This window comes from Hymenobacter convexus (assembly GCF_030580955.1).
In the GTDB taxonomy this organism is placed as follows: Bacteria; Bacteroidota; Bacteroidia; order Cytophagales; family Hymenobacteraceae; genus Hymenobacter.
This window is the reverse complement of the sequence record NZ_JAUQON010000005.1, coordinates 111779-168355: the sequence shown is the minus strand read 5'-3', so window position 1 is coordinate 168355 and position 56577 is coordinate 111779. Positions and strand designations below refer to the sequence as shown.

Annotated in this window: 51 protein-coding genes and 1 pseudogene (2 of these 52 only partly in view); 32 read left to right on the top strand and 20 right to left on the bottom strand. The window is 61.4% G+C overall.

Annotated elements, in window-relative coordinates; genetic code table 11:
- Window positions 1-72: the beginning of a hypothetical protein gene (locus Q4S41_RS12455; RefSeq protein ID WP_305031448.1), read on the bottom strand. It extends 369 nt beyond the left edge of the window; 72 of the gene's 441 nt are visible here — the first part of the coding sequence; the start codon lies at window positions 70-72; its stop codon lies beyond the left edge, outside the window.
- 204 nt (window positions 73-276) lie between these two features.
- Here Q4S41_RS12455 and Q4S41_RS12450 point away from each other — a divergent pair, with 204 nt between their 5' ends.
- From Q4S41_RS12450 to Q4S41_RS12385, 14 genes are all read left to right on the top strand, one after another.
- Window positions 277-1734, top strand: coding sequence for a leucyl aminopeptidase family protein (locus Q4S41_RS12450; protein ID WP_305031447.1), 1458 nt, complete (start codon window positions 277-279; stop codon window positions 1732-1734).
- A gap of 140 nt (window positions 1735-1874) precedes the next feature.
- Window positions 1875-2909: a 4-hydroxythreonine-4-phosphate dehydrogenase PdxA gene (gene pdxA / locus Q4S41_RS12445; protein WP_305031446.1), complete on the top strand. Its 1035-nt coding sequence runs from the start codon at window positions 1875-1877 to the stop codon at window positions 2907-2909.
- 103 nt (window positions 2910-3012) lie between these two features.
- Window positions 3013-3546 carry a YceD family protein gene (locus Q4S41_RS12440; protein WP_305031445.1) on the top strand — a complete coding sequence of 178 codons (534 nt, stop codon included), beginning with the start codon at window positions 3013-3015 and terminating at the stop codon, window positions 3544-3546.
- A 68-nt stretch (window positions 3547-3614) separates the two neighbouring features.
- Window positions 3615-3845 carry a 50S ribosomal protein L32 gene (gene rpmF / locus Q4S41_RS12435; protein ID WP_305012428.1) on the top strand — a complete coding sequence of 77 codons (231 nt, stop codon included), beginning with the start codon at window positions 3615-3617 and terminating at the stop codon, window positions 3843-3845.
- 118 nt (window positions 3846-3963) lie between these two features.
- Window positions 3964-4905, top strand: a complete 942-nt coding sequence (plsX, locus tag Q4S41_RS12430; RefSeq protein WP_305031444.1) for a phosphate acyltransferase PlsX — start codon at window positions 3964-3966, stop codon at window positions 4903-4905.
- Window positions 4906-5054: 149 nt separating this feature from the next.
- Window positions 5055-6065, top strand: a complete 1011-nt coding sequence (locus Q4S41_RS12425) for a beta-ketoacyl-ACP synthase III (RefSeq protein WP_305031443.1) — start codon at window positions 5055-5057, stop codon at window positions 6063-6065.
- A 144-nt stretch (window positions 6066-6209) separates the two neighbouring features.
- Window positions 6210-6773 carry an elongation factor P gene (efp, locus tag Q4S41_RS12420; RefSeq protein WP_190922262.1) on the top strand — a complete coding sequence of 188 codons (564 nt, stop codon included), beginning with the start codon at window positions 6210-6212 and terminating at the stop codon, window positions 6771-6773.
- Between the two features lie 129 nt (window positions 6774-6902).
- Window positions 6903-7382, top strand: coding sequence for an acetyl-CoA carboxylase biotin carboxyl carrier protein (gene accB, locus Q4S41_RS12415; RefSeq protein ID WP_305031442.1), 480 nt, complete (start codon window positions 6903-6905; stop codon window positions 7380-7382).
- A 183-nt stretch (window positions 7383-7565) separates the two neighbouring features.
- Window positions 7566-8912 carry an acetyl-CoA carboxylase biotin carboxylase subunit gene (gene accC / locus Q4S41_RS12410; RefSeq protein ID WP_241934102.1) on the top strand — a complete coding sequence of 449 codons (1347 nt, stop codon included), beginning with the start codon at window positions 7566-7568 and terminating at the stop codon, window positions 8910-8912.
- Window positions 8913-8924: 12 nt separating this feature from the next.
- Entirely contained in the window at window positions 8925-9401 is a 477-nt protein-coding gene (locus tag Q4S41_RS12405) for a hypothetical protein (protein ID WP_305031441.1), read from the top strand.
- A 104-nt stretch (window positions 9402-9505) separates the two neighbouring features.
- A complete protein-coding gene (locus Q4S41_RS12400; RefSeq protein ID WP_305031440.1) occupies window positions 9506-9868 on the top strand; it encodes a hypothetical protein in 363 nt (120 codons plus the stop codon).
- Between the two features lie 67 nt (window positions 9869-9935).
- Window positions 9936-10310 (top strand): hypothetical protein, encoded by a 375-nt coding sequence (locus tag Q4S41_RS12395; RefSeq protein WP_305031439.1) that lies wholly within the window; start codon window positions 9936-9938, stop codon window positions 10308-10310.
- A gap of 159 nt (window positions 10311-10469) precedes the next feature.
- The gene (locus Q4S41_RS12390; protein WP_305031438.1) at window positions 10470-11861 is read left to right on the top strand and encodes a dihydrolipoamide acetyltransferase family protein; all 1392 of its coding nucleotides are present in this window, start codon (window positions 10470-10472) and stop codon (window positions 11859-11861) included.
- 140 nt (window positions 11862-12001) lie between these two features.
- Window positions 12002-12199, top strand: coding sequence for a hypothetical protein (locus Q4S41_RS12385; RefSeq protein WP_305031437.1), 198 nt, complete (start codon window positions 12002-12004; stop codon window positions 12197-12199).
- 83 nt (window positions 12200-12282) lie between these two features.
- On the opposite strand, the gene Q4S41_RS12380 is transcribed toward Q4S41_RS12385, so the two are convergent.
- A complete protein-coding gene (locus Q4S41_RS12380) occupies window positions 12283-14913 on the bottom strand; it encodes a valine--tRNA ligase (RefSeq protein WP_305031436.1) in 2631 nt (876 codons plus the stop codon).
- Window positions 14914-15278: 365 nt separating this feature from the next.
- On the opposite strand from Q4S41_RS12380, the gene Q4S41_RS12375 reads away from it, so the two are divergent.
- The 3 genes from Q4S41_RS12375 (at window position 15279) to Q4S41_RS12365 (ending at window position 18083) form a co-directional block, all read left to right on the top strand.
- Window positions 15279-16193 carry a carbon-nitrogen hydrolase family protein gene (locus Q4S41_RS12375; RefSeq protein WP_305031435.1) on the top strand — a complete coding sequence of 305 codons (915 nt, stop codon included), beginning with the start codon at window positions 15279-15281 and terminating at the stop codon, window positions 16191-16193.
- Window positions 16194-16329: 136 nt separating this feature from the next.
- On the top strand, window positions 16330-17538 hold the full coding sequence (locus tag Q4S41_RS12370; protein ID WP_305031434.1) for a hypothetical protein: 1209 nt from the start codon (window positions 16330-16332) through the stop codon (window positions 17536-17538).
- 179 nt (window positions 17539-17717) lie between these two features.
- Window positions 17718-18083 (top strand): hypothetical protein, encoded by a 366-nt coding sequence (locus Q4S41_RS12365; RefSeq protein ID WP_305031433.1) that lies wholly within the window; start codon window positions 17718-17720, stop codon window positions 18081-18083.
- A 91-nt stretch (window positions 18084-18174) separates the two neighbouring features.
- On the opposite strand, the gene Q4S41_RS12360 is transcribed toward Q4S41_RS12365, so the two are convergent.
- Window positions 18175-19032: a DUF4197 domain-containing protein gene (locus Q4S41_RS12360; protein ID WP_305031432.1), complete on the bottom strand. Its 858-nt coding sequence runs from the start codon at window positions 19030-19032 to the stop codon at window positions 18175-18177.
- 112 nt (window positions 19033-19144) lie between these two features.
- Between Q4S41_RS12360 and Q4S41_RS12355 the strand changes: the two genes are divergently transcribed.
- Entirely contained in the window at window positions 19145-20449 is a 1305-nt protein-coding gene (locus Q4S41_RS12355; protein ID WP_305031431.1) for a competence/damage-inducible protein A, read from the top strand.
- 149 nt (window positions 20450-20598) lie between these two features.
- Here Q4S41_RS12355 and Q4S41_RS12350 read toward each other — a convergent pair whose 3' ends face one another.
- From Q4S41_RS12350 to dnaG, 6 genes are all read right to left on the bottom strand, one after another.
- Complete coding sequence (locus tag Q4S41_RS12350; RefSeq protein ID WP_305031430.1) at window positions 20599-22317, bottom strand: T9SS type A sorting domain-containing protein; 1719 nt, start codon at window positions 22315-22317, stop codon at window positions 20599-20601.
- Between the two features lie 355 nt (window positions 22318-22672).
- A complete protein-coding gene (locus Q4S41_RS12345) occupies window positions 22673-23899 on the bottom strand; it encodes a bifunctional 3,4-dihydroxy-2-butanone-4-phosphate synthase/GTP cyclohydrolase II (protein WP_305031429.1) in 1227 nt (408 codons plus the stop codon).
- A 63-nt stretch (window positions 23900-23962) separates the two neighbouring features.
- Complete coding sequence (locus tag Q4S41_RS12340) at window positions 23963-25132, bottom strand: glycosyltransferase (protein WP_305031428.1); 1170 nt, start codon at window positions 25130-25132, stop codon at window positions 23963-23965.
- Window positions 25129-26385 carry a glycosyltransferase family 4 protein gene (locus tag Q4S41_RS12335; RefSeq protein WP_305031427.1) on the bottom strand — a complete coding sequence of 419 codons (1257 nt, stop codon included), beginning with the start codon at window positions 26383-26385 and terminating at the stop codon, window positions 25129-25131. Before Q4S41_RS12335 ends, Q4S41_RS12340 begins: the two co-directional genes overlap by 4 nt.
- Window positions 26386-26549: 164 nt before the next feature.
- Window positions 26550-27605 (bottom strand): potassium channel family protein, encoded by a 1056-nt coding sequence (locus Q4S41_RS12330; RefSeq protein WP_305031426.1) that lies wholly within the window; start codon window positions 27603-27605, stop codon window positions 26550-26552.
- A gap of 85 nt (window positions 27606-27690) precedes the next feature.
- Window positions 27691-29778 carry a DNA primase gene (gene dnaG, locus Q4S41_RS12325; RefSeq protein WP_305031425.1) on the bottom strand — a complete coding sequence of 696 codons (2088 nt, stop codon included), beginning with the start codon at window positions 29776-29778 and terminating at the stop codon, window positions 27691-27693.
- 431 nt (window positions 29779-30209) lie between these two features.
- Between dnaG and Q4S41_RS12320 the strand changes: the two genes are divergently transcribed.
- From Q4S41_RS12320 to Q4S41_RS12300, 6 genes and pseudogenes are all read left to right on the top strand, one after another.
- Window positions 30210-30620 (top strand): hypothetical protein, encoded by a 411-nt coding sequence (locus tag Q4S41_RS12320; RefSeq protein WP_305031424.1) that lies wholly within the window; start codon window positions 30210-30212, stop codon window positions 30618-30620.
- Window positions 30621-30666: 46 nt separating this feature from the next.
- Complete coding sequence (locus Q4S41_RS12315; protein WP_305031423.1) at window positions 30667-32016, top strand: DUF389 domain-containing protein; 1350 nt, start codon at window positions 30667-30669, stop codon at window positions 32014-32016.
- Window positions 32017-32034: 18 nt separating this feature from the next.
- A pseudogene (locus Q4S41_RS24580) lies at window positions 32035-32202 on the top strand (cation:proton antiporter); the annotation flags it as partial.
- A 68-nt stretch (window positions 32203-32270) separates the two neighbouring features.
- On the top strand, window positions 32271-32579 hold the full coding sequence (locus Q4S41_RS12310; protein WP_305031422.1) for a hypothetical protein: 309 nt from the start codon (window positions 32271-32273) through the stop codon (window positions 32577-32579).
- 114 nt (window positions 32580-32693) lie between these two features.
- A complete protein-coding gene (locus Q4S41_RS12305; protein WP_305031421.1) occupies window positions 32694-34076 on the top strand; it encodes a chloride channel protein in 1383 nt (460 codons plus the stop codon).
- A 193-nt stretch (window positions 34077-34269) separates the two neighbouring features.
- A complete protein-coding gene (locus tag Q4S41_RS12300) occupies window positions 34270-37248 on the top strand; it encodes a leucine--tRNA ligase (protein WP_305031420.1) in 2979 nt (992 codons plus the stop codon).
- A 57-nt stretch (window positions 37249-37305) separates the two neighbouring features.
- On the opposite strand, the gene Q4S41_RS12295 is transcribed toward Q4S41_RS12300, so the two are convergent.
- Both Q4S41_RS12295 and Q4S41_RS12290 read right to left on the bottom strand, forming a co-directional pair.
- A complete protein-coding gene (locus tag Q4S41_RS12295) occupies window positions 37306-37638 on the bottom strand; it encodes a type II toxin-antitoxin system RelE/ParE family toxin (RefSeq protein WP_305031419.1) in 333 nt (110 codons plus the stop codon).
- Window positions 37635-37892 (bottom strand): hypothetical protein, encoded by a 258-nt coding sequence (locus Q4S41_RS12290; protein WP_305031418.1) that lies wholly within the window; start codon window positions 37890-37892, stop codon window positions 37635-37637. The genes Q4S41_RS12295 and Q4S41_RS12290 overlap by 4 nt, the downstream gene beginning before the upstream one ends.
- A 131-nt stretch (window positions 37893-38023) precedes the next feature.
- Between Q4S41_RS12290 and Q4S41_RS12285 the strand changes: the two genes are divergently transcribed.
- Window positions 38024-40636 carry a M14 family metallopeptidase gene (locus Q4S41_RS12285; protein WP_305031417.1) on the top strand — a complete coding sequence of 871 codons (2613 nt, stop codon included), beginning with the start codon at window positions 38024-38026 and terminating at the stop codon, window positions 40634-40636.
- Window positions 40637-40785: 149 nt separating this feature from the next.
- Here Q4S41_RS12285 and Q4S41_RS12280 read toward each other — a convergent pair whose 3' ends face one another.
- Both Q4S41_RS12280 and Q4S41_RS12275 read right to left on the bottom strand, forming a co-directional pair.
- Window positions 40786-41136, bottom strand: coding sequence for an MmcQ/YjbR family DNA-binding protein (locus tag Q4S41_RS12280; protein WP_305031416.1), 351 nt, complete (start codon window positions 41134-41136; stop codon window positions 40786-40788).
- On the bottom strand, window positions 41136-41324 hold the full coding sequence (locus Q4S41_RS12275) for a DUF6728 family protein (RefSeq protein WP_305031415.1): 189 nt from the start codon (window positions 41322-41324) through the stop codon (window positions 41136-41138). Before Q4S41_RS12275 ends, Q4S41_RS12280 begins: the two co-directional genes overlap by 1 nt.
- A gap of 105 nt (window positions 41325-41429) precedes the next feature.
- On the opposite strand from Q4S41_RS12275, the gene Q4S41_RS12270 reads away from it, so the two are divergent.
- Window positions 41430-41891, top strand: a complete 462-nt coding sequence (locus Q4S41_RS12270) for a nuclear transport factor 2 family protein (protein ID WP_305031414.1) — start codon at window positions 41430-41432, stop codon at window positions 41889-41891.
- A gap of 7 nt (window positions 41892-41898) precedes the next feature.
- Here the strand turns inward: Q4S41_RS12270 and Q4S41_RS12265 are convergent, their stop codons facing one another.
- Both Q4S41_RS12265 and ispG read right to left on the bottom strand, forming a co-directional pair.
- Complete coding sequence (locus tag Q4S41_RS12265; RefSeq protein ID WP_305031413.1) at window positions 41899-42183, bottom strand: hypothetical protein; 285 nt, start codon at window positions 42181-42183, stop codon at window positions 41899-41901.
- An 11-nt stretch (window positions 42184-42194) separates the two neighbouring features.
- Complete coding sequence (gene ispG, locus Q4S41_RS12260) at window positions 42195-44192, bottom strand: (E)-4-hydroxy-3-methylbut-2-enyl-diphosphate synthase (RefSeq protein ID WP_305031412.1); 1998 nt, start codon at window positions 44190-44192, stop codon at window positions 42195-42197.
- A gap of 301 nt (window positions 44193-44493) precedes the next feature.
- Here ispG and Q4S41_RS12255 point away from each other — a divergent pair, with 301 nt between their 5' ends.
- From Q4S41_RS12255 to Q4S41_RS12245, 3 genes are all read left to right on the top strand, one after another.
- Entirely contained in the window at window positions 44494-45501 is a 1008-nt protein-coding gene (locus Q4S41_RS12255; protein WP_305031411.1) for an SDR family oxidoreductase, read from the top strand.
- Window positions 45502-45599: 98 nt separating this feature from the next.
- Complete coding sequence (locus Q4S41_RS12250) at window positions 45600-46082, top strand: TlpA family protein disulfide reductase (RefSeq protein WP_305031410.1); 483 nt, start codon at window positions 45600-45602, stop codon at window positions 46080-46082.
- 36 nt (window positions 46083-46118) lie between these two features.
- Window positions 46119-46727 carry a thioredoxin family protein gene (locus Q4S41_RS12245; RefSeq protein ID WP_305031409.1) on the top strand — a complete coding sequence of 203 codons (609 nt, stop codon included), beginning with the start codon at window positions 46119-46121 and terminating at the stop codon, window positions 46725-46727.
- A 143-nt stretch (window positions 46728-46870) separates the two neighbouring features.
- Here Q4S41_RS12245 and Q4S41_RS12240 read toward each other — a convergent pair whose 3' ends face one another.
- From Q4S41_RS12240 to Q4S41_RS12230, 3 genes are all read right to left on the bottom strand, one after another.
- Entirely contained in the window at window positions 46871-47845 is a 975-nt protein-coding gene (locus Q4S41_RS12240; protein WP_305031408.1) for an NAD(P)H-quinone oxidoreductase, read from the bottom strand.
- Window positions 47846-47952: 107 nt separating this feature from the next.
- Window positions 47953-48879 (bottom strand): PAS domain-containing protein, encoded by a 927-nt coding sequence (locus Q4S41_RS12235; protein ID WP_305031407.1) that lies wholly within the window; start codon window positions 48877-48879, stop codon window positions 47953-47955.
- Window positions 48880-48914: 35 nt separating this feature from the next.
- Window positions 48915-49280: a hypothetical protein gene (locus Q4S41_RS12230; RefSeq protein WP_305031406.1), complete on the bottom strand. Its 366-nt coding sequence runs from the start codon at window positions 49278-49280 to the stop codon at window positions 48915-48917.
- Window positions 49281-49482: 202 nt separating this feature from the next.
- On the opposite strand from Q4S41_RS12230, the gene Q4S41_RS12225 reads away from it, so the two are divergent.
- A complete protein-coding gene (locus Q4S41_RS12225) occupies window positions 49483-50019 on the top strand; it encodes a hypothetical protein (protein WP_305031405.1) in 537 nt (178 codons plus the stop codon).
- 160 nt (window positions 50020-50179) lie between these two features.
- Here Q4S41_RS12225 and Q4S41_RS12220 read toward each other — a convergent pair whose 3' ends face one another.
- Entirely contained in the window at window positions 50180-52369 is a 2190-nt protein-coding gene (locus Q4S41_RS12220; RefSeq protein WP_305031404.1) for a glutamine synthetase III family protein, read from the bottom strand.
- 324 nt (window positions 52370-52693) lie between these two features.
- Between Q4S41_RS12220 and Q4S41_RS12215 the strand changes: the two genes are divergently transcribed.
- Window positions 52694-54478 (top strand): LTA synthase family protein, encoded by a 1785-nt coding sequence (locus Q4S41_RS12215; protein WP_305031403.1) that lies wholly within the window; start codon window positions 52694-52696, stop codon window positions 54476-54478.
- Between the two features lie 48 nt (window positions 54479-54526).
- The gene (mtaB, locus tag Q4S41_RS12210; RefSeq protein ID WP_305031402.1) at window positions 54527-55861 is read left to right on the top strand and encodes a tRNA (N(6)-L-threonylcarbamoyladenosine(37)-C(2))-methylthiotransferase MtaB; all 1335 of its coding nucleotides are present in this window, start codon (window positions 54527-54529) and stop codon (window positions 55859-55861) included.
- Here the strand turns inward: mtaB and Q4S41_RS12205 are convergent.
- Window positions 55858-56577, bottom strand: partial view of a hypothetical protein gene (locus Q4S41_RS12205; protein WP_305031401.1) — the 3' portion only. It continues 93 nt past the right edge of the window; the window shows 720 of its 813 coding nt (coding positions 94-813); its start codon lies off the right edge, out of view — the gene reads right to left on this strand; it ends in the stop codon at window positions 55858-55860. The genes mtaB and Q4S41_RS12205 overlap by 4 nt on opposite strands.

Genomic DNA, 56577 nt, shown 5'->3' with positions numbered 1-56577 from the left:
CAGCCCAAGAGCCACGGCCAGCAAAAGGCCTAAAAACCTAGTTGAATGAAGATGAGAAGCGGAAAACGACATGAGGCTTCGTTTAAATAGACCGGCAAATTACAGGTGAACCTGCGCAGTGGAAGTAGTTCCTGCTGCGGGAAGTGGCAGCAGTGTCACCCAGCCGCTTTCCTTTGCTGATTGACGCGCTTTCATTTCAGAAACACCCACGCGAAAACGCCGAGTCCCCGGTACTCGGCTACCTTCGCGGTTCTATTATCTCAGCCATACCTGTCCATGTCCTTCGCTCTTGCCCATGTAACCGCCGCGCCGGCCCAGTCCACGCAGGTATTCATTCTGCCCCACGGCACCACCACGCTGCCCGCCTCCGCCGCCGGCGACCTGCCTGCCGCCGCCGCCCGCTACGTGGAAAAAGCGCTGGCCGACGACCAGAAGCTCGTGCATCTCAATCACTTCAGCCACCACCACTACTTCGTGGTGCTGGCCGATAAGCCCACCGCCGCCCAAGTAGCCGAGCAGCTGCGCCGCGCCGGCCACACCCTCCACGCCCAGCTCAAGGCCGAAAAAGTAGCCGAGGTCTTCATCGAAAACCACAGCGCCACGCCCAACGCCGCCCTGCTCCTGGCCGAAGGCCTGGCCCTGACCGCCTACCAGTTCGAAGGGTATAAAACCGATGAGAAGTCGCGCAAAGCGCCGGACCTCAAAGAAGTTTACTTGGTCGGCAACGCCGCCACAGTAGCCCAAATCCACGAGCTGGATGGCCTGCTGCAAGGAGTCGTCCTGGCCCGCGACCTTGTCAACGCCCCGCTCAATAAGCTGAACGCCGTGCAGTTTGCCGAGCGCATGGCCCAGGCCGGCGACGAAGCCGGCTACACCACCGACATCCTCGACCTGGCCAAAATCGAAGCCCTGCGCATGGGCGGCCTGCTCGCCGTCAACCTCGGCTCGCCCGAGCCGCCCACCTTCAGCATCCTCGAATACAAACCCGAAGGCGCCAAAAACGAGAAACCCTACGTCCTCGTCGGCAAAGGCGTGGTGTTCGATACCGGCGGCCTCAGCCTCAAGCCCACGCCCAACAGCATGGACATGATGAAGTGCGACATGGCCGGCGGCGCGGCCGTGGCCGGCACCCTGTTCGCCCTGGCCAAAAACCAGGTGCCGCTGCACGTCATCGGCCTCGTGCCCGCCACCGACAACCGCCCCGGCGGCCTCGCCTACGTCCCCGGCGACGTCATCACCATGCACTCCGGCCTTACCGTCGAGGTGCGCAACACCGATGCCGAAGGCCGCCTGCTTCTGGCCGATGCCTTGAGCTTCGCCAAGCGCTACGAGCCGGAATTGGTTATCGACCTGGCCACCCTCACCGGCGCCGCCGTGCGCGCCCTCGGCACCGAAGCCAGCGCCTCGATGGGCACCGCCTCGCCGACCACGCTGCAAAAGCTCGCCGAAGCCGGCTACACCGTACACGAGCGCCTGGTCGAGTTTCCGCTCTGGGACGAGTACGCCGACCACATCAAGTCCGATATTGCTGACATCAACAACCTCGGCAAGGGCGAAGCCGGCCACATCTCCGCCGCCAAATTCCTGGAGCGCTTCGCCGTCGGCTACCCCTGGATTCACCTTGACATCGCCGGCCCGGCCTACCTCACGGCCCCCGAGAGCTACCGCGGCAAGGGCGGCACCGGCGTGGGCGTGCGCCTGCTCTATGAGTTTCTGACCAAGCAGCTTGCCTAACCTATTAGCACGTCATGCTGAGCGAGCGCAGCGGAGTCGAAGCATCTCTACCGCTTCGTTGCCATCGGTAATGAATACTATTGAGGTAGAGATGCTTCGACTCCGCTGCGCTCGCTCAGCATGACCGCCTAGTACACAGTATGCCCCAAAACCTCCCCCGCCTCGGCTTTTCCGTGGGCGACCTCGCCGGCATCGGCCCCGAAGTCATCTACAAAACTCTGCTCGATGAGCGCCTGCTGAAAATCTGCACGCCCGTCATCTACGGCACGGCCACGGCCCTCTTCGACGACTTCCCCACCCCCGCCGATACCGAGCACCTGCAGTTCCGGCAGTTGCGCGATGCCGCCGACATTGCCCCTGGCCGCCTCAACGCCGTGACGTGCTGGGAAGAGGACTTTGTCCTCGCCCCCGGCCAGCCCTCCGCCGCCACCGGCGCCGCTGCCCGCGAAAGCCTGCTCTGCGCCGCCCGCGACCTTAAAGCCGGCAAGCTCGACGGCATCGTGACGGCTCCTATTAGCAAAGACAATACCCAGGCCGACGACTTCCGCTACCCCGGTCACACGGAGTTTCTCACCAGCTTCTTCGAGGCGCCCGAGAGCCTGATGTTTCTGGTCGATGAGGACGCCGGCCTGCGCATTGCCACCGTCACCGGCCACGTGCCGCTGAAGGATGTCCCCGCCAAGCTCACTGCCGAGCTGCTGCGCACTAAAATCACGCTCCTGCTCAAGTCGCTGAAGAATGATTTTGGCATCCTCAAGCCGCGCATCGCCGTGCTGGGCCTCAACCCCCACGCTGGCGAAAACGGCCTGCTGGGCAAGGAGGAAGGCGACATCGTGACGCCCGTCATCCAGCAATTTGCGCACGACGGCCACCTCGTCCTCGGCCCCTTCCCGGCCGATGGTTACTTCGGCACCCAGCAGTTCCGGCAGTTCGATGCCACGCTGGCGCTCTACCACGACCAGGGTCTGATTCCATTCAAGCTCATGGCCTTCGAGCGCGGCGTGAATTTTACCGCCGGCCTGCCCGTCATCCGCACCTCGCCCGACCACGGCACCGCCTACGGGCTCGCCGGCCAGTACCGGGCCGATGAATCATCGTTTCGCGCCGCCGTTTACCTGGCCTGCGACATCTGGAAACAGCGTTGGGCAGATGCTCAGCCCCGCTCAGCCCGGTAACCGTACAAGGGCCTTCCAGCCACCTTGCCACCGAGAAACTTAGCCGTTTTTTTGGCAAAAAGCCGGATTTTCACTACTTTTGCCCCCTGCTATCCAGCCGACCGTGAAAAAAGAAAGCAAATACGACCTCAACTTAGCCAAGCTGGCGCTGAAAACGCACCACTTTGAGTTCGAGTTGGGTCCCGAATTCTTCGCCTTATTCGACCAGCCCTTGGTAGAGCAAGGCCACTTGCACGCCGACGTGGAGCTTATCAAAACTGAGCGGCTGATGACGCTGAACTTCCACATCACTGGCACCGTGCAGCTCACCTGCGACCGGAGCCTCGATGAGTTCGACCAGCCGCTCGACATTCACGAACAACTATTGGTGCGCTTCGGCGACGAGGCCAAGGAGCTGGACGACAACGTGCTGCAAATCACGCCCGAAACCCAAACCCTGCCCCTCGCCCAGCACCTCTACGACTACATTGGTCTGGCCCTGCCCATGAAGAAGCTGCACCCGCGCTTCCAGGACGAGGCCGACGACAACCCCGACGCGCCGACCAAGCTCATCTTCAGCACCCGTCCTGCCGATGATGCGCCCGACGACGACGAGCCGGCCGACCCGCGTTGGGCCGCGCTGCGCAACCTGAATTAATCCGTCAGTGCCCCGAGTCGCTCCCCACTCGACAACCGCAACTTCAATCCCCTAATTTCAACTAAACCATGGCACATCCTAAGCGCCGCACCTCCTCCGCCGTTCGCGACAAGCGTCGTACCCACTACAAGCTGACCCCTAAGGCCGTGACTTTGTGCCCCAACACGGGCGAGCTGCACCTGCGCCACAAGGCGTACGTAGTAGACGGCGACCTGTACCACAACGGCCAGCTGGCCATCAAAAACTACGCGAAGACCAACGCTGCCCCTGCAGTTGATACTGCCGAAGACGACGAATAGCGCGTTTGGTTGTTACTTCGCGGCACCACTAGGTCCGGCTTCGCTCCTTTTTTAAGCCAGCGGGGCCGGATTTTTGGTACTTTCGCTTTCCGCTGACCTCCCTCCAAACACCTCTTTCATGAAAATAGCCCTCGACGCAATGGGCGGCGATTTCGCCCCCCAAGCCGCCGTGGCGGGTGCCCTCCTGGCTGCCGAGCAACTCGCCGGCCGGGCCACCATTGTCCTCATCGGTCAGGAAGACGCCGTCCGTCCCCTGCTTCAGGCTGCTGGGCCTGCCGCTGCCGCGCTCGAGTTCGTGGCCGCGTCGCAGGTTATCGAGATGGGCGAGCACCCCGCCAAAGCCTTCCAGCAGAAGCAGGATTCCAGCATTGCCGTGGGCTACAAAATGCTCCTCGCGGGCGAAGTCGATGCTTTCTGCTCGGCCGGCAACACGGGCGCCATGCTCGTGGGAGCCATGTTCACCGTGAAAACGGTGCCCGGCGTGATGCGCCCGGCCATTGCCAACTTCCTGCCCAAACTGCACAACAACGTGGGCATTCTGCTCGACGTGGGCGCCAACGCCGAGTGCAAGCCCGAGATGCTGGAGCAGTTCGGCGAGCTCGGCTCGCTCTACGCCCAGCACGTGCTGGGCATCGCCAACCCGCAGGTGGGCCTGATGAACATTGGCGAGGAAGAAGGCAAGGGTACGCCCATTATCCAGGAAGCCCACAAGCTGCTGAAAGACAACCCGCATATCCACTTTGTGGGCAACATAGAAGGCCGCGACCTGTTCAACGACAAGGCCGACGTGATTGTGTGCGACGGTTTTACGGGCAACATTATCCTCAAAATGGCCGAGTCGATTTACGATGCCATGGACGAGAAGCAGATTCAGGACCCGTTTTTTGATAAGTTCAACTACGAAGCGGTGGGCGGTTCGCCCATCCTGGGCATCAACGACAACGCCATCATCGGGCACGGCCGCAGCACGCCCCGCGCCATCGGCAACATGCTGATGCAGGGCTTCAACATGGCCGACTCGGGTATTGTTGACCAAATTAAGGCTACTTTTAAGTCCTAAACCACACCTCGCGCGGTGGGAAAACCTCCGGCTTCGGCCGGATTTTTTTTACATGCTTGGGGCTCATTACCGGAGCGTTGGCGCGGCCCGGCCCGCACATCATCAGGCCCAATGCCCATTTTTCGCTTGCCCCGCCTACTTTTGCTCGTATGAAGATTACCGCCGCCATCACGGGTGTGGGCGCCTATGTGCCCGACTACGTGCTTACTAATGCCGAGCTTGAAAAGCTGGTGGACACCAACGATGAATGGATTTTGTCGCGCACCGGCATTCGGGAGCGCCGCATTCTGAAGGGCGAAAACCAGGGCACTTCCGTGATGGGCGTAAAGGCCGTGCAGAACCTGCTCGATAAAACCGGCACCAATCCGGCCGACGTGGAGTTGCTGATTTGCGCCACCACCACGCCCGATGTGCTGTTTCCGGCCACGGCCAACATCATCAGCAACAAGGTGGGCATCGTGAATGCGTTCAGCTACGACATGAACGCGGCGTGTTCGACGTTCCTGTTTGCGCTGGCAACGGGCGCGCAGTTTATCCAGGCGGGCACCTACAAGAAGGTGATTGTGGTGGGCGCCGATAAAATGTCGTCCATTGTGGACTACACCGACCGCGCCAACTGCATCCTCTTCGGCGACGGCGCCGCCGCCGTGCTGCTCGAACCCAACACCGACGGCTTCGGCATTCTCGACCAAGTGCTACGCACCGACGGCTCGGGCGAAGCCTACCTGCACCAGAAAGCCGGCGGCAGCCGCCGCCCCCCAACGCACGAAACCGTCGACAACAAAGAGCATTACATTTACCAGGAAGGCGCCACGGTGTTCAAGTTTGCCGTGAAGAGCATGGCCGACGTGGCCGCCCAAGTGATGGAGCGCAACCACCTCAGCAACGACGACGTGGCCTGGCTGGTGCCCCACCAGGCCAACAAGCGCATCATCGACGCCACGGCCAACCGCATGGGCGTGGGCCCCGAGAAGGTGATGCTCAACATCAGCCGCTACGGCAACACCACCAACGGCACCATCCCGCTGTGCCTGGCCGACTATGAAAGCCAGCTGCGCCGCGGCGACAACCTCGTGCTGGCCGCCTTTGGCGGCGGCTTCACCTGGGGCTCGATTTACCTCAAATGGGCGTACGATGGTGATAAAGTAGCCAAGGCCTAGCCGTTAGCTAATAGCGGCTAGCTGTTAGCTTTGTTCTTATTTTCTGATATCTAAAGGCAAACGGCTAGCATTTGTAAGCCGTTTTGCTCAAAACCACCCACGAAAAGCGAATAGCCGCGGCTATTTGCTAAAAGCACAACAACCATGGCATCAACCGCCGACTTCCGCAACGGGCTCGTTCTCAACTACAACAACGAGCTGCACGTCATCACCGAGTTTCAGCACGTGAAGCCCGGCAAAGGCCCCGCCTTTGTGCGCACCAAGATGCGCAACATCAAAACCGGCCGCACCATCGACAACACCTTCAACGCTGGCGTGAAAGTGGAAACCGCTCGTGTGGAGCAGCGCCCGCACCAGTTTCTTTACAAGGACGACTACGGCTACACGTTCATGAATAAGGAAGATTTCGAGCAGGTGGTGCTGCCCGAGGAGATGGTGCCTTTCGCCGACCTGATGAAGGAAGGCCAAGACGTGACCATCCTCATGCACGCCGAAACCGAAATGCCCCTCACCGCCGAACTGCCCACTACTGTGGACCTGGTGGTGACCTACACCGAGCCCGGCCTGCGCGGCGACACCGCCACCAATACCCTGAAGCCCGCCACGGTGGAAACCGGCGCCCGCATCCAGGTGCCGCTGTTTATTGACGTAGACACCAAAATCCGCATCAAAACCAGCGACTACAGCTACGTCGAGCGCGTTAAGTAGCCTTTATCAAGCTGTTGGCTGACAGCGGTTAGCTGTTGGCTGACGTTCTGAAACAGCTTACCGCTAGCGGCTTATAGCTAGCAGCTAAAGAATATGTCAAACTCGCCCAAAAAGGAAAAAGACGCTGCCATGAAAGCCAAAGAACTCCAGGAGCTGCTCGATTTTATTGCGAAATCGGGTCTCAATAAAGTCAACATTGAAACCGAGGAATTTAAAATCTCGGTGCAGCGCGACCCCAACACCAAAACGGTATACAGCGCCGCTGCTCCAGCCGCTGCCGCGCCCGCAACACCGGCTCCGGTAGCCGCGGCTCCTGCGCCGGCTGCCGCCGCTGCACCCGCCCCCGTAGCGGCCACCGAAGCCTCGTCGGCCAGCCACAAGGCCCTAAAGGCGCCTATGATTGGCACCTTCTACCGCAGCAGCGGCCCCGACGCGCCGGCCTTCGTGCAAGTGGGTGATATGGTGGAGAAAGGCCAAGTTATCTGCATCATCGAAGCGATGAAGCTGTTCAACGAAATTGAAGCCGAAGAAAGCGGCCGCGTCGTGAAGGCGCTGGTGGATAACGCCACGCCGGTGGAATACGACCAGCCGCTGTTTTTGATTGAGTAGTTTTCGCCCGTTTGTCATTTGTTATCTGTCATCCTGAGCGCAGCGAAGGACCTTATCACCGCCGAACGATGCGCTGTAATTAAGTTACTGCCGATTGTTCAAACGCGATAAGGTCCTTCGTCTTTGCTTTATGCGCAAAATGCTCAGGATGACAGGTGTTTAACCTAAGACGTTCCCACCCACATGTTCAAGAAAATACTCATCGCCAACCGGGGCGAAATTGCGCTGCGCATCATCCGTACCTGCAAGGAAATGGGCATCAAAACGGTGGCTGTGTACTCGACCGCCGACCGGGAAAGCCTGCACGTGAAATTTGCCGATGAGGCCGTGTGCATTGGCCCGCCCGCCTCGAAAGACAGCTACCTGAGCATGCCCAACCTGATTGCGGCCTGCGAAATTACCAACGCCGACGCCATCCACCCCGGCTACGGCTTCCTGAGCGAAAACGCGGAATTCTCGCGCATCTGCGCCGAGAATGGCATCAAGTTCATCGGCGCTTCGCCCGAGATGATTAACCAAATGGGCGATAAGGCCACGGCCAAGGCTACTATGATTAAGGCCGGCGTGCCGGTAGTGCCGGGCTCGCAGGGCCTGCTCGAATCGGTGGAGCAGGGCAAGAAAATTGCCAACAAAATCAAGTACCCTGTCATCATCAAGGCCACAGCCGGCGGCGGCGGGCGCGGCATGCGCATCATTCACGGCGACGACGAGTTCCAGAAAGCCTGGGACGACGCGCGCACGGAATCGAAGGCAGCGTTTGGCAATGACGGCATGTACCTGGAGAAGTACGTGGTGGAGCCGCGCCACATCGAAGTGCAGATTGTGGGCGACCAGTTCGGGCACGTCTGCCACTTGTCGGAGCGCGACTGCAGCATCCAGCGCCGCCACCAGAAGCTGGTGGAGGAAGCGCCGTCGCCGTTTATGACCGACGCGCTGCGCGAGAAAATGGGCAAGGCGGCCATTGCGGGCGCTTCGGCCATTGGCTACGAGGGCGTGGGCACGATTGAGTTTCTGGTGGATGCCAACCGGGATTTCTACTTCATGGAGATGAACACCCGCATTCAGGTGGAGCACCCGGTGACGGAGGAAATCATCAACTACGACCTCATCAAGGAGCAAATCAAGGTGGCGGCGGGCATCCCCATTTCGGGTAAAAACTACTTCCCAAAGATGCACGCCATGGAGTGCCGCATCAACGCCGAGGACCCGCGCAACGGTTTCCGGCCCGCGCCGGGCCGCATCACCACGCTGCACATTCCCGGCGGCCACGGCGTGCGCGTGGACACGCATGTGTACGCGGGCTACCAGATTCCGCCGAACTACGATTCGATGATTGCCAAGCTCATTACTGTGGCCCAGACCCGCGAGGAGTGCATCGTGAAAATGAAGCGCGCTCTGAGCGAGTTTGTGGTAGAAGGCGTGAAAACAACCATCCCGTTCCACTTGGCCCTGATGGACAACGAGGATTTCAAGGCGGGCAATTTTACGACGGCGTTCATCGAGCAGTCGTTCGATTTCTCGACGATTTAATCGTTTCAATCAATGGCTGAATGGGTATTTGGCCTGCTAGCTCTTATGGGTTACAGCTTATGGCTGTATAGCAATCGGGAATTGGGAGGCTTCCAATTGTCGATTGCCCCACTCATTTGGGTGTTGTTAATTGCCCTTGTCTCGCTTACCCAAATGTCGGTTTTGCACAACCCCGTTGTAAGCGGCTATTCTCACAACGGTGCTTGGGAAAGCATGAACGACACCCAACATCCTGAAAGCTGGCAACTGGAATACAAAGGCGAGGACTGGCCCCTTTTACTCGCGCTGCTTGCGCCGGTGCTGGGCTGGCTGCTGCTCAAGCAAATCACGGAACCTGGAGCCCTGCGCGCCTGGCAGATGCGCCACTTCAGAAACCTCGGGTTCGTGGTGTGGCTGGGGCTGCTGATAACCTCCTGCGATACCGGCTATCGGCAGGAATATTACAATCAGGCTGAATTGCCAGCAATTGGCAGTCGGGTCAAACCTTAATTTCTACCGCATCCACTTCCTTCACAGCCCCGGCCGGGCGGCATTCGTTGGCACGGGTGGCGCCTTGTCGGGGCTGTGTTTTATCTGCTTACTCTCAGCCCATCATGCGTTACGTTACTAAATTCCTGCTGGTTTTACCGTTTGCCTGCCTCGCACTCTCCTCCTGCTCGCCAGCCTGCAACGGCAGTATCGAAACCACGGTGCTATTTGCCAAGCCGGGGCCGCAGGGCGTGGGGCGCAATATCTACGTGGACGTAGTCAACAAGCCTGACCTGGGCATCAAGAAAACGCTGCTGTACGAGGGCAAGGAATTCGGCACGTTTCCACACGTTGTCATCATCAATGACCCCACCAGCCGCTTTGCGTCGAATCGCACCATTTGCTTCTCGAAGTTTCGGAAAAACGCTGCCGCTACCGGCGGGGATTTGACGGAGGAGGGGCTGCCGGAAATTACAGTAGAAGAGTAGCGGGGCGCTGCAACTTTGCGGGAGCGCACAGGCTCTTCAGGTTGGTTGCGTCACTTTTCTGCACTTCATGGCCTTCCGAATTCTGCCTTTTCTCCTGTTGATTTCCATCGATATGCGCGCACAGGGCAACGGCCCGGTGCGCGATTCGGCCTATGCGGTACATAATTTATTCCGGCAGCGCCGGGGCAATGCTTTGAGCGAGGCCGGGTACGGATTGGCGGGGTTGGCCGGCACGGCGTTCGCGGCTTCCCGCGGGCAGGGAGCCGTGGCGGGGCTATTCACCCTCAATGCCTTAGTATCGTCGGTGCTGGCAATACACCATCTGGGGCGCTACAGCGAAAGCCGGGAGGCGGGTGTGGTGCGGCAGTATGAGCAGGGCTGGCCGTTGCCTGCGGACATCCGAAAACGACTGAAAATAAAATATTTCAGACCCTTGAAATAACCGGCCACGCCGCAATCGGGCCAAGGGGTTGCCCCGATGGTTTCAATTATTAAAACGCCCCTGCCGCGTATTGCGCCGGGGGCGTTCGGCTTTTGGGCTACCTTTGCGGCACCAAACTCCCACCCCACCCTTATTACCCCCAAATACCCCTCCTTACCTATGGCACGAGTGGAAATGACGATGCCCAAGATGGGCGAAAGCATCATGGAAGGCACCGTCCTGAAATGGCTCAAGCAAGTTGGCGACCCCATTGAGCAGGATGAATCAGTGCTGGAAGTAGCCACCGATAAAGTTGATACCGAAGTACCGGCCATCTACGCCGGCGTACTGGCCGAAATTCTGGTGCAGGAAGGCCAGGTCGTGGCCGTGGGCGCGCCCATCGCCATCGTGGAAACCGATGCCGCGTCGGCTGGCGCTACTGCCCCGGCTGCGGCTCCTGCCGCGCCCGAAGCAGCCCCCGCTCCTTCCAGTAATGGCAGCGCCGTGCCCTACGTACCCGAGGCTACCGTGCCCGCCGCGGCTCCGGCTGCCGGCGCCGAACACCAGCCCGGCCGCTTCCTCTCGCCTCTCGTGCTCAGCATTGCCCGCGAAGAAGGTGTGAGCATGAGCGACCTCGAATACCTGCCCGGCACGGGCAAGGAAGGCCGCGTGACCAAAAAGGACATCCTCGATTACGTGGCCGCGGGTAAGCCTTCGTTTACGGCTGCGCCAGCCGCCGCAACTGCCGCGCCGGCCGCAACTCCGGCACCGGCTGCCGCGCCCGCCCCACAGCCACAGGCCGCACCTGCAGCCGCCCCAGTTGCATCAGTAGCCAGCACCAAGCCCGCCCCGAGCGTGAGCGGCGGCCAGGAACTGATTGAGATGGACCGCATGCGCAAGATGATTGCGCAGCGCATGGTGGATTCGAAGCGCATTTCGCCCCACGTCACCAGCTTCGTGGAAGCCGATGTGACGGACATTGTGAACTGGCGCAACAAGCACAAGGACGCCTACAAAAAGCGCGAGGGGGAAAACCTGACGTTCACGCCCATTTTCGTCCAGGCCGTGGCCCGCGCCATTCAGGATTTCCCGATGATTAATGTGTCGATTGACGGTGACTACATCATCAAGAAACGCGACATCAATATCGGCATCGCCGTGGCTTTGCCCTCGGGCAACCTCATTGTGCCGGTCATTCACAACGCCGACCAGCTCAACCTCAACGGCCTCACCAAGAAGGTGAACGACTTGGCCAACCGCGCCCGCATCAACAAGCTCACGCCCACCGACCTCGAAGGCGGCACCTACACGCTGAGCAACGTGGGCTCGTTCGGCAATGTGATGGGCACGCCCATCATCATGCAGCCGCAGGTGGCCATCATGGCCGTGGGAGCCATCAAGAAAAAGCCGGCCGTGATTGAAACGCCGCAGGGCGATCTCATCGGCATCCGCCACTTTATGTTCCTGAGCCACAGCTACGACCACCGCGTGGTAGACGGCTCGCTCGGCGGCATGTTCGTGCGCAAAGTGGCCGACTATCTGGAGCAGTTCGACCCGAACACGGCTATTTAAAGTCAATTATTTGAACGATAACAGCACGTCGTGCTGAGCGAAGTCGAAGCATCTCTACCGCAGTAGTAAATGATTACTCTCGCGGTAGAGATGCTTCGACTTCGCTCAGCATGACGTTCTTGTTTTCCTTTTTCTTACTTATGAGAAATATTATTTACCTCGGGGCATTGGTACTGGCGCTGGGCCTTATCGGCTACCTCTACCAGCAGCTCAATGCCACTGAAAAGGCCCTGAAAGCATCGGAACAGCGCTTCGCCGATTGCCAGAAAGTCACCTTCCAGCTGCAAAACCAATTGGCTCCACTGCAGAAAAAGCAGCCGGGCGGCATCCCTCAGTAACCTATGTGACTGCTGCACCGGAAATAGAAAAGGGCGCTTCCTGAATCAGGAAGCGCCCTTTTCCGCGTTAAAACGGATGGCGTTTACAGTCCTTTCAGCGCCTGCTCCAACGCGGCGATTTTGGCTTCGGCATCGGCCAGCTTCTGACGTTCCTTTTCCAGCACTTCGGGCTTGGCGTTCTGGGCGAATTTCTCGTTGCCAAGTTTCTTCTGCACCGAGTCGCGGAAGCCCTGGGCATATTCCAGCTCCTTTTCGAGGCGGGCACGCTCGGCGGCCAGGTCGATGTGGCCCTCGAGCGGGATGAAAAACTCGCTGCCGCCCAGCACGAAGCTCACCGAGGCGGCGGGGCCGGCATCGGCAAAGCTCACCTCCAAAATGCTGCCCAGCTTGCGGATAATGCCTTCGTAGTCGGTCACCAGTTGCGGCTCGTCGGTTTTGGCTACCAGCGTGAGCGGCTTGTTGGGGCCGAGGTTTTTCTGGTTGCGCACGGTGCGGATGCCGGCCACGATGGCCAGCGCCTTATCCATGTTGGCCAGGGTTTCGGCGCTGTTGGCGGGCGCGGTGGCGCGGGGCCAGGGGGCCACGGTCACGTAGTCGCGGGGGCCGCGCTCAGCCAGCTCGTGCCACAGCTCTTCGGTGATAAAAGGCATGAATGGGTGCAGCAGCTTGAGCAGCGTTTCGAGGTAGGCCGTGGTGTGGCGTAGCGTTTCGGCGTCGATGGGATGCTGGTAGGCGGGCTTCACCATCTCTAGGTACTGGGCGCAGAAGTCGTCCCAAGTCAGCTTGTAGATGGTCATCAGCGCATCCGACATGCGGAACTTTTCGAAATGGTCGTCCATCTCCACAATGGCCGCCTGCAGCTTGGCGTTGAACCACTCCACGGGCTTGGCATTCACGAAGGGCAATGAGGCGTCGGCTTCCCAGCCTTTCACGAGGCGGAAGGCATTCCAGAGCTTGTTGCTGAAGTTGCGGCCCTGCTCCACCAGCTTCACATCGTAGAGCAGGTCGTTGCCAGCGGGAGCCGAGAACAACATGCCGGTGCGCACGCCGTCGGCGCCGTACTGGGCAATGAGGTCGAGCGGGTCAGGCGAGTTGCCGAGCTGCTTGCTCATTTTGCGGCCCTGCGCGTCGCGTACGATGCCGGTGAGGTACACGTTCTTGAACGGCACTTCCTGGCGGTATTCCAGGCCGGCCATAATCATGCGGGCCACCCAGAAGAACAGGATGTCCGGCCCCGTCACCAAGTCGTTGGTGGGGTAGAAATAGTTGATATCGGCGTTGTCGGGGTCTTTGAAGCCATCGAACACCGAAATCGGCCACAGCCACGATGAAAACCAGGTATCGAGTACATCCTCGTCCTGACGCAGGTCGCTCAGCTGCAGGTCCGCTTTGCCGGTTTGGGCAATAGCTTGTTGCAGGGCATCCTCGGCGGTGAGGGCGACTACGAAGGTGCCATCGGGCAGGTAGTAGGCCGGAATCTGCTGGCCCCACCAGAGCTGGCGCGAGATGCACCAGTCGCGCACGTTCTCCATCCAGGCCCGGTACATGTTTTTGAATTTGGGCGGGTGCAGCTTCACGGTATCGTTCTCCACCACGTCGAGCGCGGGCTTGGCCATCTGCTCCATCTTCATGAACCACTGCAACGAGAGCTTGGGCTCAATCACGGCCTTAGTGCGCTCCGAAGTTTGCACGATGCTGGCATACTCCTCGATTTTTTCGAGCAGCCCGGCTTCCTGCAAGTCCTTGGCAATCTGCTTGCGCACCGCGAAACGGTCCTGCCCCACGTAGAGCACGGCCTTCTCGTTCAGCGTGCCGTTATCGGCTAGAATGTCGATAACGGGCAGGTTGTGCTTCACGCCCAGCTCGTAGTCGTTCAGGTCGTGGGCGGGCGTCACCTTCAGCGCGCCCGTGCCGAAATCCATCGATACGTACTCGTCAAAAATCACCGGGATTTCGCGGCCCAACAGCGGAATGCGCACTTTCTGGCCGGCCAGGTGAGCGTAGCGCGGGTCATTGGGGTTCACGGCCACGGCCACGTCGGCCATGATGGTTTCGGGGCGCGAGGTGGCCACGGTCAGGAACTGGCCCTCCTGCCCTACCACGGCGTACTTCAGGTAGTACATCTTAGCCTGCACGTCCTTGGCAATCACCTCCTCGTCGGAGATGGCGGTGCGGCCTTCGGGGTCCCAGTTCACCATGCGTACGCCGCGGTAAATCAGGCCCTTATTATAAAGGTCCACGAACACGCGCAATACAGCATCGGTCAAATCCGGCTCCATAGTGAAGCGCGTGCGGTCCCAGTCGCACGAGGCACCGAGCTGCTTGAGTTGCTCTAGGATGATGCCGCCGTACTTGTCCTTCCACTCGAAGGCGTGGGCCAGGAATTGCTCGCGGGTGAGGTCGGTTTTGCTGATGCCCTGTTCCTTGAGCAAGGCCACTACTTTGGCCTCGGTGGCGATGCTGGCGTGGTCGGTGCCGGGCACCCAGCAGGCTTCCTTGCCCTGCATGCGGGCGCGGCGCACCAGCACATCCTGAATGGTGTTGTTGAGCATGTGCCCCATGTGGAGCACGCCCGTCACGTTCGGCGGCGGAATGACAACGGTGTAAGGCTTCTTCTTGGGGTTGGGTTTGGCTTTGAAAAAGCCCTGCTCCTGCCAACGCTGGTACCATTTGGCTTCAACGTCGGTGGGCGAGTAGGTGGTGGCGAGGGACATATGAAATTAAGAGAAGCAGAAAGGACAAAAATAGGCATTAGAAAGGCGGGGTAAAGCAAGGGCCGGCGCTCCCCGGTTTCAAATCCGATTTAAATCCGTCTTTTTTAAACTTCATATAAAATTCACTATGCCTTCCTCTGCGTCAGGGCAATGGCCTGTTTCACGGCTCACTAACCGGCTATTTGGGGTCAATCTGGGCCTTGTGCTTATTATATAAACGGGTTATTATTGCTTTTAATAACTATTTAATCTAGGGCCTGTTTGGGCTGCTTACCTTTGGTTGGCGACCATAAAAAGGCTTCCGAGTTTAATCCCGGCGTTGTACCTTACTAAATATTTCGCCCCTTTTTACTTGTTTTTTGCCAATGGCCGCGCTTTTCTCCTTCCGCAAACCGATTCCCCCCGCCGCCGCGCCGCCTGCGGTGCCGGCCCCGGTGGGTACCCTGCGCATGGGCATGGGCCAGCTTTTGGTGGAAGGCGGCGAGCCCGCCCGCAACCTGGCCCGCGCCGTGGAACAGATAGCCCAAGCCGCCGCTCAAAAGTGCGACCTGCTGCTGCTGCCTGAAACCCTCGATTTTGCCTGGACGCACCCCAGCGCCCTCTACGAAGCCCAGCCCATTCCGGGGCCATTCAGCGACGTGCTGTGCCGGGCCGCGGCCGAGCACGGCCTCTACGTGTGCGCCGGCCTCACGGAGCGCGCCGCCGATGGCCGCAACTACAACGCCGCCATCCTCATCAACCCCCAGGGCGAAATCATCGTCAAATACCACAAAATCAACCTACTGGCCGTTGAGCAGCCGTTTTATGCCGTGGGTCAGACGCTGAACGTGGTGGACACGCCGCTCGGCAAAATTGGGGTAAACGTGTGTGCCGATAACTACCTCGACGGCCTGCCCATTGGCCACACCCTGGCCCGCATGGGCGCCGAGTTCATCATTGCCCCCGCTTCCTGGACGGTGGACTACTCCATCACGGAGGAAAACGACCCTTACCAGGAGAAATGGGTGAAGCCCTTTTCAATCCTTGCCAAGCTCTACAACGTAGTGGTTATCAGCACCACGTCGGTGGGCTATATCGTGGGCGGGCCTTATGAGGGCAAGAAAAGCGTGGGCTGCTCGCTGGCCGTGGATGCCCACGGGGTGCAGGCCCAGGGCGCCTTCAATGAGTTTGCCGGCGAGTTGGTGGTGGCCGACCTGGCCCGCCCCCACCGCCCCGAGCGCGGCACCGACATCGGCCTCATGCTCCAGCGTAAAGGCTATAAGTTCGACCAGTTGCCCTAGTCTTTACGTATTGCCACCCGCATCCTACACGTCCTCCCAAACCACCGTCTATCGCCTTTCTCGCCCTTCCCTTTTGCTCTTCCAGCGGCTGCTACCACCCCCCTCTTTCGTAGCCTCCACCTTCAGTTTCCTTCCATTGCTTACACAAGTACACCCCGCCGAAGATTCTGTTTCGACATCGCGTCCGCCTGACCACCAGCGGTGTACGCGGTGCGTGATGGACACCACCGTGCCTGGCATTGCCTTCAACGACGCGGGCACCTGCTCTTTTTGCGAAGTGCACGACCGCATGGAGCAGGCCTTTCCCGTGGGCGAGGCCGGACTGAAAACCGTGAACCGGCTGGCCGACGAGATGCGGCGCGCCGGCCGGGGCCTGCGCTACGACTGCGTACTGGGCGTGAGCGGCGGCCGCGACAGCTCTTATACGTTGTGGTACTGCGTCACGCAGCTCAAGCTGCGCCCGCTGGCGGTGCATTTCAACGACGGCTTCGGCAACCCCGTGGCCGGCGAAAACATGGTGCGTGCCTGCCAGCGCCTGGGCGTGGAGCTGCGCACCATTACCTCGGACTGGCGCGAGTCGAAGGACCTGAAAATTGCGTTTCTCAAAGCCTCCGTGCCCGATATGGAGGAAGGCACCGACCTGGGCATTGCCACGGCGCTGTATGGCGTGGCGGCCAAGGAAGGCCTGCAGCACTTGGTCATCGGCCAGTCGTTTCGCACCGAAGGCATTGCGCCGCTGAGCTGGAACTTCCTGGATGGCAAGTACCTGCGGGCCGTGCACAAGCAGTTTGGCACCGTGCCACTACGCCCTTGGAAGCCCGCCGACCCGGGCTTCAATCTAGGCATCAAGGAAATGTTTTACTACGCTTTCCTGCGCCGCATCAAAACCGTGACGCTGCTTTACCACCTCGACTACGTGCGCACGGACGTGGACGAGCTGCTGGTGCGCGAGCTGGGCTGGAAAAGCCCCGGCGCTCATTACGCCGACGACCTGTACCAAAGCCTGATTTACTACCTCAACCGCGTCAAATTCAACATTGACCGGCGGCTGTTCAACTACTCCGCCCTGGTGCGCTCGGGGCAAATGAGCCGGGAAGTGGCCATGGAACGCATTTCGCACATCAATTCCATTGAAGACGAAACCGTTATTGCCTTGTGCATCAAGCGCTTGGGACTCACGCGGGCCGAATTTGAACAGATGGTGGTGGACCCGCCCAAAACGTTTCGCGACTATCCCAACAGCTACGCCTTGTTGCGCCTGTTGCGCTTGCCCATCAAGCTGATGAGCCGGCTCAATCTGATTCCGGAATCGGCTTACGACAAGTATTTTAATTGCGGCACCTGAGCAAGGCAATTGGCCCGGGCAGCGGAAGCAGAAACAGTAAAAAAGGGCTCTGAATACGCTTCAGGTTACATTTTTGTAGCAAAATTTCGGCTCAGGGTCAACCGAAAAAGGGTGCGTGACGTATCTTCGCCGCTACTATTTCGGCACTATTTCTCACCTCAACCACCCCCGCCCCGGCCATGATAGATGACGACGACCTGGACGACGACTTGCTCGACGACGACGATTCCCTGGACACTTACGCCAAGAAAGGCGGCGCTGCCGCCCTTGGCAATTCGGAAGACCGGCTTTCGGCCAAATACGCCGACTACCTGATGTGGACCGACACCGGCTCGTCGCACGACGAAGCCCTGGATTTGGCTAACATGACGGAGGAGGAATTTGTGGAAGCCGAACGGGCCGAAAATTCCGACCGCGGCGGCTTCACCAGCCTCGATGACGACGATGACGATGATTTCGCCGACGACGATGACGACGAAGACGAAGGCTATTCGGCTGGCCGTGGCAGCCGCCGCGGCAGCAGCTTCGACAGCGACGATTACTAGGCAAACAAGGCGTTAATGGCTAACCAGCCACGAAAAGGGCCCAACCGGAAATCCGGTTGGGCCCTTTTCAATAATGGCCTAATGGTTACGCTTAGCGGCCGAAAACCTGCTTGAGAATATCGGTGGTGCGGGCGGCCGGGTTCTTGCGAATCTTGGCTTCTTCTTGCGCCAGCAGGATGAACAGGCCATCGACGGCTTTTTGGGTGGTGTAGTCGGCGAGGCTGAGGTTGACCGGGGTCATCAGCGGAATCTTGTTGTATTTGTCGGTGATGGTGGCGTAGGCCCGGCCGGCGCCTACCTGGTCGATGGCGGCCTCAATGTCGGGGTGGAAGGCCGAAATCAGCTGGGCCTGGGTCGATTTGCGCAGGAACTGCGTGGCCGCGTCGGTCGAGCCACTCGTTACCAGCGACAGCGCGTCGGTGATGCTGATATTGGCCAGCGCGTTGAGGAAAATATCCTTGGCTTTGGGCGCGGCGGCTTCGGCGGCGCGGTTGAGCTGGGTTTCGAACTGGGTAAAGACGGTGGTCATGCCCGGCAGGCGTCCCACAGTGCTTTTCACGATGTCCAAATCGGGCGGCGTGGGGATGTGAATGTCGTCGTTGAGGTTGAAGCCGTCGGGCTCCGAGGCAAACTGAACGGCTTTGGTGATGCCTTTGTTGAGGGCGTCTTTGATGCCAGCGCTGGCTTGGGCCTCGGTGAGCGGCGCCGGGGCGGGCGTGACCACGGCGGGCGTGGCGGCTTTGGTAGTGGCTGCTTTTGCCGCCGCAGCTTTGGCGGCGGCAGCCTTCGCAGCGGCCGTTTTGGCGGCAGCGGCTTTCTGGGCGGCGGTTTGCGTGGTGGTTTTGGTGGTGGTCGTTTTCTTGGTAGTGGTTTTGGTTTGGGCCTGGGCGGCGGGAGCCGCGGCCAACAGGCCAGCTACCAGCAAAGAACCGGCGATGCGCGTAAACATGGAATAAACTGACGCGGCGGGAAAACCGGAAGGCCCCTATGGCTGTCCTTGGACCGTCGCTTGCGCAAATTGAAGACAATTTTGCGGCCAAACCTATTTTTTCGTCAAACCCATGCCTGCCTCCACCCCGCTTTCCGCTGCTTCGGCTGCCCCTGCCACGCCCGCCGCGCCGCCCGCCGTCGAAATCATGACCATCGGCGATGAGCTGCTGTACGGGCAGGTGGTGGATACCAATTCGGCCTTTATGGGCCAGGAGCTGGGCAAAATTGGCCTGCGCGTGCGCCAGATTTCCTCGGTATCGGACCGGGCCGATGAGATTGTGGCGGCGCTCGACCAGGCCCGGCAGCGGGCGCAGGTCGTGCTCATCACCGGCGGCCTGGGCCCCACCAAAGACGACCTCACCAAGCACGTGCTGGCCCGCTATTTCGGCACCGAGTTGGTGATGCACGAGCCCACGCTGCGCCACGTAGAGGAAATTTTCAAGCGCTTCCAGCGGCCCATGCTCGACGTGAACCGCCAGCAAGCCCTGGTGCCCGCCAACTGCGAGGTGCTGCACAACGCCGTGGGCACCGCGCCCGGCATGTGGTTCGAAGACCAGGGCACCGTGTTTGTGAGCATGCCCGGCGTGCCGTTCGAGATGAAGCGCCTGATGACCGACCACGTGCTGCCGCGCCTGCAAAGCCAGTTTCACATCGCGCCCATCGAACATGTTGTCATCATGACGGCTGGCCTGGGCGAGTCGTTTCTGGCGCAGAAAATCGAAGATTGGGAGGACGCCCTGCCCGCCAACATAAAGCTGGCCTACCTGCCCAGCTTCGGGGCCGTGCGCCTGCGCCTGACGGGCACCGACGACGGCCAGCCCGACCTGCGCGGCCGCATGCTGGCGCTGCTGCCCGCCCTGCGCGAGCGCATCGGCGAGTTCATTTTTGCCGAGGAAGAGACGACTATTGAAGCCGCCATCGGCCAGCTACTACTCGCCAAAGGCCTCACCGTGGGCACGGCCGAAAGCTGCACCGGCGGCCTGGTGGCCCAGCGCCTCACCAGCGTGCCGGGCAGCTCGGGCTACTTCCGGGGCGCCATTGTGGCCTACCACAACGACATCAAGCGGGAGGAATTGGGCGTGAAATCCGAAACGCTGGCCCAATACGGCGCCGTGAGCGAGGCCACCGTGCGCGAGATGGCCGAGGGTGCCCGCCGCCGCCTGGGCGTGGATGTGGCCGTGGCCACCAGCGGCATCGCCGGTCCCGGCGGCGCCACCGAAACCAAGAAAGTAGGCACTGTGTGCCTGGCCTACGCCGACGCGCACCAGACTATCAGCCGCGAATACGTGTTGGACCGCGGCCGGGCGCTGAACGTGGAATACGCCGCGCAGTCGCTGCTCACGCTGCTGCGGCAGCAGCTGGCGGCGCTGGGGTAGCCGGGCTAGGCAATAAGCTGGCGCGCGTTGGAGACGCGCGCCAGCGGGAGGGCCATCGGCACTGGGTTCTGGCAACCAGCCCCGAAATGCGAAAAGCCCCAGCACCTCAATAGTGCCGGGGCTTGTGCGTAAGCGCACATTTAAACACGTTACTCTACCCTTAGGTGCTGGGCCGGGCCTGCCCCCCGCACCAGATATAGGCCCGCCGACAGCCCGCGCAGGTCCAGCACTACCTCAGGGCCCGCAGCAGCGGCCGGGTAGCGGCGCACAGTCCGGCCCAGCGCGTCGGTCAGGGTGAGGGGCGCAGCGGTGGCGCCGACCGGCAGGTACAACGTGGCCGTGCCGTGGGCGGGGTTGGGGAAGAGCTGCGCGGATGCCAGGGCCCGGCCAGCGGCCGTGGCCGTGAGGGTGGGGTCGGCCAGGCTCGCCAGAAAGCCGGTGCCGATGTAGTTCGGATTCGCAACGATGATGGTGCCAAAGGTTGCCGTGAGGCCCCCAAACGAGCCGGCAACGTACACATTGGTGCCACTCAGGGCCACGGCCGCGGCGCCCTTGTAGCCGCTGCTGCCGCCGCCCTGCTGCGCCCACGCGAAGCTGCTGGTGCTCCCCGCGTCCAGCAGCCGGGCCACAAACAGGTCGCCCGTGCCGCCGTTTGTGAGCGTGGTCGAACCGAAGCTCACCGAAGTGCTGAACGACCCAACCACGTACACGCTGCTCCCACTCACGGCCAGCTCACCGACCGATTCGGCACCGGTGCTCCCGACCTGTTGCGTCCAATCGAAGCGGCCGGACGTACCGGCGTCGGTCAGCTTGGCCACGTAGGCATCGTAAGAGCCGGACGGCCCCACGTTGGTTAGGGTAGTAGCCCCAAACGCCGCCGTGGGGCTGACGAAATAGCCGCCCACGTACACATTCGGGCCGCTCACGGCCAGCGCGGTGGCGAAGTCATTGAGCGCGCCGCCAGCCCGCTGGGCCCACACAAAGCTGCCCGTAGGGCCCGCGTCGGTGAGCTTGGCCACAAACAGGTCGGTGGTGGCCGCGTTGCTGGCATTGGTCAGCGTGACGGGTCCAAACCCAGCCGTGCGGCTGCTGGTGTAGCCGGCCACATACACGTTTGCGCCGCTCACCGCCAGCACGGTGCCCAAGTCCGAGTCGGCACCGCCGGCCCGCTGGGCCCACACGAAGCTGGCCGTAGGGCCCGCGTCGGTGAGCTTGGTCACGAACACGTCCATGGTGCCTGCGCTGGTCAGGGTGGTAGTGCCGAACCGCACCGTGGGCGCCTCAAAGTAGCCGGCCACGTACACGCTCGTGCCGCTCACGACCAGCGCACTGGCAAAGTCGACCCCGCTGCTGCCGGCCCGGAGCGCCCACCCAAAGCTGCCCGTATCCGTCAGCTTGGCCACGTACACGTCGCTGTTTCCCGCGTTGGTCAGAGTGGTGGCACCAAAGTCCACCGTGGGGCTGTTGTAAAACCCGGTCACGTACACGCTGTTGCCACTCACGGCCAGCTTCTCTGCGCCGTCGAGGCCTGTGCCCCCGGCCCGTTGCGCCCACACAAACTGGTTGGTGGCCGGGCTGAATTTCGCCACGAAAATGTCCGTCGCCCCCACGCTGGTCAAGGCAATGGCGCCCAGCAGCACCGTGTTTCGGAAGGTGCCGGTCAGGTACACGTCGCCCGCCGCGTCCACCGCCGTAGCCTGCAGCTCTGACGCGTTGAAATTGGAGGCCGCCGTGGCCACCGCCACGGCCCGTGCCGTCTGCCACGCCGGTGCTTGCCCCGCCGCCGGCAGCCGGCCAGCCAGTAAGAGCAGCGCCAGCAGCAGGCGAAACCCGGTGGCCGAAAATAAGGAAGCGGAAACGTGCGTCATAAAAAAAGGAAAGTAGCGTGGCGTTACCCAAAAATAACCGGGCCGGAGCACTCCCCCGCGGTTTGCTCCGGCCCGGCGGGTGGGAGGCTTGAAGAAAAACCATGGCCTTGCCGCGCCGCCCAGCCGGCTTGCAGCCCATTCCGGAAGCCTTTCCGCTCTTTCCGGATGCCTTGCCACCGTTTCCGGACTACTTGTTGCCAGTCCCGGCCGGGCACGAAAAAGGCCAGCGTTGCGGCCGGCCTTTGTCGTAATTCCTAATCCAGTGGGCTAGGCTGAGTGGACAGTAAAAAACGTCATTCTTCGCAGCGCTCTGCATGACGTTTTGAATAGACTTTCCGATAACTGTCCACAGGCCTTACGCCGCTGGCGCGTCGGCCGGCGCCACCTGCATGATGCTGTGGCCCATTTTGTCGCGCTTGGTGGCTAAATAGGCTTCATTGTGCGGGTTGGCGTGGATTTCGATGGGCAGCGTGTCCACGATTTCGAGGCCGTAGCCGATGAGGCCGGTGCGCTTGCGCGGGTTGTTGGTGAGCAGGCGCATCTGGCGCACGCCGAGGTCGCGCAGGATGCTGGCGCCCACGCCGTAGTCGCGCTCGTCGCCTTTGAAGCCCAGGTCCTCGTTGGCTTGCACGGTGTCGCGGCCCTGCTCCTGCAGCTTGTAGGCTTTCAGCTTGTTGAGCAGGCCAATGCCGCGGCCTTCCTGGTTCATGTACACGATGACGCCGCGGCCTTCGCGCTCAATCTGGCGCATGGCCTGGTGCAGCTGCGGGCCGCAGTCGCAACGGCAGGAGCCGAAGATGTCGCCGGTTACGCAGGAGCTGTGCACGCGCACCAACACCGGCTCGGGGCCGCTGATGTCGCCCTTCACCAGGGCCAGGTGCTTGGCGCCGTTGGAATTCTGGGTGAAGGCGTAGAGGTCGAAGTCCCCGTCTTCGGTGGGCATCTTCACCGAGATTTCGCGGGTGATGAGGCTTTCCGTGGCGAGGCGGTACTTGATGAGGTCCTGCACCGAAATTAGCTTCAAGCCCCACTTTTTGGCCACAATTTCGAGGTCGGGCAGGCGGGCCATCTCGCCGTCCTCCTTCAGAATTTCGACCAACACGCCGGCCGGCTCAAACCCGGCCAGGCGGGCCAGGTCCACGGTGGCTTCGGTGTGGCCGGCGCGGCGCAGCACGCCTTCCTTGCGGGCCTTGAGGGGGAAAATATGGCCGGGTTTGCCCAGTTCCTCGGGCTTGGTGGCGGGGTCGATGAGGGCCAGAATGGTCTTGCTGCGGTCGGAGGCCGAGATGCCGGTGGTCACGCCGTTTTTCAGCAAATCGACCGAAACGGTGAACGCCGTAGCGTGCAGGGCCGTGTTGTGGCCCACCATCAGGTTCAGGCCCAATTCCTCGCAACGCTCCTCGGTAAGGGCTGTGCACACCAGGCCTCGGCCGTGGGTGGCCATAAAATTGATGACTTCGGGCGTGGCCGCGCGGGCGGCGCAAATGAAGTCGCCTTCGTTCTCACGGTCTTCGTCGTCGACCACAATGACGACTTTGCCAGCGCGAATGTCTTCGATGGCGGATTCGATGGTATCAAGCATGGGATGGGTATTTCGGGCCATAACAACGGCGGCGCCCGCAAAGTTAGCCCACGGGGCCGCGCCCTAGTAGAACAGCGCTTCCAGCTGCGCTGTGGCGCCGGCCCAGGTGTAGCGGGTTTTCACAAATTCCTGGCCGCGGGTAGCCAGTTCCGCCGCTGCGGCCGGGTTATCGAGCAGGCCGATAATATCGTTGGCAATGGCTTCGGCTGTTTCGGCCACGCAGAGTTCCTGCCCGTTGGTGCCGCCCAAGGCATTGTTGGCCAGGGGCGTCGTCACGCAGGGCAGCTGCATGGCCATGGCTTCGAGCAGCTTGTTTTGAAGGCCCGTGCCCACCCGCATGGGCGCCACAAACACCCGCGCCGCTGCATACGCCGCCCGGATATCGGGCACCCAGCCGCTCACCACCACGTGCGCCGAAGCCAACGCCTGCACGCGCGGCGCGGGCGTGGTACCGGCCACCAGCAGGCGGGCCTCGGGGTGGCGGGTGCGCACCAAAGGCATAATTTCCTCGGCCAGAAAGGCGGCGGCGTCCACGTTGGGGTGGTAGCTCATGTTGCCCGAAAACAGCACATCGTATTCCTTGGCCACCTCCGGCAGGGGCCGAAACCGCTCGGCATCGATGCCATTGAGCACCACCCGGATTTCCTGGCGGCGCGGGTGCCGGATGAGCTGCCGGTCCTGGTCGCTGATGATGGTGTGGTGTTGAAACCAGTCGAAGGCCCGGGCTTCGTAGGCCAGCAGGCGGCGGGCTTCCAGCACCATCACGGGGCGCTGCCAAAGGGGCGCCTGCGTGGCCCGCCGCGCCACCCCGGCCGAAAACACGTCCATGTAATCGAGCGTCATTGGCACGCGGCCGGCGTGGGGGCGCAGGTATTCGGCCATGCGAATGAGCTGGCAATACACATGGTCGGGCCGGAAGGTGCGCAACAGCTCATCGACCTCGCGCTGGGCCCCGGCATCGTAGAAATAGCCGACCTGCAGCGGCCGGCCGGCCGCCAGGGCCCGCGCCATGTTGGCCGCAATGCCGGGCCGGTACAGGCGGTGCACCCGCAGGCCACCGCGGCACAGGGGCCGCACGGCCGCGTCGGCCTCGGGGGTTACATCCTCGTCGGAAACGACGAAAAGGCAGATTTCATGGCGCTCGGCCAGGTATTTCAGCTGGTGGAAAGCGCGCAGCTTGTCGCCCTTGTCGAGCGGGTACGGGAAGCGCGAGAGGAGAACGAGCAGCTTCATGCGGGCGGCGAGTGGGCAAGCGTACCGGCCGGCGCGGGTAGAAGCAGTTGTTCGTACAAATCGACAAAGCGCTGCACCACGCGGCGGTTGTCGTAGACCTCGGTGGCGGTGCGGGCGGCATTGGCGCCGAGGGCAGCCAGGTCGGCTTCGCCCCGGGCCCAGGTGCGCAGAAAGGCCAGCCACTCGGCCGGCGAATCGCGCACGATGATGTCGTGGCCGTCGCGCACGGCAATGCCCTCGGCCCCCAGCCGGGTGCTGAGAATGGCTTTGCCCAGCGCCATGCCCTCAATAATTTTGACGCGCATGCCGCCGCCGCTCAGCAGCGGCACCAGCATCAGCCCGTGTTGCTGCATAAAGGCCGGGGCCGACTCCACGAAGCCGTGCATGATGACGTTAGCGGCTTTCAGGTTGAGCAGGTGTGGCGGGGCGTTACGGCCGGCTATGTGCAGCTCCACGTCGGGAAATTCGGCGTGGAAAGTAGGCCACACCTCACGCAGCAGCCATTCCACGCCTTCCTGGTTGGGCAGCCAGTCGAGCGAGCCAATCATGAACAGCGTGCGCGGCTGGGGCCGGATGGCGAGGTCGGGCTGCAGGCGGGCCAGGTCCGCGCCGGCGGGGATGAAGACGATGGGCTCGGGGCAATGCAGCGCGCGCAGGCGGTCGGCATCAGCCTCGGTGATGGCGGCGATGGCGTCGAACTGGCGCAGGTGGCGGCGCTCAAATTTCTCCAGCCGGTGGGCCATAGTTTTTAAGAACAGGCGCTTGAGCGGGTTGGTTTCGCGGCCGGCCAGCATCTGCCAGATGGTATATTCCACGTTGTGGGCGCGCAATACCAGCGGCGGCACCCGGAAATCCTGGCGGTGCTGGCGGCCCAGCAGTTCGGCGTAACAAGCCACAAATGTGCCTTCCAGCTGCACCACGTCCACGTCATCGGTGCCCAGAATTTCCAGCAGCTTCTCCCCCACCGCCGGGCTCATGAACCGTTCCACGTTGTAGGGCTGGCGGCTCAGCAACAGGTTTTTCAGGGCTTTGCTGGCCGAAATAGCGGTATCGACATCCACCAGCACCAGCCGCAGGTTGGGGCCGAGGTGGGCCAGCGCATCGGCGGGCTGGCGGTGCTTGGGCGTGTTGATGGCCAGCAGCGTGACGCGGTGCCCGGCCCGCACGAGGCCAGCCGCCACGTCGTACATGGCGATGGCGCCGCCATCGTGAGGTGGAAACGGGACGCGCGGACAGAGTTGCAGAATATGCATAGGGCCCGCAAAGGTAGAATAGGCCTGCGCTTAATCGGGAACTGTCATCCTGAGCGCAGCGAAGGACCTTATCACGTTTGCCCTACTGAAAATACGGCCACCTATTCATTGGTGATAAGGTCCTTTGCTGCGCTCAGGATGACAGTTTCGCACGGATACGCATTCTACAGCTGCCGAAACCGGACTTCGAAGTTCTCAATCTGCTCTTCGCTGCCCAGCACGAGCAGCACGTCGCCGGGGGCGGGCACGTAGTCCACGGGCGGGCTCACGAGGAGCGAACCTTCGGCCGTGCGCATGCCAATGATGGTGGCCCCCGTGACGGAGCGCACGTCGAGCTCGCGGATGCTGCGGCCGTGTAAATCGCGCCGCAACTGGTCAAACGTCATCTCTTCGAGGCGGAGCTTGTCGGCGCTGAGGCCGGAAATCAGGTCGAGAAAACGAATGACTTCGGGGCGCACCACCAGCTTGGCCATGTGCGAGCCGCCGATTTCGTCGGGCATCACCACCGAATCGGCCCCGGCCGAGATGAGTTTGCTTTCCGACGTTTTGAGCGAAGCACGGGCGATGATTTTCAAGCGCGGGTTCAGGGCCCGGGCCGAAAGGGCCACGAACACGTTGTCGGCATCCTTGGGCAGAGCCGTGATAAGGGCCGAAGCCCGTTCTACGCCGGCCTGCTTCAGCACGAGGTCGGTAGTGGCGTCGCCCATCACGGTGAAGATGTTGCCCCCGGCCACGCCGTCGCCGTCGTAGTCTTCGCCGGTGTGGCCCTCGGTGACGCTCTTCATCAAATTGTGATTCATTTCGATGACCACCACACGCACGCCGTTGGCGCGCAGTTCCTGGTAGGCGCGGCGGCCATTGCGGCCGAAGCCGCACACGATGACGTGCCCGCTGAAGCGTTTGATTTCTTGGTCGGTTTTTATCATTCGATAAATTTTGCGCAGCTCGCCGTCAAAGATAAAGGAGGAGAAAACCGACACGAGGTAGGCCACCACCACTAGGTTGTAGAGGATGTAGAACGAAACGAAAAGCCGCCCGGCTTCCGAAAACGTGTGAATTTCGCCAAAACCGACCGTGGCCACGGTCGTGACAGTCATATAAAACGCATCGACCGGGCCGTAATGCTCGATGTAGGTGAAGCCCGCCATGCCAATGACCAGGCTGGCCACGGTGAGCACGACGGCCAGAATCAGGCGATTGATGTTGAGGCGCTGGAGCATTTATAGGCGTAATCGGAACAGAAAAACAAAGAACGTCATGCAGCGCACAGTGAAGCATGACGTTCTTTCGTTTCGTTCAGGCGAATCAGGTGCCGCGCGCCACCACCGTGCCGAGCAGCGCGGCCAGCTCATTGTCCAGCTCCTTCAGCCGCTTGATGTCGCCGAGGATTTCGAACATCTCGGCGTCTTCCAGCGGGTGGCGCAGGCGTTCGAGGCACTGGTCGAGCTCGCGCTGGACGTGGACTTTGTTGAGGCGCAGCACGGCGTTGTCGCAGGCCAGTTGGGGCAGGTCGACTTCATTGAAGACGTAGATTTCCTTGGTGCGCCAGTTGGGACTGATTTCGTAGCGCTCGGTGGCCAGGTCGGTAATGAGCTGGCGGATGTCTTCGCGCTCGTTCTGGGCCAGCAGGCGGGCGTCGGGGAAGCGGCCAGCCAACAGCTCCTGGCGGCAGATTTCCCACATTTCGGCGTATAGCGGCTTGGTGAGCGGGTACTCGCCGAGCTGGCCCATGAGGTAGCCGGCCACGCTCATTTCGGGCTCAATTTCGCGGCCCGCGTAAAGCACCAGCAGGCGAAGCACCTCGCGCTCGCACACTTGCAGCATGTCGGGCGTTTCTTCCTCTTCGGCAGCTTTTTTTGGCGCTGCCGTGAAAGGCGTGCCCAGCGACTCGGCCGCTTCAGCGCCGCCGTACATCAGCATTTCGGCCTCTTCCTCGTCCGTCATCGGGCGCGCAGCCGGGGCCGAGCGCGGGTTGGAGCTGGGCGGGTAGCCGGTGTTGGCGCTGCCCGCGCCGTTGCCGTAGTTGCCGCGGTTGTCGCCGCCGCTGGGCTTGGTTTGCTGGGTGGGCGACTTTACGAGCTTGTTATATTCCGTGATGAGCACCTGCTCATCGATGCCAAACGTGGCCGAGGTCTGCTGCAAAAACACCTGGCGCTTAATGGCATCGGGCACTTTGGCGATGCTGTGCAGCACGTCGCGGATGGCCTCGGCCTTCTTCACGGGGTCGTTGCTGGCCTCGCGGGCCACGAGCGTGGTTTTGAAGGTGATGAAGTCCTGGCTCTTGGTTTCGATGTATTCGGTGAAGCGCTGGTCGCCCACTTTGCGGATGTAGCTGTCCGGGTCGTCACCGTCGGGGAAGAGCACCACGCGCACGTTCAGGCCGCCTTCGAGTAGCAAGTCAGTGCCGCGCAGCGAGGCTTTGATGCCGGCTGCGTCGCCATCATACAGCACGGTCACGTTATCGGAATACCGCTTGATGAGCCGAATCTGGCCTTCCGTGAGCGAAGTACCCGACGAGGCCACCACGTTTTTGATGCCGCCCTGGTAGAGTGACAGCACGTCGAGGTAACCTTCTACCAGATAGCAGACTTCCTGCGTGCGAATGGCCTGGCGGGCCTGAAACAGGCCATATAACACGTCCGACTTGTGGTAAATCTCCGACTCGGGCGAGTTCAGGTACTTCGCCATCTTGTCGTCGCGCTTCAGGGTGCGCGCCCCGAAGCCCACCACCCGGCCGCTAATATTGTGAATCGGGAACATCACGCGGCCCCGGAACCGGTCGTAGCGCCGGCCGGTGTCTTTGCCCTGGTCGTCGGTGCGAATGACGGTGAGGCCGGTTTTCTCCAGGTATTTCTTGTCGAAACCGGCCGTTTCGGCGGCTTTCATCAGGTCGTCCCAGCTGTCGAGCGAGTAGCCGAGCTCGAAGGTCTGGATGGTGCTCAGGTTGAGGCCGCGCTCCTTGAGGTAGCCGTAGCCGATGCTCATGCCCTCTTCGGAGTTCAGCAGCAGGCGGTGAAAGTGGTTTTTGGCGAAATCCGAAACGATGTACTGGGAGTCCCGCTCGTTCTGCTCCAGCTGCTGCTGGGGCGTCTTTTCTTCCTCCTGAATCTCGATGGCGTACTTCTTGGCCAGGTATTTCAGGGCCTCCACGTAGCTGGTGCCCTCCACGTCCATCACGAACTGCACCACGCCGCCGGCCTTGCCACAGCCGAAACACTTGTAGAGCGACTTGGCCGGGTTTACCGAAAACGACGGGGACTTTTCGTTGTGGAATGGACACGGCGCCCACAGATTCTGGCCCTTGCGCTTGAGCTGCACGAAGTCGCCGACGACTTCCACGATGTCGGCGGTCTGGATGATGTGGTCAACTAACTCTTTGGGGATGCGGGCCATGGGTGGCGGTTCGGGGGCAAATGGGGCGGGCAGCTAATAAAAGAACGTCATGTCGAGCATTCTGCGCATTAATGCAGAGGACCGAGAATTCTCGTGCGCAACCATTCCTTCAATCATCCAGCAATTTTAATCACCACCACACGCGAGATGTCCCGGCGGCGCTCGATATAACGTTGTGGTGATGCAGCGGGCTTGCTACGCAAAACTACGGCCGGCCGGGGCATAGCCCTTTATTTCGGCGGCGTCGCGGGCGCCAGCGTGCCACCCCACGCTCCGCCGCTCCCCATCCCCACGCATTGGTTTAACAACCATTCAAGGCCCATTTCATCCTTCGGGCTCGGATTTCCGTTAGAGCCAGCACTGATATAGTATAACCCAGGCAGTTTATAATACCGAAAATTTGCGATGCAGTGTGCATTGAATTCACTTTAATGCTAGAAGACACGAAACACTACTTTTCCAACGCCGTCGGCTCGGTCCTTTACGTTCCCGGCTCCTTCGTTTACCTGCACTGGACCGGCGAGGCCCTGCAAAGTGTGGAGCTGCGTGCCCTCTACGTGCACGCCCGCAACCTGATGCTGCGCTACCACCTGCACCGCATCGTGGCCGACCACCGCGCCATGCCCGCGGCCTTTTCGCCCACCGACCGCGACTGGCTGCTCACGGAATGGTTTCCACACACCACCGAGGAAATTTCGCGCGTGCGCTACGCCGCCCTGCCCAGCCCCGACCCACAGCGCCGCTTGCACACCGACGAGGTGCTGGAGGCCCTGCGGCGCCACGCCGAAGTGGCTATTTTTGATGACATTGCCACCGCTACTGCGTGGCTGGAAGCCGAGTAGCCCGGGCCGCCATTGGCCCGGCGCTGCGTCCACCCTTTAGTTCCGTATGGATTTACCTTTCCTGCGCTGGCTGCGCGCCCGCTTCGACTTGGCCCACGACATGGCCGACCCGGCCGAAATTGTAGCCGATGTCGAAGCCGGCATCGCCTTCAAAGGCACGAACTTGTGGGTGTTGTTTTTTGCCATTCTCGTAGCCTCGGTGGGGCTCAATGTCAATTCGACGGCCGTAATTATCGGGGCCATGCTCATATCGCCGCTCATGGGGCCGATTGTGGGCGTGGGTTTTGGAGCGGCCACTTCCAACGTGGATTTGGTGCGGCGGGGGCTGAAGAACCTGGGCATCGCGGCAGGGCTTAGCGTGCTGGTGTCGGCGCTGTATTTTCGCTTCACGCCGCTCACCGACGCCGGCTCCGAGCTGTTGGCCCGCACCACGCCCACCACCTGGGATGTGGCCATTGCCCTGTTTGGCGGGGCGGCCGGGGCCATCGGCTTCACCCGGCGCGAGGTGAGCAACGTGGTGCCAGGCGTGTCCATTGCCACGGCGCTTATGCCGCCGCTCTGCACCGTGGGCTACGGGCTGGCCACGGCACACTGGGCCTTCATGGCCGGGGCGCTGTATCTGTTTTGCATCAACGCGGCTTTTATCAGCCTGGCCATGTTTCTGGTGGCGCGCATTCTGCCGTTGCCCCACTACGCCTTTGAAAACCCGAAGCAGGCCCGGCGGGCCAAGATGCTGTTTTGGGCGGTGGCCGTGTCCACGGCCGTGCCCAGCGTGTGGCTGGCGGCCCGCATTGTGCGGCACACCACCTTCGAGCACAACGCCCAGCGCTTCGTGGACGAGGAACTGAACCTGCCGGGTGCCTACGTAGTAACGCGCCGCATCGAGGCCGAAAACCGCACCATCAACGTGCTGCTCACGGGGCGGGTGCTCACAGCCGCACAGCTGCGCGCCGTGCGCGCCCGCTTGAACGAATACCACCTGCGGGACGCTCAACTCATCATGCGCCAGGGCTTGGCTCAAATCGACTCGGCCGATGCCTACGCCTTGCGCACCAGCCTGCTGGAAGACGTGCGCAGCCGCAACGAGCAAACCCTGGCCGGCTACGACACCCGCCTGACTCAGCTCCAACAGCTCCTGACCCAGCAGGCCACCGCCGGCACCGCCCTGCCCACGTCCGAAACGCTGCTGCGCGAAGTGCAGGCCGAGCACCCCACCGTGCGCCAGTTGGGCCTGAGCCGCCTCGTGCGGCCCGCCACCGACTCGCTTCGGGCCGACACCACTGTGGTGGTGGCCGTGCGCACCTCGCGCCCCCTCCCCGCCGCCGAAAGCCAACGCCTCAGCCAGTGGCTCACGGTGCGCGCCGGCCGCCAGCCCGTGCGCCTGCTGCTGGAGTAATGACCGGGCCCGCTGGCCATGGTGGTGGCTGGCCTGATTGTGGGCGACCAGGGCCGGGAGTTGGGCATGCCGGACGAGACGCGCGAGTACCTCGACAAGTTCTGGGAGTTGCTGGACGAGATTTTCAACGCCATCCTCTTCGTGCTCATCGGCCTCAAAATGCTCATGCTCGACATCAGTCGCACCACGCTGGCGGTGGGCCTGGTGGCCATCGGGGTAGTGCTGGTGGCTCGTCGGGCCTCGGTAGGCCTGCCATGGTGCTGCCCAAGCGCTTCTGCCCCTTCGACCGACAGATGCTGCGGGTGCTCACCTGGGGCGGGCTGTGGGGCGGCATTTTGGTGGCCCTCGCCTTGTCCTTGCCCGCTCCGATGCCCCGCGACCTGATTGTGGGCGTCGCCTACGTTGTGGTCATTTTCAGCATCATCGGGCAGGGCCTCACCATTGGGCCACTGGTGCGGCGGCTGGGGCTGAGCACCGGCCCGGCTCCAGACGGCAGTGCTCACTGGCAGCCGCTCGCTATTGAAGCGGAGCCTCCCCCGTCTGTGCGGGGAACGTGCGGCTGAGTAAGAACTAAGCTTCGAATTCCCGCCCAAAAGGGCCCGCCCAAGAGGCGCGGGCTTCACCGCACGCTTACAAAGGCACCCGTCCTTTGCGCTTCTGCCTGCGTATCCCAACGAATGTCCGAATCCGATTCCCGTTATACCCGCCTGCTGGCCTGGCTCGACCGGCGCTTCCTCCAGCCCTTGTCCACCGACCGGGTGCGCCGCCTCATTCTCCAGAGTTTCCCGTTTTGGCTGGCTTCCATCCTGACCGGCATGGTGGCCGTGGGCTACGAGCGGGTATTTGGCTGGGCCGAGCAGACGAGCTTTTCCTGGCTCACGGCCACGCCTTGGCTGGCGTTTGGGCTCACGCCGCTGGCGTTTGGGGCGTCGTGGCTGCTGGTGCGGCAGTGGGCCCCGGCGGCGCGGGGCAGCGGCATTCCGCAGGTGATGGCCGGCATTCAGCTTTCGAGCCCGAGCCAGCACCACCGCACGGCCTACCTGCTCAGCCTGCGCGTGGCCCTGGTGAAGGTGCTGAGCAGCGTGCTGCTGCTGCTGGGCGGTGGCGTCATTGGCCGCGAAGGACCAACTATTCAGGGTTCGGCGGCCATTTTCCGGGCCATCAACAAGCTGCAGCCGGCCGGCTGGCCCCAGCTTTCGCGCCAGATTGCGCTGGTTACGGGCGGCGCGGCGGGCCTGGCGGCGGCCTTCAACACGCCGCTGGGCGGCATCGTATTCGTGGTGGAGGAGCTGACCCAGATGCACATGGCCCGCTTTCGGATGGCGGTGTTCACGGCCGTTATCATCGCCGGCCTCACGGCCCAGACGTTTTTGGGGCCTTACCTCTATCTGGGGTTTCCGAAAATCATTCCGGTGGCGGGCTGGGGGCAGCTGCTGGTAGTGGTGGTGGCCCTGGTGTGCGGCCTAGCCGGGGCCGTATTTGCTAAAACGCTGCTCTGGCTGGGGCGCTACCGGCAGCGCTTCACCACGCTAGCCGCGCAGGCGGGCTGGGTGCTGGGCTGCGGCCTGCTGCTGGGCGGGCTGGCCTACTGGGTGGGCCAGGAGGGCGTGGGCACGGGCAAGCCCATCATCAACCGCCTGCTGTTCCAGAACAACGGGGTGACGCCCTGGTACCTGTTTCCGGTGCGCTTCGCGGGCATGGCACTGAGCTACAGCAGCGGCGGGGCGGGCGGCGTGTTTGCCACTTCGCTCAGCGCCGGGGCCATTCTGGGCGATGGCATCTGCCAAATCTTCGACGTGGCCGTGCCCGACCGCAACCTGCTGATTCTGGTGAGCATGGTGAGCTTCCTAACCGGGGTGGTGCGCTCGCCGTTCACGGCCGCCATTCTGGTGCTGGAAATGACGGACCGGCACTCGGCCATTTTCCAGCTGCTCATCAGCGGCTTGCTGGCCCAGGGCGTGGCCTCGCTCATCGACCCGCACTCGCTCTATGAGCATCTCAAGGCCGGTTTCATCCGAGAAACGAGCGAGGTAGAGTCAGGAGTGAAGAGTTCGGAATGAAGAATTGGAGCGTCTGTCATCCTGAGCGGAGCGAAGAACCTTATCACGTTCGCATGAAATGTTCAGTTGTGATAAGTTCCTTCGCTCCGCTCAGGATAACAATTCCTAAATGGCTGATTCAACAATCGAATAAATCGTGCGAAACAGCCAAAATGCCGAGCCTTACCTTTGCCCGGAATAAACTCCGCGCAAGATGCCCGCATACCGTCCCGAAGAAATTGAAAAGAAGTGGCAGGCCCACTGGAAAGCGCACAGCACTTTCCGCACCGAGAACCACTCCGACAAGCCCAAGTACTACGTGCTCGACATGTTCCCCTACCCCTCCGGGGCGGGCCTGCACGTGGGGCACCCGCTGGGCTACATTGCCTCCGATATCGTGACGCGCTACAAGCGCCTGCGCGGCTTCAACGTGCTGCATCCCATGGGCTTCGACTCATTTGGCCTGCCCGCCGAGCAGTACGCCATCCAGACCGGCCAGCACCCCGCGCTCACCACCGAGAAGAACATCGAAACCTACGTGCAGCAGCTCAGCAGCCTCGGTTTCAGCTACGACTGGAGCCGCGAAGTGCGCACCTCCGACCCCAGCTACTACAAGTGGACGCAGTGGATTTTCCTCAAGCTGTTCAACTCCTGGTACAACCTCGATACCGACCGCGCCGAGCCCCTCACCGAACTCACCGCCCGCTTTGCCGCTACCGGCAGCGAGGGCATCCGCGCCGCCGGCGACGATGGCGACCGCCTCAGCTTCTCGGCCGGCCAGTGGGCCTTGTTCAGCGAAAAGCAGAAGCTGGCCGCCGTGCTCCCCTACCGCCTCGCCTACCAGCAGGACACCTACGTGAACTGGTGCCCCGGCCTGGGCACGGTGCTCTCAAACGATGAAGTGAAAGACGGCCTGAGCGAGCGCGGCGGCTTCCCCGTCGAGCGCCGCCTCATGCCCCAGTGGAACCTGCGCATCACCGCCTACGCCGACCGCCTCCTGCAGGGCCTCGACCAGCTCGACTGGCCCGACGCCGTAAAGGAGATGCAGCGCAACTGGATTGGCAAGAGCATCGGGGCCGAAGTCACCTTCCCGGTGCAGGGCTCCGAAACCGCCCAAATCAAGGTTTACACCACCCGCGTCGACACCATTTACGGGGCCACCTTCCTAGTTTTGGCCCCCGAGCATGAGTTGGTGGATGTGATTACCACGCCCGAGCAGCGTGCCGCCGTAGATGAGTACATCGCGGCCACCAAGCGCCGCTCGGAGCGCGACCGCATGACCGACGTGAAGGCCGTATCGGGCGTATTCACCGGCGCCTACGCCCTGAATCCGGTGAACAACGAGCCCGTGCAAATCTGGCTGGCCGACTACGTGCTGGCCGGCTACGGCACCGGCGCCGTGATGGCCGTGCCCAGCGGCGACCAGCGCGACTACTTGTTCGCCAAGCACTTCAACCTGCCCATCCCCGCCATTTCCGATGCCCAGCAGGGCCTCGACCAGCAGGCCGACCCCACCAAGGAAGGCCGCTACATCAACTCGGGCATCATCAATGGCCTCACCTATAAGGAGGCCACCCAAAAGCTCATCGCCTTCCTCGAAGAGAAGGGACTGGGCAAAGGCAAGGTGAATTTCCGCCAGCGCGACGCCATTTTCGGCCGCCAGCGCTACTGGGGCGAGCCCATTCCGATTTACTACAAGGACGGCACCGCCTACGGCATCGCCGAGAGCGACCTGCCGCTGGTGCTGCCCGAAATCGACGAATACAAGCCCACCGAAACCGGCGAGCCGCCCCTCGGCCGCGCCCAGGATTGGCTCTACAAGGGCCAGTACCCCTACGAGCTGAGCACCATGCCCGGCTGGGCGGGCTCGTCGTGGTACTACCTGCGCTACATGGACCCCACCAACGAAACCCGCTTCGTATCGGAGGAAGCCGAGCACTACTGGGGCAGCGTAGACCTCTACATGGGCGGGGCCGAGCACGCCACCGGTCACCTGCTCTACGCCCGCTTCTGGTACCTGTTCCTGAAAGACTTGGGCCTCGTCAGCAGCAACGAGCCGTTTCAGAAACTGATTAACCAGGGGATGATTCTGGGCCGGTCGAATTTCGTGTACCGGCTCAATATAGATTGGTATTTATCGCGTCGTGATGCCAAGTTCAGCCCCCCACCGAGTGACTTAAAATATCCATCACTGTTTGTTACCAGAAGTATTTACAGCCAAGCTATTAATCCTATTGATAATAGCGAAGCTGAAGCAATTGAAGGGATTATACAAGCTAGAGTTGACCAAATAGCGAGTGAATTAGCTGCGAAGTTTCCGGAGCATAAATTCATCAATGGTAACCTTGATTTGCAAAATGCATTCACTCCCTTGCATGTTGATGTTAACATGGTTGAGAATGATGTACTTGATGAAGCCGAATTCAAAAATTGGCGTGAAGAATACTCTGATGCTGAATTCCTTTACGAAAAAAACAACACATATCTCTGTGGCGTCGAAGTAGAGAAAATGTCAAAGTCGAAATACAATGTTGTTAACCCCAACATTCTAATCGACAAATACGGCGCCGACGCGCTGCGCCTCTACGAAATGTTCCTCGGCCCGCTGGAGCAGTACAAGCCTTGGAACACCAACGGCATCAGCGGCGTGGGCGGCTTCCTCAAGAAGTTCTGGCGCCTCTTCCACCCCGAAGACGGGGCCTGGGCCGTCACCGATGAGCCCGCGACGCCCGCCGAACTCAAGGTGCTGCACCGCGCCATCCAGAAGGCGCAGGAAGACATCGAGAAGTTCAGCTTCAACACCTCAGTCAGCCTGTTCATGATTACCGTCAACGAGCTCACGGCCCTCAAGTGCCACAAGCGCGCCATCCTGGAGCCGCTGGTGCTGCTGGTATCGCCCTACGCGCCGCACCTAGCCGAGGAGCTGTGGCAGGAGCTGGGCCACGCGGCCGGCAGCATCTCCACGGCCAGCTACCCCGAGTTCCGCGAAGAATTCCTGGTGGAAGACACCGTGACCTACCCGCTGGCCATCAACGGCAAAGTGCGCGAGCAGATGCAATTTGCCGCCACCGCCACCGCCGCCGAGATTGAAACTGCCGTCCTGGCCTCCGATTTCCTGGCCAAGCATGGCGAAGGCAAGTCAGCCAAGAAGGTGATTGTGGTGCCCGGCCGCATGGTGAACGTGGTGGTGTAGGCGCTGCTGATTTATTGTTACAAAAAAGGCCCGCTGCGATTGCAGCGGGCCTTTTTTTTAGAGGAGGCCGTTTTCTTTCAGCAGTTCGTCGCGTTCGTTATCAGTAATGGTGGCTTGTTCAGACTTATCGTAGATGGTTAGCAAGTAGACTTTCTGCCCGATAATTTTGACGCAGGTAATGACGCGGGCACCACCGCTTTTACCTGCATTCTTCGATTTGATACGCATGCGGACTTTGAAGCAGTCGCGCCCTAAAGCCTCGCCCAACGAAGGATTTGATTCCAGCTCGTCAAGTAGTCGTTCATAATCATCGTCTGCAGAAGCGTATTTCTTGCGAAAGCGCCGGATGTTGCGCTCGAAACGGTCGGTAGCAATGACTTCGAAACTCATTTTTCAGCCCGTAGTTCTGCGAGTAACTCACGGGCTGTTTTGAGCTGAATTTTTCCTTGCTGGTGCAGCTCCACCTCATTCAGCGCCTCGCGAAAATCGTCAATCCACTCCTGCTGCTCGGGCGTGTATTTCTTCGGCTTAGGTTGAGCCACGGCTTTTGCCTTCATGACGGGCTTGACAGTGAGGTTCAACTCGCGCAGGAGCTTCTTCACGAAATTCACCCGGTCGTCGGGCACGGTTACAATCAGGTCCATAACTCAAAGTTAAGGGTGGGTGGCGCAGAAGCAACCAATGGCCTCGACGGTTTTCTCTACCAAATTCAAACTCCATTCGCACTGCTTTTGTGCCCTACCTTGGAGCCAACAAAGCCATTTTCCGACCCTTTATGCTCCAACGCCTCCTGCGCTACAAACCACGTGCGGCTTCCGGCCAACATCTATTTTCGCGGCTGACCGTGCTGCTGGCCGCCACACTGCTCAGCTTCACCGCCCGCGCCCAAACCACCGATGCGGCCGGCCCGCTGCTCACGCCCGAGCAATTCCTGGGCTACAAGCTGGGCGCGCAGTTTACGCCCCACGCCGAGTTGCTGCGCTACGTGGCCCACATCACGGCCCACACGCCCGGCCGCATGAAACTGGTGCGCTACGGCCGCACCTACGAGCAGCGCCCGCTGGAAGTGGTGCAGGTAGCCAGCGCCGAAACTTTTGGCCGGCTCGAAGACGTGCGCCACAACAACCTGCGCCTCGCCGGCCTCGAAAGCGGCAGCGCCCAGCGCCAGCTGCCCGGCGTGTGCTGGCTGAGCTACAATGTGCACGGCAACGAAGCCGTGAGTTCCGAAGCTGTGATGCAGGTGCTCTACGACCTGGCCAACCCGCAGGACCAGCAGATGCAGGACTGGCTCCGCAACACCGTCGTCATCGTCGACCCCTGCATCAACCCCGACGGCCACGACCGGTACGTGAACTGGTACAACCGCGTGCGCAACCTCTCGCCCAACGCCGGCCCCGATTCCTGGGAACACCACGAGCCCTGGCCCGGCGGCCGCTTCAACCACTACTACTTCGACCTGAACCGCGACTGGGCCTGGCAAACCCAGCAGGAAACCCGCCAGCGCATCGCCCTCTACAACCAGTGGCTGCCCGAGGTGCACGCCGACTTCCACGAGATGGGGCCTAATAGCTCCTACTACTTCTCGCCCGCCGCCAAGCCTTACCACGCCGACCTCACGGCCTGGCAGCGCCAGTTTCAGGGCGTGCTGGGCGACTACAACAAGGTGGCTTTCGACAAGAACAACTGGCTGTATTTCACCCGCGAAATCTTCGACCTCTACGCCCCTACCTATGGCGACACCTGGCCCAGCTTCAACGGTGCCATTGGCATGACCTATGAGCAGGGCGGTGGCCCGGCCGGCGGCCTGGCTTACGCCCGCCTCGACGGCGACACCCTGACGCTGGCCCAGCGCATTGCCCACCACCACGCCGCCAGCCGCGCCACCATTCAGGCCACTGCCGAGCGGCACGACGATTTGGTGCGCGAGTTTCAGCGCTACTTCGCCAACGCGGCCGCCAAGCCGCAGGGCGAGTTCAAGAGCTACGTAATGGCGGCCGGCAACGACCCCGGCCAGCTCCGCGCCTTCACCCAATACCTCGACCGCAACCAGATTCGCTACGGCTACGCGCCCAAGCGCACCAAAACGCGCGGCTTCAACTACACCACCGGCAAAACCGGCGACGTCACCATTGAGCCGCGCGACGTGGTTATCAGCATGTACCAGCCCAAATCGACGCTGGTGAAGGTGCTGTTCGAGCCCAAGGCACAGCTCGAAGATTCGCTCACCTATGACATTACTTCCTGGGCCCTGCCTTACGCGTTTGGCCTGAAATCCTACGCCGTCGCCAGCCGCCTCGACGCCTCCGCCGGCGCACCTGCTACGGCCAGCGTGAAGGGCAGCGCCGCCACGGCGGACCGGCCCTACGCCTACCTGGCCCGCTGGAATTCCTTGCAGGACATCCGTTTCCTCAGCCGCCTGCTGCAACAGAAAGTGAAGGTGCGCTACGCTGAGAAGGCGTTTGAGTCGGAAGGCCAGCAGTACGCGCCCGGCACGCTCATCATCACCCGCACCGGCAACGAGGGCCTCGGGGCGCGCTTCGACCAGCTCGTGCGCGCCCAGGCCGACTCAGCCGGCACCACGGTCATGGCCGTGAAATCGGGCTTTTCCACTTCGGGCCGCGACCTGGGCTCCAGTTCGGTGCATTTTGTGAAGCAGCCCAACGTGGCCGTGGTGGCCGGGCCGGGCGTGGACCCGACGGCCTTTGGCGAAGTGTGGCACTTCTTCGAGCAGCAGCTTGGCTACCCGCTTACGGTGCTCGGCACCGACTACCTCAACCGCGTGAGTTTGAACAAGTACGACGTCCTCATCCTGCCCAACGGCGGCTACGCCGATGTGTACACCGACCGCAACCTCGAAAGCCTCAAAGCCTGGGTGCGCGACGGTGGCCGCCTCATTGCGCTCGAAGGCGCGGCCAAATTCCTGTCCGGCAAAAAAGATTTCCTCCTCAAACCCAAAACCACCGATTCCACTGCCATCAAGAAAGAGCTGAAGGCCAACCCCTACCGCCTGCTGCGCCGCTACGGCGACGCCGAACGCGAAGAAGCCGAAGACGCCGTACAGGGCAGCATCTACCGCGTGCAGCTCGACAACACCCACCCGCTGGCCTTCGGCTACGGCGACACCTACTTCGCCCTAGTACGCAACCCACTCAACTACAGCTTCTTGGGTAAAGGCGGCTGGAACGTAGGCGTTATCAAAAAAGACAGCTACTCGGCCGGCTTCACCGGCGCCAAGGCCCGCAAGGAACTCAGCGACACCTTCGTGGTCGGCACCCAGGATTTGGGCCGTGGCTCGGTGGTGTATCTGGGCGATAACCCGTTATTCCGCGCCTTCTGGCAGGGCGGCAAGCTGATGTTTGGCAACGCGGTTTTCCTGGTTGGGCAGTAGGGTTATTTATTCACGAAAAAGCCCCGCTGGGATTCCGGCGGGGCTTTTTCATTGATGTAGAGACGCGACACTTCGCGTCTCGTCGTGGAACGACGACGTTTGAACATAGCCCGGACGGCGCAACCGCCGAGACGCGAAGTATCGCGTCTCTACAGTTCCAAAGCCGCTTTCACGGCTTTCGGCAACGAAGCCCGCACCAAATCATACGAGTGGTCAATCAGCTGGCGGAGTTGGCCGCCGGGGATGCCCGTGCCGATGAGCACTGTGTTCCAGTGCTTCTTGTTCATGTGGTAGCCGGGCAGCACGTAGTCGTGGGCCTCGCGCAGCTCGGCGGCGCGCTCGGGGTCGCACTTCAGGTTGATGCTGCCGAAGGTATCGATATCAGTCAGGGCAAACACTTTGCCGCCGACTTTGAACACCAGGGTTTCGGGGCCGAAAGGCGTTTCTTCGGTTACGCCGGCTTTCAGCAGGCAATAGTCGCGGAAATCCTCGATATTCATTAGTGCCTGAGAGCGGGCAGAATGTAGCGCACAAACATCACCACCAGGCAAATCAGGAACATCGCCAGGCTCAACTTATTGATGAAGTGCATGGTCTTCATGTTGAAGTTGGACTTGCGGTTGGGGTCGTGCTTGCGGAAGTAGTAGCCGAGCACGGGGCCGAAGTTGAAGAGGTTCTTGCCGTTCATATCAGAGCAGGTTTGGGAGTAGCTAAGATAACACCGGGCGCGCCAGAAAGATTTGCAACGCGGCCGGCTTTCCGTCGTCGTTTGCTTTCTTAAAAAACCGAAACCATGAAGCTTTTTCCGCTCCTGTTGCTGCTGCCCGCCGCCATTCCCACCGCTCACGCCCAAAAAGCCGCTTCTGAAACGGAAGCCGTGCAGCAAACCGTCACCGCCTTTTTCGACGGCATGCGGCGCGGCGATAGCACCGCCGTGCGCCGCATACTGTCCCCGGCGGCCGTGTTCCACGGTTTCGGCGGCAAGCCCGGCCAGCCGCCCACGCTGGAAATCGAATCCATCAACGGCTTCCTTAAGGCCGTGGGCACGCCCCACCCCGCCGTCTGGGACGAGCGGGTGACGTTCGAGCGGGTGCTCATCGATGCCAACCTGGCCAGCGTGTGGGCACCCTACGAGTTCTACCTGGGCAGCAAATTCAGCCACTGCGGCTACGACTCGTTCCAGTTGGTGAAACTGGCCGACGGCTGGAAAATCGCGCACATCATCGACACGCGGCGCAAGGAGCAGTGCAGGTAGTTACTTATTAGTCAGCAACAGCCATTACACCACAATTCATTTCTACTGCTCGTTGTAATATCCTCTGCAAAGCAGCAAATTGCTCGCTTTTAGTGGCCTGAACAAGCTGCAGCTTATGCTTTACTTGCGCACTTGACCAGCGGAAGTCCTTATAAAACTCGAGATGATTTTCGATGATGTGAGTATACTGCGCCTGCTCGAACTCCAGCATTCTGATTCCACCAGCATACTCATCCTGTGCGAACGAATAGCTACTAGGTTCTTCATCTCTGATTAAGAAAAAGTCAAGCATGAGTGACATAACTATGCCCCTACCGGCTCGCCCAGCACCTCCTTCTCAATCCAGCGGCCGTCCTCGCGCATAAGCTCGATGAGTTCATCCACGGCGGCTTCTTCGGGCACAGATTTCTTGATGACTTCCTGGCCGCGGTAAAGGGAAATTTTGCCCTTGCCCACGCCCACGTAGCCGTAGTCGGCATCGGCCATTTCGCCGGGGCCGTTCACGATGCAGCCCATAATACCGATTTTGATGCCCTTGAGGTGGTCGGTGCGCTTGCGAATCATGGCCGTGGTTTCCTGTAGGTCGAACAGGGTGCGGCCACAGCTGGGACAGCTGATGTACTCGGTCTTGCTCATGCGGGTGCGGGCTGCCTGCAGAATCCCGAAGGAAAGCTGGTTCAGCATGTCGATATCGGCCAGCCAGGCCTCCTGAGGCCGGTCGACGGGCAACAGGCGGGCGCCCAGCACCACGCCATCGCCCAGGCCGTCAATGAGCAGCCCGCCGATGTCGGTGGCGGCATCAAGCTGCGTTTTTTCAGCCGTTTGTGGCGGGTAGAAACGGGCAATGACCACCGGGCAAGTCACACCGTGGTTAATGAGCTCGAAGAAGGCCCGGCGCAGGTCGGGCATGGCGTGGGGGTTGGGCGTATCGAGCACCAGCACCACAGTGCGGTCGGTGCGCAGGTGGTCAAGCAGGCGTTGGTCGAGGGCGCTCGGCTCCAGAAACAGGAAGTTCAGCTGGGGATGGCGGGCGGCGGGGGTATCTTCCAGGTAAGAACCGGCCGTCATCAGCGGGTAGTGGTCGGCGCGGCGGCCGGCATCTTTCCAAGCCGTGAACGTAACCACCTCCTTGAGGCCGTTGGGCAGCATGTAGGGCACCGGGCGCTCGCCGGTGTAGATGTAGTCGGCCCCGAGGTCCGACATCTGAAACTTGTCGAGAAACGGCGAATATAAGTGGCCGGCGGCGCGCAGGTCGGCGTACTCGCGGCGCGGCAGGCGCGACAAATCGGCGATGACACGCGGCACGTTCAGGCCCCCAAAATTGGCCACCTCGTGCGTGCTGCGGCGGTGGTACTGGAAGGGGTCGATGGGTTCCTCGCCCACCATGGGGCGAATGGGCTGGGCCAGCGCGGCGCGCTCGGTGTAGCGGTCAATCAGCATGCGAGCCACGGGCGCCTCCGCCTCGGGCGCTTCGGTGAGGCTCACGCGCACAGTGTCGCCGAGGCCATCCTCCAGCAGCGTGCCGATGCCCACGGCGCTCTTAATGCGGCCGTCTTCGGCCTCGCCGGCTTCGGTCACGCCCAGGTGCAGCGGGTAGGGCTGCAGGCCTTCCTCGTCCAGCTTCTGCACCAGCAGGCGGTAGGCCTGCACCATCACCTGGGTGTTGCTGGCCTTCATGCTCAGCACCACGTCGTAGTAGTTTTCTTCCTCGCACAGGCGCAAAAACTCCAGCGCCGACTCCACCATGCCGAGCGGCGTGTCGCCGTAGCGGCTCAGAATCCGGTCGCTCAACGAGCCGTGGTTGGTGCCGATGCGCATGGCCGTGCCGTGCTGCTTGCAAATCTGGACCAGCGGCCGGAACCGCTCGCGAATGCGCTCCACCTCGGCCGCGTAGCTGGCGTCGGTGTATTCAATTTCCTCGAACTTCTTTTTATCGGCGTAGTTGCCCGGGTTCACGCGCACTTTCTCCACGATGCGGGCGGCCAGCTCGGCGGCGTTGGGCGTGAAGTGGATGTCGGCGATGAGTGGCACGTTGCAGCCGCGCTTGCGCAGCTCCTTCTTGATTTCCAACAGGTTCTGTGCTTCCTTCATGCTGGGCGCGGTGATGCGCACGTACTCGCAGCCGGCCGCTACCATGCGCAGCGTCTGCTCCACCGAGCCCTGGGTGTCCATCGTGTCCACAGTGGTCATGCTCTGCACCCGGATGGGGTAGTCGCCGCCCATTGGCAAGCCGCCAATGTTGACCACGCGCGACACGCGGCGCTTGTATTCGGTGAGGCTGGGGCAATACGTCTTATTCATGGGCCAAAAACTACGGTCAGAGGGCGAAAGTTGCGCCGTAGCGCAAAGGTAAAGCCGTATCGGGCGGCGGCGCGTCACCAAATCCGGGCCATCGGCGGCAAACCGGCCAGCTTTCAGCCCGAAGCCACTTGGCGCCGACGGCTCTAAACCCGCGTCATTTTTGCCTCGACGGTAAGCGGGTTTAGCTACATTGCTTTCTTAGGCCAGGCATTGGCAGTTGCGTTGCAGCCAACCCCAACTCCCAAAAACGGGTATAGTGAAAAGGCCATTCCACATTACTAAAACATTATACTTCAATACAATGAACGAAGAAACCAAACTCAGCCGGCGTGAGGTCATCAGCGGTTTGGGCGCCAGCCTGGCGGTGGCGGCCGTGGCGCCGGTGCTATCGGCGCAGGGCGCGGTGGCGCCCACCGCAGCGGCGCCGGAGCCAATGGTGAACCCGATGGACAAATACCCCAAGCCGCCGTTCAAAGGGCAGTCGCAGCCCTGGCCCGGCCTGGCCAGCCAAATGGACCCGCGCCCCGACCACGGCGAGAAAAGCTACAAAGGCTCGGGCCGCCTGGCCGGCCGCAAGGCCCTGATTACGGGTGGCGACTCGGGCATGGGCCGCGCCGCCGCCATTGCCTACGCCCGCGAAGGCGCCGACGTGGCCATCAACTACCTGCCCGCCGAGGAAGCCGATGCCAAAGAAGTCATTGCGCTGATTAAAGCCGAAGGCCGCAAGGGCATCGCCATTCCGGGCGATTTGCGCGAGGAGGCCTTCTGCCAAAAGCTGGTAGCCGAGGCCGTACGCCAGCTCGGCGGGCTCGACATTGTGGTGAACAACGCTGGCCGGCAACAGCAGCGCCAGTCCATTCTGGAGCTGACCACCGCTGACTTCGACGCCACGATGAAAACCAACATCTACGCGCCGTTCTGGATTATTAAAGCCGCCCTGCCGCACCTGCCGCCCGGCGCGGCCATCATCGGCACCACCTCGGAGCAGGCCTACGACCCCTCGCCCAACCTCTACGACTACGCCCAAACCAAGGCTGCGACGATGAACTACGTGAAGTCGCTGGCCAAACAGCTCGCACCCAAGGGCATCCGCGTGAACGGCGTGGCCCCCGGTCCCGTCTGGACGCCGCTGCAGGTGAGCGGCGGCTCTACGCAGGAAAATTTGAAAGAGTTTGGCAAGAAAACGCCCATGGGCCGCCCCGGGCAGCCCGTTGAGTTGGCTTCCATCTACGTGCAGTTGGCCGCCAATGACGCCAGTTTCACCACGGGCCAGATTTACGGCGCGTCGGGCGGTGGCGGACAGCCGTAAGCGTGCACTTGACACTTACGCGGCCGTTATACCCACTGCCGATGCAACCTCCCACTGCCCTTTGCGGTTGGTGGGAGGTATTTGTTTGTACCATGAGTATGCTGAAATTCGTTTCGTTGGTGGGCGGCCTTTTGCTGTCCGCGTCTGCCTTCGGGCAAAGCGTCGCCGTCGTCAGGTTCCCCGATTTGCAAAAGCGGCTGGCCCGCCCCACCGATACAACTTACGTGGTGAATTTCTGGGCCACTTGGTGCGCGCCCTGCGTGAAGGAGCTGCCCGGGTTCGAGCAGCTGCGGGCGGCCAATGCGGGCAAAAAGGTGAAGGTGCTGCTGGTAAGCCTGGATTACGCGTCGCAGCTCGAAAAGAAGGTAAAACCCTTCGTGAAGCAGCGCGGCCTGAAATCGGAAGTGCTGCTGCTCAACGAGTCCGACCCCAATTCGTGGATGGATAAGCTGGACGCCAAATGGTCGGGCGCGCTGCCCTTCACGCTCATTATCAACAACAAGACCAATCAGCGCGCTACCTTCGAGCAGGAGCTTTCGCAAGCCGAGCTAACCGCCGCTTTGCAGAAATTCCAGAAATAGCTATTTTTAAGAATCACCCTTTACAAATCACCGCTTATGAAAAAGCTCCTGCCCTATTTCAGCTTCTGTTTTGTGCTGCTGCTGAGCAGCTTCATTGCCCGCCCCACCGCCGACGGCTACAAAGTGGGCGACAAAGCCACCGACTTCAAGCTCAAGAATATCGATGGCAAAATGGTGTCGCTGGCCGATAACAAGGCCGCCAAAGGCTACATCGTGGTGTTCACCTGCAACACCTGCCCTTTCGCCAAAGCTTACGAAAGCCGTATTGTGGAGCTGAACGCCAAATACGCGCCCAAAGGCTATCCCGTGGTGGCCATCAATCCCAACGACCCGGCCGTGGCCCCCGGCGACTCCTACGCCGACATGCAAAAAAAGAAGTACGCCTTCCCCTACCTGGTTGATGAATCGCAGCAGGTAGCCCGCACCTACGGCGCCACCCGCACGCCCCACCTCTACGTCCTCACCCGCAAGGGCAACGACTTCGTGGTAAGCTACATCGGCGCTATCGACGACAACTCGGAAGACGCCAAGCTGGTGAAAACCAAATACGTGGAAAACGCCATGACCGAAATTCTGGCCGGTAAGCCCGCCACCACCAACTCAACCAAAGCCATTGGCTGCACCATTAAGTGGAAGCAGGCGTAGGCTGATAAGTTCGCTTCCAGCACGTCATGCTGAGCGAAGCCGAAGCATCTCTACCGCAGCAGTGAATCCGGCCGATTGGATTAGTTGCGCGGTAGAGATGCTTCGGCTTCGCTCAGCATGACGTTTTTTATTTGGTTCTATTTCTATACTCCTACCTCCAACATAATCTTCCCAATGTGCGCGCTGCTCTCCATCAACGCATGCGCTGCCGCAGCCTCCGCCAGCGGAAACGTTTTATAGATAACCGGCCGGAACTTCCCCGCCACAATCAGCGGCCACACGTGTTGCTCCACGGCCGCGGCCAGGGCAGCCTTGAACTCAGCCGAGCGCGGCCGCAAGGTGCTGCCCGTGATGCTTAGCCGCCGCCGCATCACCTCCAGCGCGTTGAATTCGCCCTTGCCGCCCTGCATGGCATTCACGAATACCAGGCGGCCGTCGTCCTTCAGCAGGCGCAGGTTTTTGGCAATATAATCGCCGCCAATCATGTCCAGAATGACATCGACGCCCGGCTCGTTCAGCACCTGCTCGAAATCCTGGGTTTTGTAGTTAATGGCCCAGTCGGCCCCCAGCTCCAGGCAGGCCGAGCACTTGGTGTCGTCGCCGGCCGTGACGGCCACGTGGCTGCCCAAAGCGCGCGCCAGCTGAATGGCCGTGGTGCCAATGCCGCTGCTGCCGCCATGCACCAGCAGCGTCTCGCCCGCTTGCAGTGCCCCGCGCTGAAACACGTTGTGCCACACCGTAAATACGGTTTCGGGCAGGGCAGCCGCCTCCAGCATGCTCAATCCGGCGGGCACGGGCAGGCAGTGGCGGGCGTCCACCGTGGCGTATTCGGCGTAGCCACCAGCGGGCATAAGCGCGCACACGGCATCGCCGGGCTGCCAGCGCATGACCTCATTGCCGCAAGCAGCCACGGTGCCGGCTATTTCCAAACCGGGCACCATCCCCGCTACATCGCCGCTGCCGGCGTATTTGCCCTGCCGCATCAGCACATCGGGCCGGTTCAGGCCGGCCGCCTGGATGTGGACCAGCACCTCGTGGGCCGCTGGCTGCGGCTGGGGCAGTTGGCGCAACTGGAGAACGGCTGGCCCGCCAGGCTGCTGAATGGTGATGGCATTCATAGAAAACGTAAACTTGGACGCGAAGTAGGGCAACAGTGCTCAACAATACCGCTATAACGCAAAACGGCTCCGAAGAGCCGTTTTGAACAATCCTAATTTCCCTAACCCTACTTGCCAGCGGCCGCAGCCTCGCGCAGCTGCTTCACTTCGCGCTCCAAATCCAGGTTCCGGAACGTTACCTTGGCTTCAAGGTCGGAATACGCCAGTTCGAGCTGCTGCTGAAGTTCGCGCATGGCCGTCACGTCGGTATTGGTGCCCAACCAGCGCACCAGTTCGCCCTTTTCGTTGCGGATGGGCTCGGCGCGGGTCAGAAACCAACGGTACTGTCCGTCTTTGCCGCGCAACGGGAAGGTCATTTCCCAAGGCTGCCCAGCGGGCCAGGCTTTCGACACAAATTCTACCACGCTGTTGATGTAATCGGGGTGGTGCACTTTGTCCCAGCCCCAGCCCTTCATTTCCTCCAATGTAGTGCCGGTGTAGTCGTACCAGCGCCGGTTGTACCAGTAGATATAGCCATCGGGCCGCGTCATCCAAGCCAGTTGGGCCATGTTATCGGCCAGGGTGGTAAACTCTTCTTCGCGCTCCCGTTGGGCCTGCTGGGCCTGTTTCTGGTCTTGAATGTCGGTGCAAGTCCCAAACCAGGCAATGATGTGGCCGTCCTCGTCGCGCCGGGGCCGGGCCTGCCCCAGAAACCAGCGGTACTGCCCGTCGCGGCCCTTGAAGCGGTATTCAATTTCGTAATCATCGCCGGTGGCCAGCGAGTGGCCCCACACCTGCCGCGCGCGCGCTTGGTCGTCCGGGTGCAGCAGGTTGTTCCACATATCAGGCCCCACGCTGTCGGCCAGCGTGTAGCCGGTGTAATCAATCCAACGCTGGTTGAAATAAGTGTGGAAACCCGTCGGGTCCGTTATCCAGACCAGCTGCGGAATCATATCGGCCAGAAACGTAAACTGCTCGGGCCCCACCTGCCCTTGGGCTGCGCCATGGGGCAGCGCTTCGGCGGGCAATGGATTAACGGAAGACGAATTACTCACGAACGAAAATAAGTAAGGGTTCGGAAAGAAAACAATCAGGCGCGGTCGAGCTGCATTTCCATGCCCGACGCAAAATACAAGTTGAGCTGGCTGTGCAGACCGTCGGCCGAGCGGCGCAGGCGCGTCACCAAGGCACGCGTGGCTTCGTTGGGCAACTCGAAGTTCAGGTACGGACGGTTCAGAATTTCGTCCCGCATCACGGCCCACTGGCCAGTTTCGCTAGGGCCCGGCGGAATGGGCTTGGCCTCCAGTTGGCCCGGAGCCAGCACCAGCCGGGCGGCCCGCGCCAAGGGGCTGCCGGGGTCGTTGTGGTTCAGCACCCGGTTGGCTACCTGCCACTCGCCGCCGAAATACTCGTCCGGTGATTGTTGTAAATTTATATCCAGCAGCAAGTCTGACATACGGAATAATAAGGCACCATCAAGGCTACAATTTAACAAGCAATACGGCTTCAGGTTATTAATCTGACAGCCTCAAGCGGGGATTTAATTTCTTTTTAATTAATCCTGCTCCTTTGCTCACCGCCGGGCTTAACCCAAATTCCTTTCGCTGCGTTCCTACCCAACAAAATTAATACGCAGCCCTCCCAGCCGCCTTCTTCGCATGAAAAAACCCCGTTTCCTTCCTGCCCTCCTCGGCGCCGCTCGCGTCACCGGCCTGGCGGCCTGGCAAACGGGCCGCTTGTTTCGCCAGCTGGCTGCCCGCGCCCTCGATAGCGTGCAGGACGTACTACGGGCCGAAGTGGAGAAAGGCAACCTAAAGCTGGTGGCCGACTTTCTGGCCGACAAAGCCCTGCCCGCGGCCCGCGTGCTGCTGGTAGAACAAATGACCACCCGCCTGCTGCTGCGCCTGGGCTTGCGCGGCGCGCTAGCCTCCAACGTGGTGGGCTGGGTGCTGCCCTTCGTTATCGAAAAACTGATTGTAGCCGGCAACAAAAGCGGCTTGTTCGACAAGCTCAAGGCCAACCCCACTATTAGCGAAACGCTTGATAAACTCGACGAACTGCGTAGCGCCACCTGGCGCATGCTCGTGCCCGACCCCGGCAGCAGCGCTGAAGTAGTAGATGACGCCGAAGACGAACAGACCCCACGGATGCCGCTGCTCCTCGGTCCCTCCCAGCCCGCCAACATACTGGAGTAACCAAACCCTGCCGCCTACGTATCAGCAGCCATATTCCAACTACCCGCAATCGTTTGCGGCTACCGGCCAAAAAAAGGCACCTCACAGAGGTACCTCTTTAAAAACCGGGGCGCGGCGAGAATTCCCACCCAACACCGGACCCGATTCCGTCCGTCAGGAACTACCGGCTGAACAACAGTTCACGGTACTTCACCAGCGGCCAGTCCTCGTCGGCCACCATCTGTTCGAGCTTGTCTACGGCGCGGCGGATGGGGTCGAATTTTGGTTTTACCTGCTCGCAGTAGGTCACGGCGATTTCGCGGCCGTCTGCGATTTTATTGGCTTGCTTGCGTGCCTCCGTCATGGCGTCGGCATTGGTTTTAATGGTCGATACGTGGCGCGAGATGGCCTTAATCATCTCCACGGTCACCTGGCTGTGCTCGTCGTCAAGGCCCAGCTCGCGCAGGCCGCGCACGTTGTCAATCAGCTTGGTTTGGTATTGTAACGCAGTCGGGATGATATGGTTGATGGCCAAGTCGCCCAGCACGCGGCTTTCAATCTGGATTTTCTTCATGTACTCCTCCAGCAAAATCTCGTGGCGGGCATGAAGCTCCACGCGGGAGAAGATGCCGTGGCGGGCAAAAAGTTCCTCGGCGTCTTCACGCACGAGCGCATCGAGGGCCTGGGGCGTGGTGGCAATGTTGCTAAGGCCGCGGCGGGCGGCTTCCTCCTTCCACTCGTCGGAGTAGCCGTTGCCTTCGAAGCGGATGTCTTTCGAGGAGATGACGTACTCGCGCAGCACTTCCACGATGGCCACTTCCTTCTTCTTGCCTTGGTCAATTAGGGCATCAACGGCCGTTTTGAAGTCAATGAGCTGGTCGGCTACGATGGCGTTCAGCACGGTCATGGCCGAAGAGCAGTTGGCCGACGAGCCCACGGCGCGCAGCTCGAACTTGTTGCCGGTGAAGGCGAAAGGCGAGGTACGGTTGCGGTCGGTGTTGTCGAGCAGGATGGGCGGAATCTTGTCGATGCCCAGCTTGAGGTAGATGTTGTCGCCTTTGTCGAGCGGCAGCTTGGCCGTGCGCTCCAACTCATCGAGCACGCCGTCCAGCATCGAGCCAAGGAACACCGACATGATAGCCGGCGGGGCTTCGTTGGCGCCCAGGCGGTGGTCGTTGCTGGCCGAGGCAATGCTGGCGCGCAGCAGGTCGGCGTAGCGGTGCACGGCCTTGATGGTGGTGATGAGGAAGGCCAGGAATTGCAGGTTTTCCTTGGGGCGACGGCCGGGGGCGAGCAGGTTCACGCCGGTATCGGTGCTCATCGCCCAGTTGTTGTGCTTGCCGCTGCCGTTCACGCCGGCAAAGGGCTTCTCGTGCAGCAGCACTTTGAAGTTATGGCGCTCGGCCACGCGGTCCATCACATCCATCAGCAGCTGGTTGTGGTCCACGGCCAGGTTGGCGTCCTCGAAAGTGGGAGCGCACTCGAACTGGTTGGGAGCCACCTCGTTGTGGCGGGTACGCAGCGGAATACCGAGCAGGTTGGCTTCTTCCTCGAACTCCAGCATGAAACCGTGCACACGGGCCGGAATCGAGCCGAAGTAATGGTCGTCGAGCTGCTGGCCCTTGGCGGGCGTGTGGCCGAACAGGGTACGGCCGGTCATCACGAGGTCGGGGCGGGCGTCATACAGCGCTTTGTCAACCAGGAAGTACTCCTGCTCGATGCCCAGCGTGGTGTTCACGCGGCTCACGTCTTTGTCGAAATACTGGCAAACTTCCACGGCGGCCTTTTCCAGTACACCCAGCGACTTCAGCAGCGGGGCTTTATAGTCGAGCGCCTCGCCGGTGTAGGCCACGAAAATGGTGGGGATGCACAGCGTTTTGGCGCCTACAGTTTCGATGATGAAAGCGGGCGAGGTGGGGTCCCAGGCGGTGTAGCCACGGGCCTCGAAGGTGTTGCGAATGCCGCCGTTGGGGAACGACGAGGCGTCGGGCTCCTGCTGCACGAGGGCCGAGCCCTTGAAGTTTTCAATCGGCCGACCATCGGAGTTAAGGTCGAAGAAGGAGTCGTGCTTTTCGGCGGTGGCGCCGGTCAGGGGCTGGAACCAGTGGGTGTAGTGGGTGGCACCTTTGGCCATGGCCCAGGTTTTCATGGCCGAAGCCACGGCGTCGGCCACGTTGCGCTCCACGGTAGCGCCCTGCTTAATGGCGGCCTGCAGCTTCTTGAAATAGTCGCCGGGCATGGTGGCCCGCATGGCTTCCAGGTTGAACACGTTTTGCCCATAGCTGTCGGAACGGCGGGCGGCAGCCGGCACCACGGTGATGGGACGGCGGAGGTTGACGAGTTCGAGGGCTTTAAAGCGAAGGGTGGCCATAGACGAAAGAACCGACAGGGACTATTGACTGGATGAGTTATAAATTCTGAGGCAAAGATAAAGCAAGAATCAATTTTGGCCGTACCAACCCCTGATTTTTTGAGGTGATTTTCTAAATAAGGCTACTTTTTCTGGTCCTCCCCCTCCCAGAGACACCCGCATTTGAGCTTTTTTCAAAGAAAACCACATCGTTATGCTGAGTTGCGATTTTTAAGACCAGGCTGAGTCAGAGGCTATCTTTGCGGGGTGAAAAACCGCTTTGCGTTTCAGCCGCGCTACTTTTTATTCTGGCTGCTTTTTTTTGGACTGGGTCGGGCTCTCTTTTTGGGGTACGAGCATGCTGCCGCTTCACGTCTTTCGCTCGGCACGCTGGCGGCCACGTTTGGCTACGGCTTGCGGCTGGATGCTTCGGCGGCGGCCTATGTGTGCCTGATTCCTTTTCTATTGCTGGCGGTGGGCAGCCTCATTCCCCGCTTGCCCCTGCGCGGCTTGGTGAATGGTTATTCGGCGATAATTGGAACGCTGCTGGCATTGTTGATAATTGTCGACCTAGAGTTGTACCGCGCGTGGGGCTTTCGGCTCGATGACACGCCCTTGCAATACCTGAGCTCGCCGGCCGAGATGGCGGCATCGGCGGGCAGCGCGCCAGTGGCGGTGCTCCTGGCGCTGCTGGCGGGGCTGGGCCTGGGCAGCTGGGCGCTCTACAAGGTGGTGGTGGGCCGGTTGCCGGAGCTGGCGCCCTGGTTTGGGCGTGGGCGGGCGGCGCTGGCCGGCCTGCTTTACGCCGTGCTGCTGGTGGTGCCCCTGCGCGGCGGCACCCAGCAAATACCGGTGAACCAAAGCGACGTGTATTTCTCGCGCACGCCCTTTGCCAACCACGCGGCCCTGAATGCGCCCTGGAACTTTATGAGTGCCCTGGTGCTGCGGGCCGACGAGAAACCCCTCAAGCCCTTCATGGCCGATAGCACGGCCCGGCGGTTGGTGGCCGGCCTCTACCCGCTGGCCGTGGGCGCAGCCGCGCCCGCCGATTCGGCCGCCTCGGTGCTGACGACTACCCGGCCGAATGTGCTGTTTATCATCCTGGAGAGCTTTACCTCCAAGCTGGTGGGCAGCGTGGGTGGCGAAAAGGGCGTGACCCCCAGCCTGGACAGCCTGGCGCAAACGGGGGTGCTGTTCGACCACATTTACGCGGCCGGCGACCGCAGCCAGAAGGGCCTGGTGTCGCTGCTTTCGGGCTATCCCAACCAGCCCACCACAAGCATCATCAAGTTTCCGCGCAAAACGGAGAACCTGCCGCACCTGTGCCGCACGCTGAGCCTGGCAGGCTACAGCTCACGCTATTACTACGGCGGCGAGCTGGCTTTTGCCAACATGAAAAGCTACCTGCAAACGGCCGGCTACGAGCACCTCACCGAGCGGGCCGACTTTGCGGCCTCCGAGCAAAACTCGAAATGGGGGGCGCACGACGGCGTGCTTTTCAACCGCATGCTGGCCGAGCTGGGCCAGCAGCGCCAACCGTTTTTCGTGACGGCCTTCACCCTGAGCAGCCACGAGCCTTTTGACGTGCCCATGAAAACCCGGTTTCCCGGTACAACGGAAGTAGCCCAGTTCCGCAATTCGGTGTTTTACACGGATTATACCCTGGGGAAATTCCTGCAAGCGGCCCGAAAGCAGCCGTGGTACGCCAACACCCTGCTGGTACTCGTGGCCGACCACGGCCATATTCTACCGGGTAACTCGACCAACCAAAGTCCGAAGAAATTCCGGATTCCGCTGCTGCTGGCCGGGGGGGCCATCCGGCCCGAAAGCCGCGGGCGGGTGGTGCGCACCATCGGCTCGCAAACCGATGTGGCGGCCACGCTGCTGCACCAGCTGCGCCTGCCCGCGTCCAACTACGTGTGGAGCCGCGACTTGCTGGCCCCGCACGCCCGTCCGTTTGCGTTTTATACCTATAACGATGGATTTGGAGCCGTTTCGCCCGCCGGCATTGTGACCTACGACAACGTGAGCCGCCACACCTGGGAGCGCGACTACGCCGTGCCCGATGCTCAGATTCGCCTCGGCGAAGCGCTGGAACAGCTTTCGATGGAAGACTTTACCAAGCGGTAAGCCAGCCCGGTGGCACGTTCTGGCGCCCGGCCGTACCTTTGCGGGGCTATGCCTACCCCCCAATCCGTTGCCTTTTACACCCTCGGCTGCAAGCTGAACTTTTCCGAAACGTCGGCCATCGGCCGGCAGTTTGAGGAGAAGGGCTTTGAGAAAATTGCCTTCGAAGCCGGAGCCGACCTATACGTTATCAACACCTGCTCCGTGACCGACCACGCCGACCGCAAGTGCCGGAAAGTGGTTCAGCAGGCTCTCAAGCACAACCCCGAGGCGTTTGTGGCCATCGTGGGCTGCTACGCTCAACTCAAGCCGCAGGAAATCGCCACCATTCCCGGCGTGAGCGCCGTGCTGGGCGCAGCCGAGAAATTCCAGCTGGTCGATATTCTGGCTGATTTTAAGAAACCGGCCGCGGGCCAGCCGGGCGCGGTGCACGCCTCCCCCATCTCGGAAGCCACCGAGTTTGTGGCTGCGCACTCGTTCGGCGACCGCACCCGCACCTTCCTTAAGGTGCAGGACGGCTGCGACTACTCCTGCTCGTTCTGCACCATTCCGCTGGCGCGGGGCGGCAGCCGCTCGGGCAGCGTGGCCAGCGTGGTAGAGCGCGTGGAGAAGCTGGCCGAAACCGGCGTGAAAGAAATTGTGCTCACCGGCGTGAATCTGGGCGATTTTGGCCTGCAGGGCCCTGAGCGTGAGCGCCGCGAAGATTTCACCCAACTGGTGCAGGCCCTAGACGAGGTGAGTGGCATCCGCCGCTTCCGCATCAGCAGCTGCGAGCCCAACCTGCTGACCGACGAGATTCTGACCACGGTAGCCGCGTCGGAGCGATTTATGCCGCACTTCCACATCCCGCTGCAAAGCGGTTCGGACAAGATTCTCGGTCTCATGCGCCGCCGCTACCGCCGGGCGCTGTATGCTCAGCGCGTGGCCCGCATCAAGGAACTGATGCCGCACGCCTGCATTGGCGTGGATGTGATTGTGGGCTTTCCGGGCGAAACCGACGCCGATTTTCTGGATACTTACAATTTTCTAAACGAGCTGCCCATCTCCTACCTGCACGTTTTCCCCTACTCGGAACGGCCCGACACGCTGGCCCCCACCCTGCCCGGCCGCGTGCAGGACCGGGTGCGCCACGAGCGCACCACCCAGCTGCGTAGCCTCTCGGAAAAGAAAAAGCGCTACTTCTACGAGCAGCACCTGGGCCTGGAAACCGACGTGCTGTTTGAAGACGACGTGACCGATGGCCGCATGGAAGGCTTCACGCCCAACTACATCCGCGTGGCCGCCAAGTACGACCCGCTGCTGGTGGGCGAGATGAAAACGCTGCGCCTCACGGAGGTGAATGCGTTGGGTTTGATGGAAGCCGAAGAAGTGGGAATCTTCGCCTAAACCATGGCCTGCCGGGCCATGGCCAGCATCTCGCGCAACATCTGCTGCTGCTCTAATAGGTGCTGGTTGCGCATTTCGGCCATGGCCAACTGGTGTTGCAGGTGCTGGGCATGCAATGCGGCCGATATGTAAGCTTCGGGATTTGGAGCCGGAGCGGGCGCCACTGCTGCCGGGACCTGTGCGGTGGCCGCAACAGGCGCTGCTGCCTGAACCGGGGCAGGCGATGGCGGCGTGGGTGCCGGAGCCGGCTCAAGTGCCGGACTGGCAGTTGGCACGGGGGCAGTTGTGGGCTCTGGGGCAGCCGGGGTTTCAACCGCCGCGGGATGTTCCTGCGGTTGGTGGGTATGCCCGAAACCGTTCAGGGTGGGCGCAACTGCGCGGGCGGGCTGCTGGGCGGCCGTCGCCAAGGCGATGGTAGCCGCAATTTCGGCGGGCTGCAGGCGCGTACCGGCCACACCGGGGCCGGCGCGGCGGGTGCTGTGGGCTTCAATGTCGGACAAATCAATGGGCTCCAACGGCAGCTCGGTGGCAGCGGGTGCCGGGCGCGGCGCGGACCTGGCAATGGGTTCGCCGCCTACCAGCATGGGGCCGCGGCCCAGCAGCAACCAGTCCCTTGATACATTTGGGTAGACTTCAAAAACTTTGCACAGCAGGTCGTAGCCGGGCTTGTTGCGGCCGTCGATGAGGTGCTGCACCACGCTGGCGGTTTTGCCCAG

Excerpts from the sequence above, each read along its gene's own strand:
- Q4S41_RS12450 (WP_305031447.1), top strand. The coding sequence starts at position 277 with ATGTCCTTCGCTCTTGCCCATGTAACCGCCGCGCCGGCCCAGTCCACG.
- pdxA (WP_305031446.1), top strand. The coding sequence starts at position 1,875 with ATGCCCCAAAACCTCCCCCGCCTCGGCTTTTCCGTGGGCGACCTCGCC.
- rpmF (WP_305012428.1), top strand. The coding sequence starts at position 3,615 with ATGGCACATCCTAAGCGCCGCACCTCCTCCGCCGTTCGCGACAAGCGT.
- plsX (WP_305031444.1), top strand. The coding sequence starts at position 3,964 with ATGAAAATAGCCCTCGACGCAATGGGCGGCGATTTCGCCCCCCAAGCC.
- Q4S41_RS12425 (WP_305031443.1), top strand. The coding sequence starts at position 5,055 with ATGAAGATTACCGCCGCCATCACGGGTGTGGGCGCCTATGTGCCCGAC.
- efp (WP_190922262.1), top strand. The coding sequence starts at position 6,210 with ATGGCATCAACCGCCGACTTCCGCAACGGGCTCGTTCTCAACTACAAC.
- accB (WP_305031442.1), top strand. The coding sequence starts at position 6,903 with ATGAAAGCCAAAGAACTCCAGGAGCTGCTCGATTTTATTGCGAAATCG.
- accC (WP_241934102.1), top strand. The coding sequence starts at position 7,566 with ATGTTCAAGAAAATACTCATCGCCAACCGGGGCGAAATTGCGCTGCGC.
- Q4S41_RS12405 (WP_305031441.1), top strand. The coding sequence starts at position 8,925 with ATGGCTGAATGGGTATTTGGCCTGCTAGCTCTTATGGGTTACAGCTTA.
- Q4S41_RS12400 (WP_305031440.1), top strand. The coding sequence starts at position 9,506 with ATGCGTTACGTTACTAAATTCCTGCTGGTTTTACCGTTTGCCTGCCTC.
- Q4S41_RS12395 (WP_305031439.1), top strand. The coding sequence starts at position 9,936 with ATGGCCTTCCGAATTCTGCCTTTTCTCCTGTTGATTTCCATCGATATG.
- Q4S41_RS12390 (WP_305031438.1), top strand. The coding sequence starts at position 10,470 with ATGGCACGAGTGGAAATGACGATGCCCAAGATGGGCGAAAGCATCATG.
- Q4S41_RS12385 (WP_305031437.1), top strand. The coding sequence starts at position 12,002 with ATGAGAAATATTATTTACCTCGGGGCATTGGTACTGGCGCTGGGCCTT.
- Q4S41_RS12380 (WP_305031436.1), bottom strand. The coding sequence starts at position 14,913 with ATGTCCCTCGCCACCACCTACTCGCCCACCGACGTTGAAGCCAAATGG.
- Q4S41_RS12375 (WP_305031435.1), top strand. The coding sequence starts at position 15,279 with ATGGCCGCGCTTTTCTCCTTCCGCAAACCGATTCCCCCCGCCGCCGCG.
- Q4S41_RS12365 (WP_305031433.1), top strand. The coding sequence starts at position 17,718 with ATGATAGATGACGACGACCTGGACGACGACTTGCTCGACGACGACGAT.
- Q4S41_RS12360 (WP_305031432.1), bottom strand. The coding sequence starts at position 19,032 with ATGTTTACGCGCATCGCCGGTTCTTTGCTGGTAGCTGGCCTGTTGGCC.
- Q4S41_RS12355 (WP_305031431.1), top strand. The coding sequence starts at position 19,145 with ATGCCTGCCTCCACCCCGCTTTCCGCTGCTTCGGCTGCCCCTGCCACG.
- Q4S41_RS12350 (WP_305031430.1), bottom strand. The coding sequence starts at position 22,317 with ATGACGCACGTTTCCGCTTCCTTATTTTCGGCCACCGGGTTTCGCCTG.
- Q4S41_RS12345 (WP_305031429.1), bottom strand. The coding sequence starts at position 23,899 with ATGCTTGATACCATCGAATCCGCCATCGAAGACATTCGCGCTGGCAAA.
- Q4S41_RS12340 (WP_305031428.1), bottom strand. The coding sequence starts at position 25,132 with ATGAAGCTGCTCGTTCTCCTCTCGCGCTTCCCGTACCCGCTCGACAAG.
- Q4S41_RS12335 (WP_305031427.1), bottom strand. The coding sequence starts at position 26,385 with ATGCATATTCTGCAACTCTGTCCGCGCGTCCCGTTTCCACCTCACGAT.
- Q4S41_RS12330 (WP_305031426.1), bottom strand. The coding sequence starts at position 27,605 with ATGCTCCAGCGCCTCAACATCAATCGCCTGATTCTGGCCGTCGTGCTC.
- dnaG (WP_305031425.1), bottom strand. The coding sequence starts at position 29,778 with ATGGCCCGCATCCCCAAAGAGTTAGTTGACCACATCATCCAGACCGCC.
- Q4S41_RS12320 (WP_305031424.1), top strand. The coding sequence starts at position 30,210 with ATGCTAGAAGACACGAAACACTACTTTTCCAACGCCGTCGGCTCGGTC.
- Q4S41_RS12315 (WP_305031423.1), top strand. The coding sequence starts at position 30,667 with ATGGATTTACCTTTCCTGCGCTGGCTGCGCGCCCGCTTCGACTTGGCC.
- Q4S41_RS12310 (WP_305031422.1), top strand. The coding sequence starts at position 32,271 with ATGGTGCTGCCCAAGCGCTTCTGCCCCTTCGACCGACAGATGCTGCGG.
- Q4S41_RS12305 (WP_305031421.1), top strand. The coding sequence starts at position 32,694 with ATGTCCGAATCCGATTCCCGTTATACCCGCCTGCTGGCCTGGCTCGAC.
- Q4S41_RS12300 (WP_305031420.1), top strand. The coding sequence starts at position 34,270 with ATGCCCGCATACCGTCCCGAAGAAATTGAAAAGAAGTGGCAGGCCCAC.
- Q4S41_RS12295 (WP_305031419.1), bottom strand. The coding sequence starts at position 37,638 with ATGAGTTTCGAAGTCATTGCTACCGACCGTTTCGAGCGCAACATCCGG.
- Q4S41_RS12290 (WP_305031418.1), bottom strand. The coding sequence starts at position 37,892 with ATGGACCTGATTGTAACCGTGCCCGACGACCGGGTGAATTTCGTGAAG.
- Q4S41_RS12285 (WP_305031417.1), top strand. The coding sequence starts at position 38,024 with ATGCTCCAACGCCTCCTGCGCTACAAACCACGTGCGGCTTCCGGCCAA.
- Q4S41_RS12280 (WP_305031416.1), bottom strand. The coding sequence starts at position 41,136 with ATGAATATCGAGGATTTCCGCGACTATTGCCTGCTGAAAGCCGGCGTA.
- Q4S41_RS12275 (WP_305031415.1), bottom strand. The coding sequence starts at position 41,324 with ATGAACGGCAAGAACCTCTTCAACTTCGGCCCCGTGCTCGGCTACTAC.
- Q4S41_RS12270 (WP_305031414.1), top strand. The coding sequence starts at position 41,430 with ATGAAGCTTTTTCCGCTCCTGTTGCTGCTGCCCGCCGCCATTCCCACC.
- Q4S41_RS12265 (WP_305031413.1), bottom strand. The coding sequence starts at position 42,183 with ATGCTTGACTTTTTCTTAATCAGAGATGAAGAACCTAGTAGCTATTCG.
- ispG (WP_305031412.1), bottom strand. The coding sequence starts at position 44,192 with ATGAATAAGACGTATTGCCCCAGCCTCACCGAATACAAGCGCCGCGTG.
- Q4S41_RS12255 (WP_305031411.1), top strand. The coding sequence starts at position 44,494 with ATGAACGAAGAAACCAAACTCAGCCGGCGTGAGGTCATCAGCGGTTTG.
- Q4S41_RS12250 (WP_305031410.1), top strand. The coding sequence starts at position 45,600 with ATGCTGAAATTCGTTTCGTTGGTGGGCGGCCTTTTGCTGTCCGCGTCT.
- Q4S41_RS12245 (WP_305031409.1), top strand. The coding sequence starts at position 46,119 with ATGAAAAAGCTCCTGCCCTATTTCAGCTTCTGTTTTGTGCTGCTGCTG.
- Q4S41_RS12240 (WP_305031408.1), bottom strand. The coding sequence starts at position 47,845 with ATGAATGCCATCACCATTCAGCAGCCTGGCGGGCCAGCCGTTCTCCAG.
- Q4S41_RS12230 (WP_305031406.1), bottom strand. The coding sequence starts at position 49,280 with ATGTCAGACTTGCTGCTGGATATAAATTTACAACAATCACCGGACGAG.
- Q4S41_RS12225 (WP_305031405.1), top strand. The coding sequence starts at position 49,483 with ATGAAAAAACCCCGTTTCCTTCCTGCCCTCCTCGGCGCCGCTCGCGTC.
- Q4S41_RS12220 (WP_305031404.1), bottom strand. The coding sequence starts at position 52,369 with ATGGCCACCCTTCGCTTTAAAGCCCTCGAACTCGTCAACCTCCGCCGT.
- mtaB (WP_305031402.1), top strand. The coding sequence starts at position 54,527 with ATGCCTACCCCCCAATCCGTTGCCTTTTACACCCTCGGCTGCAAGCTG.